The organism is Leifsonella bigeumensis, from assembly GCF_039537265.1.
GTDB classification, from domain to species: Bacteria; Actinomycetota; Actinomycetes; order Actinomycetales; family Microbacteriaceae; genus Terrimesophilobacter; species Terrimesophilobacter bigeumensis.
On the sequence record NZ_BAABAE010000003.1, the window covers coordinates 1,424,139 to 1,481,304 of the forward strand.

Here is a 57,166-nt window from a genome sequence, read left to right on the forward strand (position 1 = left end):
GCCGGTACCCGGCACGATGACGACGCGGATGCCATCTCCAATATCCACTATCGAACCGTCGACCACGACGACCGACTCGCCCTGACGGAGTTTGACGGGGGAACCGAGCGGGTTGGTCACGAGCGTTCCGTTCGTCGACCCCAGGTCGGTCACGACGACGGTCGGGCCCTCCTGCCGGATCTCGAGGTGGGTGGATGACACCTCACGGGAGGGCGAGGGGACCATGACGAGCCGGGGAAGCCTGCCTCCGGTGATCCGCGGTGAGCTCGGCCGCCGACCGATGTAGGCGGGGACGTCGAGCGGGATCGGCTCGTGACTGCCGATGCGGATGAAGCTCACCGGATGGCCGGGCACCTCGGGATGGCCGAGCGCTTCGGGCTGGCCGATAGACTTTGGGCCCGCGCCGGGGCCCGCCCCGCCGGAGGGGGCCTCCGCCACTGGACGGGGCTTCGGCTGCGGGGACCGGCCCTCCCCGATGACCGTGTCGGCATCCGCGCCCGACGAGCCATCCACCATCGGCTCCACGAGAGCAGGCGGGGTGACACCGATGATGGTGTCCTCGTTCGGGTCGCCTCCGCCGACCATTCCGGTCACGCCCCCAGCCCGGCGACGAGGTTGATGACGGTCGCGAGGATGACCGCGCCGAACAGGTAGGAGAGGAGCGCGTGGCGCAGTGCCGTCATCCGGAAGGCCCTGCTGCCGAGCGCGGTGTCGGAGACCTGGTAGGTCATCCCGAGCGTGAAGGAGAGGTAGGCGAAATCGCCGTAGTCCGGTTCCTCCTCCTGATTGAAGTCGACGCCTCCCGGCTCACCGCCGTAGTAGAGAGAGGCGTAGCGCAGCAGGAAGAGCGTATGGATGAGCGCCCAGGACAGCGCGACACTGCCGATGGCGAGCGAGGCGAGGATGCCGCGCTCGATCCCGTCTGCGGACGCCGCCCGCACGAGGACGAACACCACGATCGCCAGCGAGGCGAGACCCGCCACGACGAGGAGTGCATCCGCGAGGCCACGGGAGGGGTCCTCGCGCGTCGCGTGAGTCCTGGTCTGATCGGGCCCCATCCGTCCGATACGCAGCCACACCCAGATCATCCAGGTGAGGGCTGCGACCATCCAGCCGAGGACGAGCGCATAGTCCCACGAGCCGAGCAGCCCAATGGCGACGGCGGTCGCACCTCCCGCCACGAGCATCCAGAGCACGCGCACGCTCGCGGCGTGCGAGCCACCCCCGGTCGACCTGCTGTCCACCTGTCAATCGTCGCACAGCCTGAAAACCACGTGTCGGCAGCTGTGCATTTTCTCACCCGGCTACCGGCCGATGTACGACATGACGTGCTTGACCCGCGTGTAGTCCTCGAAGCCGTAGGAGGAGAGGTCCTTGCCGTAGCCGGAGTGCTTGAAGCCGCCGTGCGGCATCTCGGCGACGATCGGGATGTGCGTGTTGATCCAGACGCAGCCGAAGTCGAGCTGCTTGGCGAAGCGCATCGCACGGCCGTGATCCCTCGTCCACACCGAGGAGGCGAGGCCGTACTGCACGCCGTTCGCCCACTCGAGCGCCTGCGCCTCGTCGTGGAAACTCTGGACAGTGACGACCGGCCCGAAGATCTCGTTCTGGATCGCCGCATCCTCCTGCTTCAGGCCCGAGACGATCGTCGCCTCGTAGAAGTATCCGGCCGCCCCCTGGCGTGCGCCGCCGAGCTCGACCTTCGCGTGCGAGGGCAGGTCGTCCACGATTCCCGCGACCCGCTCGAACTGGTTCGCATTGTTGAGCGGCCCGAACAGGATGCCGTCCTCGCCCGGAGCCCCGGTCCTCGCGTTCTTCCCCGCCCAGGAGACCATGGCCGCGACGAACTCGTCGTGGATGCCCTCCTGCACGAGCAGGCGCGTCGCCGCCGTGCAGTCCTGACCGGCGTTGAAGTAGCCGGCGGTCGCGATCCCCTCGACCGCGCGCTCGATGTCGGCATCCTCGAAGACGATCACCGGTGCCTTGCCGCCGAGTTCGAGGTGGACGCGTTTGAGATCGCTCGCCGCCGCCCTTGCCACCTCCATGCCCGCGCGCACCGATCCGGTGATCGACACCAGCTGCGGAATCCGGTGCTCGATCATAGCGGCGCCCGTCGTGCGGTCGCCGGTGACGACGTTGAGCACGCCCTTGGGCAGGAACTCGGCCGCCACCTCGGCGAGCAGGAGCGTCGCCGATGGCGTCGTGTCGGAGGGCTTGAGCACCGTCGTGTTGCCGGCGGCGAGCGCGGGCGCGAACTTCCACACCGCCATGTTGAGCGGATAGTTCCACGGCGTCACCTGGCCGACGACGCCGATCGGTTCCCGCCGGATGCTCGAGGTGTGGTCCTTCAGATACTCCCCGGTCGCCATGCCGGCGAGGTGGCGCGCCTCACCGGCGAAGAACCGGATCTGGTCGACCGAGAGCAGTATCTCGTCCTCGACCAGGGTCGCGCGCGGCTTGCCGGTGTCCTTCGACTCGAGGTCGGCGAATTCCTCGGCGCGACGCTCCACCTCGTCGGCGATGCGGAAGAGGGCGAGCTGCCGCTGCGCCGGGGTGGTCTCGCCCCACTCCTCGAAGGCCGCGGCGGCCGCGGTGAAGGCGGCATCGACATCTGCGGCGCTCGACACCGGCGACACCGCATAACCCTGCCCCGTCGCCGGGTCGATGACCTCGAAGGAGGAGTCGGTACGGGCGGCGACATATTCGCCGTTGATGAAGTTGCGAAGCTCAGCAGTGCTGTTCATGCCCTCCAACCTACTGGCGAAAAGGACACAGCGCCACGCTCTTGGCCACCGATTTCGTCGTTCCGGAGGTTGCGAAGTACGGATTCGCTTGTAAACGAGAGCTTTCACTGACAGAATCGATACATGAGTTCCGTCGGCAAACCGATCCAGCTCGACGACGTCTCCAAGGCGATCATCGAACAGCTGCAGTCCGATGGTCGGCGCTCGTACGCCGAGATCGGCAAAGCCGTCGGGTTGAGCGAGGCCGCCGTCCGGCAGCGAGTGCAGAAACTCACCGACTCCGGGGTGATGCAGGTCGTCGCGGTCACCGACCCCATGCAGCTCGGGTTCTACCGCCAGGCGATGATCGGCGTGCGGGTGACCGGTGATACCACTGTCGTCGCCGAGCGACTCGGTCGCATCAGCGCCGTCGACTACGTGGTGCTCACGGCCGGAAGCTTCGACATCCTCGCCGAGATCGTCTGCGAGAACGACGAAGACCTCATCGACCTGCTCAACAAGGAGATCCGGGGCATTCCCGGGGTCCACTCCACCGAGACGTTCGTCTACCTGAAACTCTACAAACAGCTCTACAACTGGGGAACGCGATAGAAATGACAACACTGGAAACGCCCATCACCACCTTCAACGAGGCCGAGCTTCAGCAGAAGGCCAAGGATCACCTCTGGATGGCCATGGCCCGCCAGTCCGTCATGGAGGACGGGCCCGGCGTGCCGATCATCGTGCGCGGTGATGGCCACCACATCTGGGACAGCAAGGGCAAGAAGTACTTCGATGGGCTGAGCGGCCTCTTCGTCGTCAACGTCGGCCACGGCCGCCGCCGTCTCGCTGAGGCCGCGGCGAAGCAGGCCGAGGAGCTCGCCTTCTTCCCGACCTGGTCCTACGCCCACCCCACCGCCATAGAGCTCGCCGACCGCCTCGCGGCCGAAGCCCCTGGCGACCTCAACCGCGTGTTCTTCTCCTCGGGCGGCGGCGAGGCGAACGAGACCGCCTTCAAGCTCGCCAAGTACTTCTGGAAGCTGCAGGGGCGGGGCACCAAGCACAAGGTCATCTCCCGCTTCATCGCCTACCACGGCACGCCGCAGGGGGCGCTCGCGATCACGGGCATTCCCGGCATGAAGGAGATGTTCGAACCGGTGACGCCCGGCGGCTTCCGCGTGCCGAACACGAACTACTACCGCGCCGACGAGGCCGGCTTCACCGGGGGAACCCCGGAGGCCTTCGGCCTGTGGGCGGCGAACCGCATCGAGGAGATGATCGAGTTCGAGGGGCCGGAGACGGTCGCCGCGGTGTTCCTCGAGCCCGTGCAGAACTCGGGTGGATGCTTCCCCCCGCCGCCCGGCTACTTCCAGCGAGTGCGTGAGATCTGCGACAAATACGACGTGCTGCTCGTGGCCGACGAGGTCATCACCGGATTCGGGCGCATCGGCAACACCTTCGCCTCGACAACCTACGACTTCGTGCCGGACATGATCACCTGTGCGAAGGGCATGACGAGCGGTTACTCGCCGGCCGGCGCGACGATCGTCAACGAGCGCATCTACGAGCCGTTCAAGCACGGCGACACGACGTTCTACCACGGTTACACCTGGGGCGGGCATCCGGTGTCCTCCGCCGTCGCCCTCGAGAACCTGGACATCATGGCCGAGGAGAAGCTGGGCGAGCGCGTTCGCGAGAACTCGCCGATCTTCCGCGCCACCCTCGAGAAGCTCATGGACCTGCCGATCGTGGGCGATGTGCGCGGCGACGGCTACTTCTTCGGCATCGAGCTCGTCAAGGACAAGGCCACTAAGGAGACGTTCACCGCCGATGAGTCCGAGCGCCTGCTGCGCGGGTTCCTCTCCAAGGCGCTCTTCGAAGCCGGACTGTACTGCCGTGCGGATGACCGGGGAGACCCGGTCGTGCAGCTCGCGCCGCCGCTCACGATCGGCCCTGCCGAGTTCGACGAGATCGAGGGCATCCTGCGGTCGGTGCTGAGCGAGGCGTGGACGAGGCTCTAGGGCGGGACCACCGGGACGTCAGCTTCTGGCTCGACTCGCTCGTCGAGTCGGGGTCGGATGATCTCACCCCGCGTACCTCGCTGCCCGGCGACCGCGAGTTCGATGTCGCGATCGTCGGCGGCGGCCTCACGGGCCTGTGGAGCGCGTACTACCTCCTGAAGCGCTCCCCCGGACTTCGGATCGCGATCCTCGAGAAGGAGATCGCGGGGTTCGGCGCATCCGGTCGTAACGGCGGCTGGTGCTCAGCGCTCTTCCCGGCATCCACTGCGGCACTCGAGCGTCGGCACGGGTTGCCCGCCGCGCTGGCCATGCGGCGCGCCATGATCGCCACGGTCGCCGAGGTCGGCCGGGTCACGACCGCTGAGGGCATCGAGTGCGACTTCGTGCAAGGCGGCACGCTGCTCTTCGCCCGTTCGAAGCCGCAGTACGTCCGCGCCCGCGAGGAGGTGGCCGAGGCCGAGCACTACGGCGTCGACCAGATCAGCTGGGACCGTGAGCGCACCTTCCCCACCAACACCCTCGCCACCGTTCTCGAGCCCGCGTGCGCCCGCCTGCACCCCGGCAAGCTCGTGCGCGGTCTCGCGCGCGTCGTCGAGCGGATGGGCGCCGAGATCTTCGAACAGACCGAGGTACTGTCCTGGGAGCCGCACCGCGTCACGACCACGCGCGGCACGGTCATGGCGGACACCATCGTCATCGCGACGGAGGGCTTCGGCGCGAGTTTCCGACAGACGCACCGCCGCGTCCTTCCGCTGTACTCGCTCATGATCGCCACAGAGCCGCTTCCGGATGCGCTCTGGGACGACATCGGCATCGAGCACGGCCAGACGTTCGGAGACTTCCGGCACCTGCTCGTGTACGGGCAGCGCACGGCCGACAACCGGTTCGCCTTCGGCGGTCGCGGGGCGCGGTACCACTGGGGCAGCAGCATCCGCCCGGACTATGACACGGTTCCGCGAGTCTTCGAGCACCTGCGCCGCACCCTCGTGGAACTCTTCCCCCAGGTCTCGGATGCCGCGGTCACCCACCGCTGGGGCGGCCCGATCGGAGTCCCCCGCGACTGGCACGCCGCAGTCGACCACGACGCGGCATCCGGCATCGTCTGGGCAGGCGGCTACGTCGGGGACGGCCTGAGCACGACGAACCTCGCCGGCCGCACGATCGCCGATCTCATGACGGGCGAAGACTCCGAGCTCGTGGAACTGCCCTGGGTGAACCACCGCTCACGCGAGTGGGAGCCGGAGCCCCTGCGCTTCGTCGGTGCGAATCTCGGCCTTCTCGCCATGGAGCTCGCCGACCTCGAGGAGCGTGTCACCCGCCGCCCCTCGCTCGCCGCGAAGATCATGGCGCCGCTCGTGGGCGGCTGAGGAGACCTCGCTACGCCTCCGCTACGAGCTCCTCATCGGCCAGCACGGGCCCGGCGAACTGCGCATCGTAGAGCCGCGCGTAGGCGCCATCCGCCTCGAGCAACTCGGCGTGCGTGCCCTGCTCGACGATCTGGCCGTTCTCCATCACGAGGATGAGGTCGGCGTCGCGGATCGTCGAGAGCCGGTGCGCGATCACGAAGCTCGTGCGGTCGCTGCGCAGTGCCGCCATGGCGTGCTGCACGAGCACCTCGGTGCGGGTGTCGACCGAACTGGTCGCCTCATCGAGGATCAGGACGCTCGGGCGTGCGAGGAATGCCCGCGCGATCGTAAGCAGCTGCTTCTCGCCGGCGCTCACGTTCGAGGCCTCGTCGTCGAGCACGGTGTCGTACCCGTCCGGCAGGGTGCGCACGAAGCGATCCACGTAGGTCGCCGTCGCCGCGTCGACGATCTCCTCCTCCGTGGCATCCGGCCTGCCATAGGCGATGTTGTCGCGAATGGTTCCGGCGAACAACCAGGTGTCCTGCAGGACCATCCCGATACGAGAACGCAGATCGGAGCGCGTCATGGTGGCGACGTCGACGCCGTCGAGCGTGATGCGGCCCGAGTTCAGCTCGTAGAACCGCATGATGAGGTTCACGAGCGTCGTCTTGCCCGCACCCGTCGGCCCGACGATCGCGATCGTGTGGCCGGGCTCTGCCACCAGGTCCACGTGCTCGATGAGCGGCTTGTCCTCGGTGTAGCGGAAGGAGACGTCCTCGAACTCGAGACGGCCGCTCGTGACGGCCGGCGACGAGGCCGGTTCGGCATCCGGACTCTGCTCGTCGGCATCCAGAAGCTCGAAGACGCGCTCGGCGGATGCCACGCCCGACTGCAGGAGGTTCGCCATGCTGCCGAGTTGGGTGAGCGGCTGGGTGAACTGGCGCGAGTACTGGATGAAGGCCTGGATGTCGCCGATGCGCATCGCGCCGCCCGCCACCTGCAGGCCGCCGACGACCGCGATCGCGACGTAGACGAGGTTCCCGACGAACATCATCGACGGCATGATGATCCCGGACACGAACTGGGCGCCGAAACTCGCCTGGTACAGCTCCTCGTTCTTCTCGCCGAAGACAGAAGCGACCTCCTTCTGGCGACCGAAGACCTTGACGAGCGAGTGGCCGGTGAAGTTCTCCTCGATCTGGGCGTTCAGTTCACCGGTGTTCTTCCACTGCGCGACGAACAGCTTCTGCGAGCGCTTCGCGATGAGCATCGTGATGACGATCGTCAGCGGGATCGTCACGAGCGCGATGACGGTCAGCAGGGGCGAGGTCAACAGCATCATGAGGATCACGCCGACGACCATGAGCAGGGATGTCACGATCTGGCTGAGCGTCTGCTGGAGGCTCTGCGAGATGTTGTCCACGTCGTTCGTCGTGCGGCTGAGCAACTCGCCGCGCGGCGTCTTGTCGAAGTAACTGAGGGGAAGGCGGTTGACCTTCGCCTCGATGTCCTCGCGAAGGCGGTACACCGTGCGCTGCACGACGTCATTCAGGACGTAGGCCTGCAGCCATCCGAACACCGACGAGAGGATGTACAGGGCAAGCACCCAGATGAGGATCATCGACAGCGCATGGAAATCGATGCCGATCCCCGGTGTGAGGTGCATGCCGCTCAGCAGGTCGGCCTTGCCGTCCTCGCCCTGCGCCCGAAGACCGGCGATGAGCTGCGCCTTGGTGACACCGGCCGGCAGCGACTTCGAGAATGCCCCCTCGAAGATGAGCGTTGTCCCGTTGCCGAGCAGCTTCGGGCCGATCACCGTCATCGCCACGCTCGCAATCGCCAGCAGGAGCACCCAGATGATCCCGAACCACTCCGGACGCAGGCGTCCGATCAGCCGCTTCGCGGACGGACCGAAGTTCATCGACTTCTCGGCCGGCATACCCATGCCGCCGAACGGTCCGTGCCCGCCGGGCCCACGGCGCACCGGCGGGCGTGCCGTCGCCGTCTGCTGGCCGTTCTTGTCGTCGCTCATAGTGCTTCCTCCGCCGTGAGCTGCGATGACACGATCTCCGCGTACGTCGTATTGCTCTCATTCAATTCTTCGTGGGTGCCGATCCCGACGATCTCGCCGTTCTCGAGCACGATGATCTGGTCGGCGTCGACGATGGTCGACACCCGTTGGGCGACGATGATCATCGTCGCCCCCTTCACCTTGCGTTTGAGCGCGTGCCGGAGCCGCGCATCCGTGCCCGTGTCGAGGGCCGAGAAGGAGTCGTCGAACACGTAGATCTCCGGCTTCTTGACGAGCGCCCTGGCGATCGCGAGACGCTGGCGCTGCCCACCGGACACATTCGTGCCACCCTGCGAGATCTCTCCGTCCAGCCCGTTCTCCATCTCGAGGACGAAGTCCTTGGCCTGGGCGATCTCGAGCGCCTCCCAGAGCTCGTCGTCGGTCGCATCCGGCTTGCCGTAACGGAGGTTGCTCGCGACGGTGCCGGAGAACAGGTAGGGCTTCTGCGGCACGAGGCCGATGAGGCTCCACAGCAGGTCCGCATCGAGTTCGCGGACGTCCACACCATCGACCAGAACCGATCCTCCCGTCACGTCGAAGAGTCGCGGCAGCAGGTTCACGAGCGTCGTCTTGCCGGAGCCCGTGCTGCCGATGATCGCCGTCGTCTTGCCCGGCCTGGCCGCGAAGGTGAGGTTCTTCAGGACCGGCTCCTCCGCTCCCGGATACTGGAACGTCGCGTCGAGGAATTCGACGGTGCCGACCTCGGTGACCTCGGTCACCGGGTTCTCCGGCATGACGACCGACGTCTTCGTCTCGAGAACTTCACCGATGCGGTCCGCGCTCACCGCCGCGCGCGGAAGCAGGATGCCCATGAACGTCGCCATCATGACGCCCATGAGGATCTGGATGAGGTACTGGAGGAACGCCATGAGCGTACCGACCTGGATGTCGCCCTCCCCCACCCGGATGCCGCCGAACCAGATGACGGCGACACTGGAGACGTTCATGACGATCATGACGACGGGGAACATGAGAGCGAAGAGCCGGCCGGCGCTGACCGCCGTCTCGGTGAGGTCGGCGTTGGCCGTCGCGAAACGGTCCGTCTCATGGCGCTCCCGCACGAACGCGCGGATGACCCGGATGCCGGTGAGCTGTTCGCGCAGCACGAGGTTGACCCGGTCGATGCGCTTCTGCATGAGGCGGAAGAGGGGCACCATCCGGCTCATGATCCCACCGACCGCGACGAGCAGGACCGGGATGCTCACGGCCATGAGCCAGGAGAGGCCGACATCCTGCTGCAGCGCCATGATGACGCCGCCGATCGCAAGCATGGGGGCGGAGACGAAGAGCGTGCAGGTCATCAGGACGACCATCTGCACCTGCTGCACGTCGTTGGTCGTTCGCGTGATGAGCGACGGAGCGCCGAACTGCGAGACCTCGCGCTCGGAGAACTCGCTCACCGTGCGGAAGATGCCGCTGCGCAGGTCGCGACCGAGCGACATCGCGACCTTCGCGCCGAAATAGACGGCGGTGATCGCACAGGCGACCTGCAGGAGGGTGATCCCGAGCATGACGGCGCCGACCATGAAGATGTAGGGCACATCCCCCTTGGCGATCCCGTCGTCGACGATGTCGGCGTTGAGGCTCGGCAGGTAGAGCGAGGCGAGCGACTGGGCGAGCTGGAACACCCCGACCGCGACGAGGAGACGCCAGTACGGCTTGAGGTATCGGCCGAGAATCTTGAGGAGCATGGGTTGTCAGTCCTGGCTTTCTGTTGGATGCGTGTGATGCAGGATCCCGTGGAGGATGATCGAGGCGAGTTCTGCCGGTGTGAACTCCATGCCGTCGTTGAAGTGGGGCACGGAGGAGGCGAAGGTGACCAGCCGGATGATGTGCGCGACGCGGTCGGCCGGCCAGGCGAGCTTCTCCAGGTCGGGCGCGAGGACTTCGGCGATGATGTCGGCGAACATCTTGCGCTGGTGCGTGTGCGACGGACGCTCGTGGCCCACGATGGCCATGATCCGGAATACGTCGTGAAACCGCCGCTGCATGAGCGTGATGATCGAGATGACCTTGGTGTGGAGGTCGAGTTCCGGGTCGATCCGGCGGAGCTCGCGTCGCAGCGGCTCGGGGTCGAGGAACCGCGCGATGGCCGCCCTGATGAGGGTTTCCTTGTCGCCGAACGCACGGAAGATCGTTCCCTCGGCGACACCGGCGGCCTCGGCGATCTGCTTCGAGGTCACCTCGAGTCCGTGCTCGGCCAGGAGCGGAATGACCGCATCGATGATCATCGCCTGCCGGTCTTCGACGGAGAGCGGGCGTGCGCGACCGCTCGTCGTCAGGGGGTTGGTCACGATTTGCACGAGGGGAATCGTAACTGAGTGAGCACTCACTCCGCAACTCGACGAACACCCGTTCGTTCAGGGCGGAATTCCGAGGACCTCGCCAGGGCGCCTAAGCTCGAATGGTTGTTTCTTCAGGGAGGATGCGAGATGTCGAAGGCGGTCAGGTACAGCGAATACGGTGGTCCGGAGGTGCTCGAAGTCGTCGAGGTGCCCGAACCCCATGCCGGCGATGGCGAAGTGCGTGTCGCCGTGCGAGCCGCGGGCCTCAACCCCTTCGACTTCAAGGTGCGCCGGGGTGGCTACATCCCGAACCACCAGCTCCCCTCGCTGCAGGGCGCCGAGTTCGCCGGAGTGATCGACGAGGTCGGCGCCGGCGTCACGGGCTTCTCGGTCGGCGATGAGGTGCTCGGCTGGATCGGCCGTGGCGCGCAGGCGGAGTACGTCGTCGTGCCGGCGGCCCACGTCGCCGCGAAGCCCGCCGGACTCGACTGGGCTGTCGCCGCCTGCGTCGGACTCGTCGCGAACACCGCGCGCCGCGCGGTCGACTCACTCGCGCTCGGCTCCGACGACACCGTTCTCGTGACGGCGGCGGCCGGCGGCGTCGGGGTCATAGCCGTGCAATTCGCGAAGGCCACCGGCGCGACGGTCGTCGGCACCGCGAGCGAGGCCAACCACGAGTTCCTGCGCGGGCTCGGGGTGATCCCCGTTGCCTACGGCCAGGCCTCCGACGGCACGAGCGAGCTCGAGCGCCTGCGCGCGGCAGTGCGGGGGCCGTACACGGCCGCACTCGACAACATCGGCGGGGATGCCATCCGCACGGCCCTCGCGCTCGGCATCCCGGCGGACCGCGTCAACACGGTCGCCGACAAGGCCGCGGTCGAGGAGCTCGGCGTGCAGGGCGTCGGCGGCGGGAAGAAGACCTCCGAGGAGCTCGCCGGGTTCGCCCGGCAGGCGGCCGAGGGAGAACTCGTCGTCCCGGTACGCAGCACCTACCATCTGCCGGATGTCGTGGCGGCGTTCCGGGACCTCGAGACCGGCCACGGCCTCGGCAAGATAGCGCTGCTGATCCCCTGATTCAGCCGAAAACGGTGTCGGCTGAAAGTCGTGTCAGCTGAAGCCCGTGTCAGCTGAAAATCGTGTCGATCTCGGCGAGCTCGGCGGCATTCGGAATCCAGGCCGTCGCCGCCGCGACGTTCTGGCGCACCTGCTCCGGGGTCGTGGCCCCCGCGATGACGCTGGCGAGGTTCGGCTGGGCGAGGAGCCAGCCGAACGTCGCCTCGAGCATCCTCATTCCCCGTGCGTCGCAGAACGCCTGGAAGCGCTCGACGGCGTCCCAGTCCACGCGATCCATCAGGTGGCGCTTCTCGGTCATGACGCGCGAGCCCTCCGGCCCGCCTGCGCGCGTGTATTTGCCGGTGAGGATGCCGTTGTGCAGCGGGAAGAACGGCAGGAAGCCGAGCCCGTACTGCCGCACGGCCGGCAGCACCTCCGTCTCGACGCCACGCGCGAGCAGACTGTACTCGTTCTGCGCGGAGACGAATCGCGGATGCCCGCCCAGCCGCGCCGTGAACTCCGCCTCGGCGATCTGCCAGCCGGCGAGGTTCGAGTGGCCGTAGTAACGGATCTTGCCCTCGGTGACGAGATCGTCGAGCGTCGCGAGCGTCTCCTCGATGGGCGTGAGCGGATCGGGGGCGTGCAACTGGTAGAGGTCGATCCAGTCGGTCTGCAGACGGGTCAATGACGCCTCGACGGCGAGCCGGAGGTAGCGGCGCGACGCCCGGGCGCCCCAGTCCGGGCCGTTGGCGCCGGCCATGTCCATCCCGAACTTGGTGGCGAGCACGATGTCGCCGCGCCGGCCCTTGAGGGAGTTGCCGAGCAGGGTCTCGCTCAGCCCTCGCTCCCTGCCGTAGATGTCGGCCGTGTCGAAGAAGGTGAGCCCGGCGTCGATCGCAGCGCCGACCACGGCATCCGTTCCCGCCTGGGTCTCGGTCGCCGTACCGGCCCGGCCGAGATTGTTGCAGCCGAGTCCGATCGTGGAGACCCGCAGGCCCGAGGTTCCCAGGTTGCGGTAGCGGATGGGGTCGGTCGCGATCTCGTAGTTCGGCTCTGTCATGCTCCTACGCTATCCACTCCTGCACAGCACGGCACTCGCCTCGTTCTCCACCGTCGGAGCACTCGTGCGTCCGAGGTGTCAGCGCGGGGGCGTAGCGTCGAAGCATGCCGAACACCACTTCCCCCGCCTGGCTCCGCCGGGTCGATAGCCCCCTCGGTCGCCTCGAGCTCACGAGCGACGGCAAAGCCATCACCTCCCTCTCGATCGAGAAGGACGGCCACCTCCCCCTCGAGTCCGCGCCCGAGAACTCGAACCGCGTGCTCGATCGCGCTGCCCGCCAGCTCGACGAATACTTCGCCGGCCGGCGCCGCTCCTTCTCACTCACTCTCGCCGCTCACGGCACCGAGTTCCAGCACGCCATCTGGGATCAGCTCTCCGCCCTCGAGTGGGGCGAGGTGACGACCTACGGCGAGCTCGGCCTCGGAACAGGTCGGGCGACCGCGGGACGTGCCGTCGGCGGGGCCATCGGCGCGAATCCGATCCCGATCATCGTCCCCTGCCACCGCGTTCTCGGTTCGGATGGCCGCGTCACCGGATACAGCGGCGGCAACGGCATTCCCACCAAGCTCTGGCTGCTCGAACACGAGGGCATTCTGCTCGCCGCGTGATCGCGCCCCTGCCGGAGAGACTCAGACGACGAGTTGCAGCTCCCCCGGCTCGCCCCTCTCGAGGCGAATGCCTGTCGCGGCCGCCCAGCGCAGGAGCGAATCGGCATCCGGATGATCGACCTCGGCGAGCAGCAGGGCTCGCACGAACTCCCCCTTGCCCTTCTTGTTGAAATGGTTGAGCGCTCGTCGGGCGCCGCCGCCCTCCTCGGTGACGACACGCAGGAACAGTGAGTGCTCCGGCGCCGGCCCGAGCACGGCGTAGGACTCTGAGCGCAGGTCGAGGATGAGCCCGGGAAGGTGCGCCAACTCGCCCGCGAGCCCGGCACGCCAGGTGCGTCCAAGAGGATGCCCGGGCAGCCGGGAATCGTGCGAGAGCCGGTAGGCGGGGATCGGGTCGGTCGCACGCACGAGCCCGAAGAGTGCCGAGTGGACGACGACGCTGGTTGCCGCGAGGCTGCGGGCGGCAGCAGGAAGCGACGCGGCATCCAGCGCTTCGTAGAGCACGCCCGTATAGCGGTCCATCGCCGCCATGACCGGCGAGTGGCGCAGCGCCCGGTTCCGGTCGATCTCGAACAGCTGTGTCGCACCGAGCTTGAGCGCCGCAGCGGCCTTCCGTCGATTGCTCGACAGCGAGCGCACCGCGGCGAGCATGCTCCGGCGCACCGGGTTCAGTGCGGGGAACCCGAGGGCTCCCAGATCGAGCGCGGTGCCCTCGACGCCCCCATCCCGTTTGGTCTCAGAGGGAGGAAGAAGAACGTGCACTAATGCGTGGCAGTGTCGGTGTGCACCAGTTCGGCGGCGCGCGCCACGACCGTGACGGTGTCGTGCTCGACCGACAGGAAGCCGTCCTCGGCACTCGCCTTCACGACGGTGCCGTTCTCCAGTGTGATGCGCACCTCGCCCGTGTCGAGGATCGCCAGCACGGGCTCGTGCCCGGCCAGGATCCCGATCTCGCCGATCAGGGTCTTGGCCACCAGCTGGCGCGCCTCGCCCGACCACACCTCCTGGTCGGCCGAGACGACGCTCACATTGAGAAGGGCCATGTCAGCCGTTCTCCTTCTGGATCTGCGCCCAACGCTCCTCGACATCCGAGATCGAACCGACGTTGAAGAACGCCTGCTCGGCGACGCTGTCGAAGTCACCGCGGCAGATCGCGTCGAACGACTCGATCGTGTCCTTCAGCGGAACCGTCGAGCCCTCGACACCGGTGAACTTCTTCGCCATGTAGGTGTTCTGAGAGAGGAACTGCTGGATGCGGCGAGCCCGCGAGACGGTGATCTTGTCCTCTTCGGAGAGCTCATCGACACCGAGGATCGCGATGATCTCCTGCAGCTCCTTGTTCTTCTGAAGGATCTGCTTGACCGTCGTGGCCACCCGGTAGTGGTCGGCACCCAGGTAGCGCGGGTCGAGGATGCGGCTCGTCGAGGTGAGCGGGTCGACAGCCGGGTAGAGGCCCTTCGACGCGATCTCACGGCTGAGCTCCGTCGTCGCGTCGAGGTGCGCGAAGGTGGTCGCAGGGGCCGGGTCGGTGTAGTCGTCGGCGGGCACGTAGATCGCCTGCAGCGAGGTGATCGAGTGACCGCGCGTCGAGGTGATGCGCTCCTGCAGGATGCCCATCTCATCCGCGAGGTTCGGCTGGTAGCCGACCGCGGAGGGCATGCGGCCGAGCAGCGTGGAGACCTCGGAGCCGGCCTGCGTGAACCGGAAGATGTTGTCGATGAAGAGCAGCACGTCCTGCTTCTGCACGTCGCGGAAGTACTCCGCCATCGTGAGTGCGGACAGCGCGACCCGAAGACGCGTTCCCGGCGGCTCGTCCATCTGGCCGAAGACGAGGGCGGTCTTGTCGAAGACGCCCGCCTCCTCCATCTCGTGGATGAGGTCGTTGCCCTCACGGGTACGCTCGCCGACACCGGCGAACACCGAGACACCGCCGTGGTCCTGGGCGACCCGCTGGATCATCTCCTGGATGAGCACGGTCTTGCCGACGCCGGCGCCGCCGAACAGGCCGATCTTGCCGCCGAGCACGTAGGGGGTCAGCAGGTCGATGACCTTGATGCCGGTCTCGAAGAGCTGCGTCTTCGACTCGAGCTGGTCGAAGGCCGGCGGCTTGCGGTGGATCGGCCAGCGCTCGGAGATCTCGATCTTCTCGCCGGGCTCGGCGTTCAGGACCTCGCCGATGACGTTGAAGACCTTGCCCTTCGTGACGTCGCCGACGGGTACCGAGATGGCCGCCCCGGTGTCGCGAACCTCCTGGCCGCGAACGAGGCCGTCGGTCGGCCTGAGCGCGATGGCGCGCACGACATCGTCGCCGAGGTGCTGCGCGACCTCGAGGGTGATCTCGTTCGACTCTTCGCCGATCGTGATGGTCGTCTTGAGCGCGTTGTAGATCTCGGGGATCGCATCGTGCGGGAACTCGATGTCGACCACCGGACCGGTCACGCGGGCGATCCGGCCCACGCCGCCGGCCTTCGTCGGCTTCTGCGTCGAGGCGGCACCCTTGCGTGCGGCGGGCTTCCTCGCGGCGGGCTTCTTCGCCGCGGGCTTCTTGTCGGCCGGAGCTGTCGTCGTCATGGCTATCCTGTTTCTCCTGTGTTGGCTACTTCGCCGAGACGAGGGCGTCTGCGCCGCCCACGATCTCGGAAATCTGCTGAGTGATCTCGGACTGACGGGCGTTGTTGGCCAGTCTCGTGTAGTCCTTGATGAGCTTGTCCGCGTTGTCGCTCGCCGACTTCATCGCCTTCTGGGTGGCAGCGTGCTTGCTCGCCGCCGACTGGAGCATCGCGTTGAAGATCCGACTCTCGATATAGACCGGGAGCAGGGCATCCAGCACATCGTCGACGTCGGGTTCGAACTCGTAGAGCGGGAGGATCACGCGCTCACCGGGTTCTTCGACGCCCTCGACGACCTCGAGGGGAAGCAGTCGAACGACCTCCGGGGTCTGCGTGAGCATGCTGACGAAACGGTTGTAGACGATGTGGATCTCGTCGACTCCCCCCTCGGATGCCGGCTGCATGAAGCGGGCGACGAGTGCTTCGCCGATCTCGTGCGCCGTCGAGGACTCCGGACTGTCCGTACCGCCCACCCAGTACTGCTCGATCGGGCGCTTGCGAAAGTTGAAGTACGCGATGGCCTTGCGTCCGACGAGATAGTGGACGACCTCCTTGCCCTCCGAGCGCAGGCGCGCAGCGAGCTCACCCGCCTCTTTGACGACGTTCGTGTTGAACGCTCCGGCGAGACCCCGGTCGGACGAGAAGATCAGGATCGCCGCCCGCTCGACCTTCTCCGGCTCCGTCGTGAGCACGTGATCGACGTTCGAGTAGCTGGCGAGAGCCGATACGGCGCGCGTGACGGCGCGCGAGTATGGGCCCGAGGCCGCGACTCGCTGCTGTGCCTTCTGGATGCGCGAGGCGGCGATGAGCTCCATCGCCTTCGTGATCTTCTTGGTCGTCTGGGCAGAACGTATCTTCTGCCGGTAGACCCGAAGTTGTGCTCCCATTGTTTTCTACCGGCGCTTCTTCACGACGATCTGCTCCTGCGCGATGTCCTCAGGGGCGATCTCCTCGAATTCCTCGTGACCGGCGGAGATGAGCGGCTTGCCCTCTCCTGTCTGGAACTCGAGCTTGAACTTGTCGACCGCCTTGTCGAGAGCGTCGACGGTCTTGTCATCCAGTACGTTCGTGTCGCGCAGCGTCTCGAGCACTTTCGTGTTGCGTCCGAGGTAGTCGAGCAACTCGCGCTCGAAGCGCAGGATGTCTTCGACCGGCACCTCGTCGAGCTTGCCGTTGGTTCCGGCCCAGATCGACACGACCTGGTCTTCGACCGGGTACGGCGAGTACTGCGGCTGCTTGAGCAGCTCGGTGAGGCGGGCGCCGCGGGCGAGCTGGCGGCGGCTTGCCGCATCCAGGTCGGAGGCGAACATCGCGAAGGCCTCGAGCGAACGGTACTGGGCGAGCTCGAGCTTGAGCGTTCCGGAGACCTTCTTGATGCTCTTGACCTGGGCGTCGCCGCCGACTCGGGAGACCGAGATGCCGACGTCGACGGCCGGGCGCTGGTTGGCGTTGAAGAGGTCCGACTGAAGGAAGATCTGGCCGTCGGTGATCGAGATCACGTTGGTCGGGATGTAGGCCGAGACGTCGTTGGCCTTCGTCTCGATGATCGGCAGACCGGTCATCGAGCCTGCGCCGAGCTCGTCGGAGAGCTTGGCGCAACGCTCGAGCAGACGCGAGTGCAGGTAGAACACGTCGCCGGGGTACGCCTCGCGTCCCGGCGGGCGGCGCAGCAGCAGCGACACGGCGCGGTAGGCCTCTGCCTGCTTGGAGAGGTCGTCGAAGACGATGAGCACGTGCTTGCCGCCATACATCCAGTGCTGGCCGATGGCGCTTCCGGTGTAGGGGGCCAGGTACTTGAAGCCGGCCGCGTCGGATGCCGGGCTCGCGACGATCGTCGTGTACTCCATCGCCCCGGCGTCCTCGAGGGCGCCCTTGACGCTCGCGATGGTCGAACCCTTCTGACCGATGGCGACGTAGATGCAGCGCACCTGCTTGTCGACATCCCCGGATTCCCAGTTGGCCTTCTGGTTGATGATCGTGTCGATCGCCAGCGCCGTCTTGCCGGTCTGGCGGTCGCCGATGATGAGCTGGCGCTGGCCGCGGCCGATGGGGATCATCGCGTCGATGGCCTTGATGCCGGTCTGCATGGGCTCGTGGACGCTCTTGCGCTGCATGACGCCCGGCGCCTGGAGCTCGAGCGCGCGGCGGCCCTCCGACTTGATGCCGCCGAGACCGTCGATCGGGTTGCCGAGCGGGTCGACGACCCGGCCGAGGTAGGCGTCGCCCACCGGCACCGAGAGCACCTCGCCCGTGCGGGTGACCTCCATGCCCTCCTCGATGCCGCCGAACTCGCCGAGGATCACGACGCCGATCTCGCTCTCCTCGAGGTTGAGCGCCAGTCCGAGCGTTCCGTCGGCGAACCGCAGGAGTTCATTGGCCATCGCACCGGGCAACCCCTCGACGTGGGCGATGCCGTCCGCGGTGTCGATAACGTGGCCGACCTCGGTCGCTCCGGCCTTGTTCGGCTCGTACGACTTCGCGAAGTCCTGGAGGGCGTCGCGGATCTCGTCCGGGCTGATCGTCAGTTCTGCCATTGTCATTCCTCTGCATTGCGGAGCACGGCGGCTCCTTGGGTATTCTCAGCCGCTATCCCGCGAGCTGAAGCCTGAGTTCTTTCAATCGGGTCGCGACGCTGTCGTCGATCACGTCGTGGCCCACCGCAACCCGGACGCCACCGATGAGTTCCGGGTCGACGACCTGGTTGATGCGCAGGTCGCCATATTTCTTCGCGAGTCCGCTGCGCAACCGATCGAGCTGTGCCTGCGCGAGCGGCGAGGCGACCGTGACGGTTGCGATCGCCAGCGACGACTGGTCGGCGACGATGTCGGCGGCATGCCGCAGGAGTGCACCGATACGCCGGCCGAGCGGCTGACGGACGAGATGCCCGAGGATCGAGATCGTCTGTGCGCTCGCGCGGCCCTCGAGCAGTCTGCTGACGAGGGCGGCCTTCGCTGCAGGGTCTCCGAGCTTGCTTCCCACGGCGAGTTCGAGTTCCGCGTTCGAGGCGACGAGCTGGCCGAAGGCGAAGAGCTCGGCGGGGATGTCGATCGCCGAGTCCGATGAGCCGTCGACCGACGACGCCATGATCCGAAGGCCCAGTTCTTCGATGCCCTCGAGGAAGTCCGACTGCGCGGACCAGCGACTCTGCGCGAGTACAGCGATCAGCGCACGCGCCTCGCTTCCCAGGGAACCGAATACGGCGTCGACGAGGTCGGCCTTGTCCTTCGGATCCGCGGAGGTGTCGGTCAAGGCGCCGAGGAGCTGGGCGGAGGCGCCGACCGCCCGTGCCGCCGAGAAGATCTCGTCGCCGACGGCCAGCGTCGCGGCGGCCGGCCGGGCGGCAAGAGCCGCCTTCGCCGCTACTACCGCTTCCCTGGTCGCTGATCCCATTACTTGCTCGTTCCCACGGCGCTGTCCGCCTCGAGATCGGCGAGGAAGCGGTCGACGATCGCGGCCGACTTCTTGTCGTCCTCGAGGCTCGTCCCGATGACACTGGAGGCGAGGCTGAGCGCAAGAACGCCGACCTCACTGCGCAGCGAGGCGAGCGCGTTCTGCCGCTCCACCTCGATCGTCGCCTGGGCGGCCGCGGCGATGCGACTCGCCTCGGCCTGGGCCTGCTCCTTCAGTTCGGCGAGAATCGCCGCGCCGTCGACGCGGGCCTGCTCGCGGATGCGGACGGCCTCACTGCGCGCCTCGGCCAGGGCGGCCTCGTACTCGCCCTTGCGGGCATCCGCCTCGACCTGGGCCTTCTCGGCGCGCTTGATGCCGCCCTCGATCGCCTCGCTGCGGGCATCGAGCGCGCGCGTGACGTTGGGCATGACCACCCTGAGGATCACGATGAGCACCACGATGAACGCGATCGAACCCCAGATCAGGTCGGGCAGCTCCGGGAGGAGGATGCTGTGCTCGGACCCTTCTGCGGCCGGCTCGGCGGCGGTGAGGATGAATGCGGTGTGCATTCAGGGCTCCTTTGGATTGGCGGGACGAAGAGGCTTACGGCGCGGGGAACGGAATGAAGGCGACGCCGATGGCGATGAAGCAGAGCGCTTCGGTGATGGCGATACCGATCCACATCAGGGTCTGGAGACGACCGGCGAGCTCGGGCTGGCGCGCAACCGACTCGACCGTCTTTCCGACGATGACGCCGACGCCGATACCGGAGCCGATGGCCGCGAGGCCGAAGGCGAGCGGTGCGATGTGTCCGACGAGATTCATGGTGTTCCTTTCGAGGTGTTACGTGGGTGCCGGGAGCTCAGTGCTCGTCGGCCAGGGCCAGCTGGATGTAGATGGCCGTGAGGATGGCGAAGATGTAGGCCTGCAGGGCCGCGACGAAGATCTCGAGGACGACGAAGGCGATCCCCATGAGGAGCGTCCCTGCTCCGATCAGGCCCCAGGCGCTCCCACTGATGAGCATGTCGAAGAAGAAGCCCGTCGCGAGGAAGCACAGCACGAGCAACATGTGCCCGGCGACCATGTTCATGGTGAGTCGGAGGGTGAGGGTGATCGGCCGCACGATGAAGGTCGACAGGACTTCGAGGACCGCGATGATCGGCTTGATCGCAACCGGTACCCCGGGAAGCCACAACGCGTTCTTGAAGAAGCGGCCCACCCCGAACTTGCGGATGCCGGCATAGACGAAGGTCACGTAGGCGATGATCGAGAGGATGATCGCCTGCCCGATGAGGCCTGTGCTCGCGATCTGAAGCCCGGGGATGGTGCCCGTGACATTGAGTGCGAGCGTGAGGAAGAAGATCGTCATGATGAGAGGGGCGAATCGCTTGCCCTCCTTCTCACCCAGCGTGTCGATCGCGATGCCCTTGCGCGCGAAATCGATGGCGAACTCCATCGCGACCTGGCCACGACCCGGGACGAGCTTGAGACTCCGCGTGCCGAGCCAGAGCACGAGCAGGAGTACGGCGACCGCGAGGAGCCGGATGAGCATGATGCGGTTGAGCTCGAAAGGCGTGCCCACGAAGAGGATGGGTGCCGGGAAGAACTCGTTGATCGACGGGCCCACGAAACCGCCGTCGCCCGTCTCGTCAGCGGCGACGAGAAGCGACGTGGTCAAGACAGAGGCGAGCAGGGTGAACTCCAGACGTGGGGCGCGATGCGCAGCGTTCGGACAGGCGAAACCTCGACAACACTATCAAGAATCGGGGGACGTTTTCTCCACGCGATCCGCCTCGTCCCCCGGCAACGGCACATCGACATAGGGTATGCGGCTGGTCTGGAGCGCGACGATGTCGACGATGAGGAATCCGACGACGGCGGCGAGCGAGGCGACGAAGAACACCATCGGATCGAGCCAGGACTGCCACCGCAGCCAGATGGCCACGCCCACGAAGACGAGGAGCTTCGCGATCCAGGCTCCGACGACGATCCCGAAGAAGCGGAGATCCGACGCCGAGCCGCCCGTGACCCTCCACGCGACGAGCATGCTGACCGCGGTGAGCCCCATGAAGACGGCCGCGAGCAGGGCGCCCATGAGGGCGCTCAGGATGCCCGGGACGCCGGAGACGATGAAGCCGATCACGGACCCGACGACGGCGATGACCAGGGTGACCAGGCTCCCGTAGCGCAGTGCCCTCGCCGGGACCGGAGTCGTTCTCCGCTCGGTCATGATGGGCTTCCCTTCGTCGCGGTGGCTCTGCGCAGACTCCTGCCCAGCGGGGCGAGCGTGACGGCCGTCGTGATGGCGAGTCCGACGACGATGAAGGCCAGCGACCACACCCAGGGTACGAAGAGGAAGCTCAACACCCCGATGGCGACGACGGCCGTCCACGAGTAGAAGATCAGCACCGCCTGCAGATGGGAGTGCCCCATGTCGAGCAGCCGGTGGTGAAGGTGCTTGCGGTCGGCGCTGAACGGCGATTTGCCGGCGAGCATCCGGCGGGTCACGGCGAGCACGAAGTCGAGGATCGGGATGAGCAGGATTGCGAAGGGAAGGAGGATCGGGATGAGGGCGGGAACCAGGAGCTTCCCGGACTGCAGCGAACCGGGGTCGATCTGTCCGGTGACCGAGATCGCCGAGGTCGCCATGAGCAGGCCGACCAGGAGGGCGCCGGCGTCGCCCATGAAGAGCTTCGCCGGATGCCAGTTGAACGGCAGGAACCCGGCGCAGGCGCCGATGAGCACGGCCGTGATGAGCGAGGCGAGGTTGAAGTACTCCGTCTCCCCCACGGCCCGCGCGAGCCAGTAGCTGTAGATGAAGAACACGCCGTTCGCGATGATCGCGACGCCGGTCACCAGCCCGTCGAGGCCGTCGATGAAGTTGACCGCGTTCATGACGAGCACGACGGCACCGACGGTGAGCACGAGGCCCAGCACGGGCGGGACGACCGTGATCCCGAGCGAGGACTGCGACCCCTGCGAGTTGACGCCGACCGGCACGGTCACGAGTTGCACGCCCTGCCACACGAGGAGGCCGGCGGCGATGATCTGCCCGGCGAGCTTGGTGAGCCAGTCGAGGTCCCAGATGTCGTCGGCCACGCCGATGAGCACGATGATGAGCGCCGCACTGAGAATCGCCACGACCTGTCCGGGTCGGGCGAACACGAGATGGAACCAGCTCACCTGGCTCGCCACCGCGAAGGCGGCGAGGACGCCGAGGAACATCGCCACTCCGCCGAGCCTCGGAGTCGGCGTCGAGTGCACGTCGCGGTCGCGGATGCTCGGGTACAGGCGGTACTTCGCGCCGAGCCGGCGGATGAGCCAGGAGAATCCCGCGGTCACGATCGCAGCGATGAGCGCGGCGATGATGTAGAAGATCACTTCAGGGCCCCGAGGATCGCCTCATCCGGGATGGCCCCGTGGCGCACGATCCGCAGCTCCTTGCCGACGAGGAGGCCGGTGGCATCCACGATCGTCGAGCCCGTGTCGTTGCCCGGCACGATCTCGGCTCCCGCTGCGGGGCCCACCGGGCCGCCGTCGAGGTAGACCGTGACGGCCTCCCCGAGCGCGATATGCGCATCCTGGGCCGTCGTCGCCGCGGGCCTGCCGGTGAGGTTCGCCGAGGTGACCGCGAGCGGGCCGGACTCCGAGAGCAGTTCGAGCGCGATGTCGTTGTCCGGCATCCGGAGCGCGACGGTGCCGTGGGTCTCGCCGAGATCCCACTTGAGCGACTCCCGCGCGGGGACGATGACGGTGAGCGCTCCCGGCCAGAACGCCTTGACGAGCCTGCGCACCTCGTCGGGGATGCTCTCGGCGAGCGCGTCGAGGGTCGGGATGCCGGGGATCAGCACGGGAGGCGGCGCCTCGGGGCCTCTGCCCTTCGCTTCGAGCAGCCGGCGCACCGCGGCCGGGCTGAAGGCGTCGCAGCCGACCCCGTAGACGGTGTCGGTGGGCAGCACGATGAGCTCCCCCATGCCGAGGGCCTGCCGCGCCAGGCGCATGCCGGTGAGGAGCTCGGTGCTGTCCGAGCAGTCGTAGATGGTCGCCATGTCGCTTGCCATCCTACTTCGGGCAGACTGGACATCCGGCGGCGGACGGCGCTGCCGGCGGCCTGGGTGCCGGAGGAAGGGAACCTGAGTGGATCTGTACCTGTTCGACTTCGACGACACGCTCTACGACTACGACTTCCGCATGCGGCTGCCCGCGCTCGCCCTTCTGACCGGGGTCAGCCAGTACACCCTCGCGAAGAGCTGGTGGGCCGGCGGCTTCGAGCGACGTGCGGAGGCCGGCGAGTGGCCGACCTCCGAGGAGTACCTCGCGAAGTTCACCGAGGTCACCGGCGCGGCGCTCACGCTCGAGGGCTGGCGGGAGGCGCGCATGCTCGCGAGCACGCCCATCCCCGGCGCAGTCGACGCCCTCCGTCGCGCGGCGGACCTCGGCACGGTCGCCGTGCTCACGAACAACCCTGCGCCGTTCGCCGAGTCGTTCTCCTGGCTCGCGCCGGATGTCGCGGCCATCGTGGGCGACAACGTGCTCGTGAGCAGCGACCTCGGCGTTCGGAAGCCCGATGCCGCGATCTACCGGTTGGCCATGGAGCGATTCGGGGCGAGCCCGGAGACCACGTTCTTCACCGACGATTCGGAGGCGAACGCCGAGGGGGCATCCGCCGTCGGCATCCGCGCGCATCACATCGAGGTAGTGAACGGCGTCCCCGGGACCCATGGTCTGGACGCGGCCATCGCGGAGTTCGCCGGGCGGGGCTGACCGCCGCAGCGCGAGGGCCACCGCAGCGCGAGGGTCACCGCAGCGCGGTCGTCGCCCTCGGCCGACCCAGCAGGTCGGGGTGGGTCGCCGCCGCGCGCCAGCCGTCTGCGGCGAGGAGGCTGCCGATGGCCTCGCCCTGCAACTCGCCGTGCTCGATCACGAGGGTTCCGCCGGGGTGCAGCAGCCGCAGCGCCGTGCGGGAGACGGTGCGCACGACGTCGAGTCCGTCCTCGCCGCCATAGAGGGCCGTGGCCGGGTCGAAGAGACGGACCTCCGGATCGCGCGGCACGGCATCCGTCGGAACGTAGGGCGGGTTGGAGATCACGACAGCGGCGCGCCCATCGAGCTCGGGGAAGGCGTCGGCGAGGTCGCCGAGCACGAGTTCGAGGTTCTGGGCCCCGGATGCGGCGACGTTACGCTCCGCCCAGGCGTGCGCCTCCGGCGAGAGCTCGATCGCGAACACCCGCGCGTGGGGAACCTCGGTGGCCAGGGCGATCGCGATCGCGCCGCTTCCGGTTCCGAGGTCGACGGCGACCGGCTCGGGTTCTGCGGTGGCGAGAAGAGCGTCGATCGCGAACTGGGCGACCTGCTCGGTCTCCGGCCGCGGGACGAAGACGCCGGGGCCGACCGCGAGCTCGAGGTTGCGGAACGGTGCGCGCCCGGTGAGGTGCTGGAGCGGTTCCCGCGCTGCGCGCCGCGCGACGAGCGCCTGGAGGGCCGCGCGCTCATCCTCGCTGACCTCGGCATCCATTGCGATCCGCGCCTGCACTTCTCCCCTGCCGAGGCCGACCACATGCCCGATGAGCAGCTCGGCATCGACCTCCGGGTCGGGCACGCCCGCGGCGGCGAGTTCGGCGACGGCGCGATCGCGCAGGGCTCGGATCGTGGTGGGCATTCGTCCATTGTGGCCCGTTCGGACGAGTGTGCCCGCCGAGGCGCCATCACTCGTCCGTTGGACCATCACTCCGCGGGCGCCTCAGGCCGTCCCTGGTCCTTCAGGCGGAGATGGCTGGCGGGTCCGCCTTGCAGCGCCCAGGCATCCCCGGCCATCGCCTCGAAGAGTTCGCGATCGATCGCCTCGAACCTCTTGATGTAAATACAGCTCTTGCCCGCGGTGAGTGGGCCGAGTTCTTCCAGGCGCGGATCGGGGTCGTAGGCGTTGTAGAGCCCGTAGACCGACATCGAAGCCGCCCGGGGCGAGAGGCCCATGATGAACGCGTCACCCTCGTGGCCGGAGTCGTAGCGGTAGTGGTACGAACCGAAGCCGATCATCGAGGGACCCCACATGACCGGCTCCTCGCCCGACACCCGCCGCAGGATCGCGATGATCTCGCGGGCATCCGCGAGACGCCGCGCGTTGGTCACGGTCGCCAGGAACTCTTCGACGGGCACCGCCGTCGGCTGGGTCGTGATCTTGCTCCTGGAGCCGGCCATGGGGCCAGATTACGCGGCTGTGCAGGCCTACGCATCTGCGCCGAGGTCGGCGAGCCTGGCCTCCTCGTCGAACTGGATGCAGGAGTCGATCACGGCGTCGAGGGCGCCGTTCATGACGGCATCCAGGTTGTAGGCCTTGTAGCCGGTACGGTGGTCGGCGATCCGGTTCTCCGGGAAGTTGTAGGTGCGGATGCGCTCGGAGCGGTCCATCGTGCGGATCTGGCTCTTGCGGGCGGCGGAGTCGAGCTCGGCCTGCTCCTCCTGCTGGCGGGCGAGGATGCGGGCGCGCAGCACGCGCATGCCGGCCTCGCGGTTCTGCAGCTGACTCTTCTCGTTCTGCATCGAGACGACGATCCCGGTCGGGAGGTGGGTGATGCGCACGGCGGAGTCCGTCGTGTTGACCGACTGGCCGCCCGGGCCGCTCGAGCGGTAGACATCGATCTTGAGATCGTTCTGATTGATCTCGACCTCTTCGGGCTCGTCGACCTCCGGGAAGACGAGCACGCCCGTCGTCGAGGTGTGGATGCGGCCCTGCGACTCGGTGACCGGGACCCGTTGCACGCGGTGCACGCCTCCTTCGTACTTGAGGTGCGCCCACACGCCCTGCGAGGGGTCCGTGGCGTTCGACTTGATGGCGACCTGGACGTCCTTGTAGCCGCCGAGGTCGCTCTCGTTGCGCTCCAGGAGCTCGGTCTTCCAGCCCTTCGACTCCGCGTAGTGCAGGTACATGCGCAGGAGGTCGGCCGCGAAGAGCGCGCTCTCGGCGCCGCCCTCGCCGCCCTTGATCTCCATGATCACGTCGCGCCCGTCATCCGGATCGCGTGGGATCAGGAGCCTGCGCAGCTTCTCCTGCGTCGTGACGAGATTCTCTTCGAGCGCGGGGATCTCGGCCGCGAAGGAGTCGTCCTCCTTCGCGAGCTCGCGCGCGGCGGCGAGGTCCTCTCCGGCCTGAACCCAGTGCTCGTGCGCGGCCTTCACCTGGCTGAGCTCTGCGTAACGCCGGTTGATCTTCCTTGCCCGGGCGGCATCCGCGTGCACGGCCGGATCGGAGAGCTGAACCTGCAGGTCTTCGTGCTCGGCCAGCAGCACTGCCACTGACTCGAACACGATTAGTCGTCCTTGCTCGCGCCGGCTACGCCGGGAAGGGACTTCTGGATCTGCATGAGGAACTCGACGTTCGAGTTGGTCTCCTTGAGCTTGCCGAGCACGATCTCGAGCGCCTGCTGCTGCTCGAGGCCGGCGAGAGCGCGACGCAGCTTCCAGGTGACCTTGACCTCATCGGCGCCCATGAGCATCTCCTCACGACGGGTACCGGATGCGTTCACGTCGACGGCGGGGAAGATGCGCTTGTCGGCCAGCTGGCGTGAGAGGCGCAGCTCCATGTTGCCGGTTCCCTTGAACTCCTCGAAGATGACCTCGTCCATCTTGGAGCCTGTCTCGACGAGCGCCGTGGCGAGGATCGTGAGGGAGCCGCCGTCCTCGATGTTGCGCGCAGCGCCGAAGAAGCGCTTCGGAGGGTAGAGCGCCGAGGAGTCGACGCCACCGGAGAGGATGCGCCCCGAGGCCGGAGCGGCCAGGTTGTATGCGCGGCCGAGGCGGGTGATCGAGTCGAGCAGCACGACGACGTCGTGGCCCAGCTCGACGAGGCGCTTGGCGCGCTCGATCGCGAGTTCGGCGACCGTCGTGTGGTCCTCGGCCGGGCGGTCGAAGGTCGAGGCGATGACCTCGCCCTTGACCGTGCGCTGCATGTCGGTGACCTCTTCCGGTCGCTCGTCGACGAGCACGACCATGAGGTGGACCTCAGGGTTGTTCTTGGCGATCGCATTGGCGATGGCCTGCAGCACGAGCGTCTTCCCCGCCTTCGGCGGCGAGACGATGAGTCCGCGCTGGCCCTTGCCGATCGGTGACACGAGGTCGATGATGCGGGTCGTGAGCTTGCCGGCCTCGGTCTCCAGGCGCAGGCGCTCGGTCGGGTACAACGGGGTCAGTTTGCCGAATTCGACGCGCTCGGCGGCGGCATCCAGCGGGAGGCCGTTGATCGAGTCGATCTTGACGATCGCGTTGTACTTCTGACGGCCGGGGTTCTCGCCCTCCCGCGGCTGGCGGATCGCACCGACGACGGCGTCGCCCTTGCGCAGGTTGTACTTCTTGACCTGGCCGAGCGAGACGTAGACGTCGTTGTTGCCGGGAAGGTAGCCGCTCGTGCGTACGAAGGCGTAGTTGTCGAGCACGTCGAGGATGCCGGCGACCGGGATGAGGACGTCGTCCTCGGTCAGCTCCGGCTCGAGGTCGTCGTTCCCGCCCTGGCCGCGACGCTTGCGGTCGCGATAGCGATTGCGGCCGTTGCGGTCGTCGCCGTCCTGCTGACGGCCGTCCTGCTGACGGCCATCCTGCTGGCGACCGTTCTGCTGGCGGTCGCCTTGCTGGCGGTCGCCCTGCTGGCGGCCGTCCTGCTGGCCGTCGCCCTGCTGCTGCTTGTCTCCGCCGCCACGGTTGCGGTTGCGGTTGCGGCTGCGCTGGCCCGCAGCGTTCTCGCCCTCGTGGTCGGATTCCTGCCCGGGCTCCTGCGACTCCTTCTGCTCGGCGGGCTGCTCGGCGGGCTTTTCGGCGAGCTTCTCGGCTGCCGGTGCCTCCGCCGGTGCCTCTGCCTGCGCCTCCGCCGGCGCATCGACGACCGTGCTGGTCACGACGCCCGCTGCCGCGGTGGCACGGCGCGGTGCGCGCTTCCTGGGCGCGGCCGCCGGTGCGGCATCCGTTTGTGCGGCATCCGCCTGCGCGGCATCCGCCGGTGCGGTATCCGCCGACGGGGCAGCTGCTGGTGCAGCCTGTGCTGCCTGGACCTCGGAGATGGTCTCCACGAGTTCTCCCTTACGTAATTTTGCGGCGCCACTGATGCCGAGCTCCGTGGCCAGGGCCTGGAGTTCGGGCAGTCGCAGCGCGGTGAGCGTGACTCCGGCATCCGGCCCGCTGGCGCGGACGTTCGGATCCGTCACGATTGGATCAGTCACTGAGAGGGTTCCTTTCCCCTGCCGAGCGCTCGCATCGACGATGCGCCGCCACTCGCAGCGGAGATTGTCGCCGGATGCCCGTCACCGGGTCTGTGCGGGTGCTCAGGGTGGGGATACGGCGAATGCTGGTGATTTCATCCGGGCTCCCCCACTGGATCAGTCAGACTGGATCAGTCGGAGACTTCTACCGGATGCACCATCACTGTAGCACCTTTGAAGTCGACGGCCAGCATGAGCGCCTGCCAGGTCGAGGCCGAATTCTGCTCCACGAGTTCGGCGGCCCTCAGACGCTGGCTCGGGTCACTGCCGAGCACGAGCACGGAAGGACCGGCACCGGAGACGACCGCGGCGAGGCCGTGAGAGCGCAGCATCCGGATGAGATCATCGGTCTCGCGCATGGCACTCGCACGGTAACTCTGGTGCAGCCGATCCTCGGTGGCCGCGAGCAGGAGCTCCGGGCTCTGCACGAGCGCGGCCACGAGGAGCGCACTGCGCGACACGTTGAAGATCGCATCCTCGTGCGGGACGGATGCCGGCTGCAGGCTGCGGGCGAGTGCGGTCGACATCGCCGCCTCTGGCACGAACACGACGGCGGAGACGCCACGGTGCGCGATGAGCTTCTTGTGCTTCGGGCCGTCCTCGGCGACCCAGGCGATCGTGAGCCCGCCGAAGAGAGCGGGCGCCACGTTGTCCGGATGTCCCTCCAGGTCGGTCGCGAGCTCCAGCAGGGTGACCGCATCGAATTCGACGATCCCGTCGAGCAGTCCCCTCGCGGCCATGATCCCGGAGACGATCGCAGCGCCGGACGAGCCCAGCCCCCTGCTGTGCGGGATGGCGTTACGGGCGACCATCTCGAGCCCCGGCATTGGGACACCGGCCTTCTCGAAGACGTACGCGATCGAGCGGGCGACGAGATTCGACTCGTCGGTCGGCACCTCCCCCTCCCCAACACCGATGACCGTGACGTGCACGCCGGGCTCGGCGCGCACCGAGACCTCGAGCTCGTCGTAGAGCGAGAGCGCGAGCCCGAGCGTGTCGAACCCCGGGCCCAGGTTCGCGGTCGTCGCCGGCACCTTGACCGAGACGGCGGTGCCCACCGGGATGGTCGGGGTCGCGGTCATCCGCGTTTCTCCTGCGCAGCCAGCCCCAGCAGCCCGGCGATCTCGTCGGTGTCGACCGGCACGACCGTGGGCGCGACCTCGGAGCCGTCCGGCTGCCGCACCGCCCACTGCGGGTCCTTGAGCCCGTGACCGGTGACCGTGATGACGACGGTCGACCCCTTCGGGATCTCCCCGGCATCCGAGCGCTCGAGCAATCCTGCGACACCGATTGCCGACGCGGGCTCGGCGAACACCCCGACCTCGGCCGAGAGGATGCGATGGGCCTCGAGGATGCGCGCATCCGAGAACATGCCGAAGTACCCGTTGCTGTCCTCATGGGCGGCGAGCGCCAGCTTCCAGGATGCCGGGTTGCCGATGCGGATCGCGCTCGCGATCGTCTCCGGGTCCTTGACGACGTGGCCGCGCACGATCGGGGCGCTGCCCTCTGCCTGGAAGCCGAACATCCGGGGCAGCCTCGTCGTGGCACCGCGGGCGAGCTCCTCACGGTAGCCACGGTGGTAGGCCGTGTAGTTCCCGGCGTTGCCGAGCGGGACGAGGTGGAAGTCCGGCGCGTCGCCGAGCACCTCGACGACCTCGAAGGCCGCCGTCTTCTGCCCCTCGATGCGGTCGTTGTTGACCGAATTGACCAGGTGCACGGGGTAACGGGCGTCGAGCTCGCGCGCGATGTCGAGGCAGTCGTCGAAGTTGCCCTCGACCTGCAGCAGCTGCGCGTTGTGGGCGATCGCCTGGCTGAGCTTGCCCAGCGCGATCTTGCCCTGCGGCACGAGCACGGCCGCCGTGATGCCGGCCTTCGTGGCGTAGGCCGCCGCCGAGGCGGAGGTGTTGCCGGTCGAGGCGCAAATGACGACCTTCGCGCCGTGCTCGACGGCCTTGGAGACCGCCATCGTCATGCCGCGGTCCTTGAAGGAACCGGTCGGGTTCATCCCCTCGAACTTGATCCACACGTTCGCGCCCGTTCGCGCGGAGAGCGTCGCCGCGTCGATGAGCGGGGTGCCGCCCTCGCCGAGCGTCACGACCGGCGTCGCCTCGCTCACATCGAGCCGGTCGGCGTACTCGCGGATGACCCCGCGCCACTGTCGGGACGTGCTCGGCTGGGACATGCTCACAGTCCTTCAACTCTCAAGACGGATACAACGGATTCGACGACGTGGGACGCGGCCAGGGATGCGACGGTCGCGGCAAGGGATGATTCGGACGCCTCGTGAGTGCCGATTACAAGGGTAGCGGTGGGAGCCGTGTGCTCCGGACCCGACGCGACCGACTGCACGAGGGTCTCGACCGAGACGCCGTGCTCGCGGAACAGGTCGGCGATCTCGGCGAGCACCCCCGGCTGGTCGAGCACGGCGAGGGTGATCTGGTAGCGCGTCGTGATGCTCGACATGGGCAGGATGGGCAGGCTCGCGTGCCGGGACTCCGCGATGCCCGGTCCGCCGATGACGTGGCGCCTGGCCGCCGTCACGAGGTCGCCGAGCACGGCGGACGCGGTCTCCAGCCCACCGGCCCCTGCACCGTAGAACATGAGGTCGCCGGCGGCCTCCGCCTCGATGAAGACCGCGTTCTTGCCCCCGTGCACCGCCGCGAGCGGATGGTCGGCGGGGACGAGCGCGGGATAGACGCGCGCGCTCACGCCCTCGGTGCCCTCCGCATCCGTCAGCCTCTCGCAGATCGCGAGGAGCTTGATGACGTAACCGGCCCTCGTCGCGGCCTCGACCTGCTCGAGTGTGATCGCGGCGATGCCCTCACGGTGCACCGACTCGAGCGGGACGACGGTGTGGAACGCGAGGCTCGCGAGGATCGCCGCCTTCTGCGCCGCGTCGAAACCGTCGACATCGGCGGTCGGGTCGGTCTCGGCGAACCCGAGTTCGGTGGCCGTCGCAAGTGCCTCCTCGAGCGTCGCCCCCGTCGTGTGCATGCGGTCCAGGATGAAGTTCGTCGTTCCGTTGACGATGCCGAGGATGCGTTTCACCTGGTCGCCGGCGAGGCTGTCGTGCAACGGCCGGATGATCGGGATCGCCCCGGCGACCGCCGCCTCGTAGTAGAGCTGGGCGCCCACCTGCTCCGCGGCCTCGAAGAGCTCCGGGCCGTGGGTCGCGAGGAGCGCCTTGTTGCCGGTGATGACATCCGCCCCGGAGTTCAGCGCCTGCAGGATGTGCTCGCGCGCCGGCTCGAGGCCCCCCATGAGCTCGATGACGATGTCCGAGCCCAGGATGAGCGAGTCGGCGTCGGTCGTGAGCAGCTCGCGGGGAAGGTCGGCCGTGCGCTCGGCGTCGAGGTCGCGCACCGCGATGCCGACGAGTTCGAGCCCGGCGCCGACCCGTTCGGCGAGCTCCGGGCCGTGCTCGAGGAGGAGCGCGGCGACCTGGGCGCCGACGTTCCCCGCGCCGAGCAGCGCGACTCGCAGGTTGCGGTATTCGATCATCGGGTGGCTCCTTCGCCGCTCGCGGTGGGGTTCAGGCCGGTGTCCCTGGCGAGGAGGTCCGCCTCCGTCTCGCCGCGCACGATCACGCGCGCCGCCCCGTTGGCGACCGCCACGACGGGCGGCCTCACGAGGTAGTTGTAGTTGCTCGCGAGCGACCAGCAGTATGCGCCGGTCGCCGCGACGGCGAGCAGGTCCCCCGGTGCGACATCGCCCGGCAGGTAGTCGGCATGCACGACGATGTCGCCGCTCTCGCAGTGCTTGCCGGCGATCCGCACGAGAACGGGTTCGGCATCCGAGGCGCGACCCGCGATCCGCGTGGAGTAGTCGGCGCCGTAGAGCGCAGGACGCACGTTGTCGCTCATCCCGCCGTCGACGCTCACATAGCGGCGGACCGCGCTCCCGAATGCGGTCGCGACCTCGACGTCCTTGATCGTGCCGACCGTGTAAAGCGTGAGGCCGGCAGGGCCGATGACCGCCCGGCCCGGCTCGATCGCGATGTTCGGGACCGCGACGCCGTTGCGCTCGGCCTCGCGGGCCACCGCCTCGGCGAGTTGCTCGGCCATGAGCTCGATGGGGGTCACCCGGTCGACCGAGGTGTAGGCGATCCCGAAGCCACCGCCGATGTTGAGCTCCGGCACGGGGCCGCCCTCAAGCAGCATGGCGTGGACGGCGAGCAGCCGCCCGATGGCCTCGACGAAGCCGCTCACGTCGAAGATCTGCGAGCCGATGTGCGAGTGCAGGCCGAGGAACTCCAGCGATTCGAGGGAGCGGATGCGTGCCACGTGCCCGGCGACCTCGCCGAGCGGGACACCGAACTTCTGGTCCTCGCGGGCGGTCGCGAGGTACTCGTGGGTGTGGGCGTGGACGCCGGTGTTCACGCGGAGGCGCACGCGCTGGACGACCCCGTGCCGGCGGGCGGCGTCGGCGACCCGTTCGATCTCGATGGCGCTGTCGAGGACGACGGCGCCGACGCCCGCGGCGACCGCACGGTCGAGTTCATCGAGGCTCTTGTTGTTGCCGTGCAGGCCGAGGCGAGAGGGGGCGATTCCTGCGGCGAGGGCGAGGGCGAGCTCTCCTCCGCTCGCGACGTCGATCGCAAGCCCCTCCTCATCCATCCAGCGCGCGACCTCGGCCGAGAGGAACGCCTTCCCGGCGTAATAAACCGTCACCGTGGCGCCGATCGCGGCGAAGGCGGTCTCGAAGGAGGTGCGGATGCGGGCGGCACGCGCGCGGGCATCCGCCTCGTCGAGCACGTAGAGCGGCGAGCCGAACTCGGCCGTGAGCGCGGATGCCGGGACTCCGGCGACCTCGAGCTCGCCCCCGGACGCGCGCCGCGCGTTGGCGGACCATACGCCGTCGGCAAGCGCGTTGCTGTCGGCCGGGGCTTCGAGCCACGGCGGAGCGAGCGGGTTGGCGGTCACAGGAGTCTCACTGGATTTCTCGGCCTCACGGCGGTCAACGGCGAGGCGAGCGAACCCGGCTTGGTTCCTGAAGCCCCTGCAATCCTATGGCAGGCTCAGTGGGCCGGACCAGCATGGACGGGAACGGCGGAGACCGTCCGGTCGATCGTGAACTGTCCGAGGACGCGGGTGCCGAGGTAGATGACGCAGCTCTGGCCGGGCGCGACGCCGCTGAGCGGCGCATCCGGGATTGCGACGAGTTCAGCAGGATCGGGCTCACCGTCGCGCAGGAAGAGCGCGGCCGGAACCGGGTCGGCATGCGCCCGGATCTGGATCTCGCAGGCGAGCGGCTCGGTCGTCTCCGGCGACATGAGGGTCTCCGGCGCGGCGCCCGCCCAACTGAACCGGGAGCCGGCGACCTCGGCGACGTCGAGCGCCTCACGCGGCCCCACGACGACCTCATTGGTCTTCGGCCGCACCTCGAGCACGAACCGCGGCTTGCCGTCATCGGCGGGGAACCCGATGTTCAGCCCCTTGCGCTGGCCGACCGTGAAGGCCGCGGCTCCCTCGTGTGTGCCGAGCTTCGCGCCAGTGCGGTCGAGGATGTCGCCGGATTCGGCCCCGACCCGTTCGGCGAGCCAGCCGCGGGTGTCGCCATCCGGAATGAAACAGATGTCGTGGCTGTCGGGCTTGCTCGCGACCGAGAACCCGCGCTCGGCAGCCTCGGCGCGCACCTCGGCCTTGCTGGGGGTCGCGCCGAGCGGGAACATGCTGTGGGCGAGCTGCTCGGCGGTGAGCACCCCGAGCACGTAGGACTGGTCCTTGGCCCAGTCGGCGGCGCGATGCAGTTCGCGTCGACCGTCCGCACCGGTCACGATGTTCGCGTAGTGGCCGGTCGCGACGGCGTCGAACCCGAGGTCGAGCGCCTTCTCGAGGAGCGCGGCGAACTTGATGCGCTCGTTGCAGCGCAGGCACGGGTTGGGGGTGCGGCCGGCCGAGTACTCGGCCACGAAATCGTCGACGACGTCGAGCTTGAAGCGCTCGGAGAAATCCCAGACGTAGTACGGGATGCCGATGAGGTTCGCGGCGCGCTGGGCGTCCATCGAGTCCTCGATCGTGCAGCAGCCGCGACTGCCGGTGCGCAGAGTGCCCGGCATCCGGCTGAGGGCGAGATGCACCCCGACCACCTCATGGCCGGCGTCGACGGCGCGCGCCGCCGCGACGGCGGAGTCGACTCCGCCGCTCATCGCCGCCAGGACCTTCATCGTTCCAGTGTAGGCACGCGCGCAGAGTACCCCGCCCGAAGCGCCCTCTCGTGGGCCGCCGGAAGCGCGGCGAGCAGCATGTCGACGTCGGCCGGTGTCGAGGTGTGCCCGAGGGTGAACCGGAGCGCACCGCGCGCCTCCTGTTCATCGAGCCCCATGCCGAGCAGCACGTGGCTCGCCTCGGGGATCCCGGCCTGGCAGGCCGAGCCGGTGCTCACCGAGACGCCCGCCGCATCCAGCAGATAGAGCAGCGAATCGCCCTCGCAGCCCGGGAAGGTGAAGTGCGCGTTGTTGTCGAGACGATCGACCGGATCCCCGCGCAGGATCGCGGACGGCACGGCCTCGCGGACCCCGCCGATGAGCCGATCGCGCAGCCCCGCCAGTTCGGCGACCGGATGCGCGGCGGCGACCGCGAAGGCATGCGCGGCCGGAGCATCCTGGGTTCCCGACCGGACCTGACGCTGTTGGCCACCGCCGTGGATGAGCGGAACGACGCTCGCCCGCCGCGAGAGCGCGAGGGCGCCCATCCCGAGCGGACCACCGATCTTGTGCGCCGAGACCGAGAGCGCGGTGAGCCCCGACGCGGCGAAGTCGATAGGCACATGGCGCCAGGCGGCCACGGCATCCGCATGCACGGGAATGCCGTAACGCGCCGCGATGGCGACGAGCTCGGCGACGGGCTGGATCGTCCCCACCTCGTTGTTCGCCCACAGGACCGTGAGCAGCGCCACGTCGTCATGCTCCGCGAGCGCCGCCTCCACCGCTTCGGGGCGAATGCGTCCGAGATCGTCGATCGGAAGCCACTCGAGGATCGCACCCTCACGCTTCTCAAGCCACTCGACCGTGTCGATCGTCGCGTGGTGCTCCCCCCGGGGAACGAGGATGCGCCGGCGATGGGCGTCCCGGCCGGTCGCCGCCCAGTACAGTCCCTTGATCGCAAGGTTGACCGACTCTGTTCCGCCCGAGGTGAAGACGACCTCGATGGGGTCGCAGCCGAGACTCGTCGCGATCCCCTCCCTGGCCTCCTCGAGCATCCGCCTGGCGTTCTGGCCGTCGCTGTGGATCGAGGACGGGTTACCGACGAGCCCGAGCGCGTCGATCCAGGCCTCCCGCGCGGCCGCCAGCATCGGCGTCGTCGCCGCATGGTCGAGGTAGACCGCCATGCCACTCCCTCCGCGCCCGTCGCGGGAAGCGCCTCCCGCACTCAATTACTCTAGGACGATGCCCACCGCAGATCCCCGGCAGTCGCCCGATGGGCTGCACGACGGGCTGCACGACCTCGGTGTGACGCTGACCCCGGATGGCGGCACGATCCGGGTCTACTCGGCGAGTGCGCGCGCCCTGGAGCTGTGCCTGTTCTCCCCCAGGGATCCGACCTGGGTCGTCTCGACCGTCCCGCTCACGAAGGACGAGGCGAACGTCTGGTCCGCGACGAGCGACGCGCTCCGGGGCGGCGCGACCTACTCGCTGCGCGCGAACGGGCCGCGCGATTCGGCAACACCCTCCGGCAGCCGCTTCGACCCGACCCTGCACCTCCTCGATCCCTACGCTCGCGGGCTCGTGCGCACCCCCGCAGGCGACTGGCGCTCGAGCGTCGTGGACGACCACTTCGACTGGGGAGGGGTCGAGAAGCCGGCGACCCCGCTCGACCACACGGTCATCTATGAGGCGCATGCGAAGGGCATGACCAAGCTCAATCCGGCAGTCCCTGAACGGTTGCGCGGCAGCTACGCGGGCCTCGCCCACGAGTCGACGATCGGCTACCTGAAGGACCTCGGGGTCACGGCCGTCGAGTTGCTGCCCGTCCATCAGTTCGTCACCGAGCAGCGGCTCAAGACGATGGGCCTCAGCAACTACTGGGGTTACAACAGCCTCTCCTTCTTCGCCCCGCACGCCGCCTGGGCCTCGCCGCGCGCACAGAAGGGCGGGCCGGCGCTCATCCTGCGCGAGTTCAAGGGAATGGTGCGGCTGCTGCACGAGGCCGGCATCGAGGTCATCCTCGATGTCGTCTACAACCACACCTCCGAGGAGGGCCCCGGCGGGCCGACGACGAGCCTGCGCGGCCTGGACGACTCCACCTACTACCGGCAGGACGCCCACGGCGACTACGTCGACACGACCGGATGCGGCAACTCGCTCGACACCTCGAAGTCCGCCTCCCAGCGGCTCGTTCTCGACTCGCTGCGGTACTGGGCGAACGAGGTGCAGGTCGACGGGTTCCGCTTCGACCTGGCCGCCACGCTCGCGCGCGACGAGAACGACGACTTCGACCCCGAGCATCCGCTGCTCACCGCGATCCGGGACGACCCCGCTCTCGCCGGCACCAAGCTCATCGCCGAACCATGGGATGTCGGGCCGGACGGCTGGCAGACCGGCCGGTTCCCGAACGGCTGGCTCGAGTGGAACGACCGCTACCGCGACCGCGTGCGGCAGTTCTGGTTGAGCGACGTCTCGGCGGTGCGATCCACGGGCACCGCGCCGATCGGCATCGGCGGGTTCGCGACGAGACTCTCCGGCTCCTCCGACCTGTTCTCCGGCGAGCGCGGTCCGATCGCCTCGGTGAACTTCGTCACCGCCCACGACGGCTTCACCGCCTGGGACCTCGTCTCCTACAACCAGAAGCACAACCTCGGCAACGGCGAGGACAACCGGGATGGAACCGACAACAACCACTCCTTCAACCACGGCATCGAGGGGCGGACCGACGACGCGACTATTCTGACGACCCGTCGGAAGGCGCTGCGAAACCTCCTGGCGACACTCCTGCTCTCGGCGGGTACCCCGATGCTCACGGCGGGAGACGAGATCGGCCGCAGTCAGCGCGGCAACAACAACGCCTACTGCCACGACGACGAGCTCAGTTGGCTCCCCTGGGAGCGCGAGGAGTGGCAGGAGGATCTCTACGCGATCGCCCGCGCCGGCATCCGCTTCCGGCTCGACAACCCGGCAATGCGTCCACGCGATTTCGGGGTGTGGGGCGAGACGCTCGAGACTGCGACCCAGATGGACTGGTTCAACTCGGCAGGGGTCTCCATGTCGATCGAGGACTGGGACTCGCCTGCCGAGCGAACCCTGCAGTACCTCGCAGCCGCAACCCACGAGGTCGACGGGTTCAACCGCATTCTGCTCGTGGTGCACGGACTCGAGGCCGAGGAGAAGGTGGTGCTCCCCGCGCACGCCGGCGTGACTTCCTACACCCTCCTGTTCGACAGTGCCTTCGACTGGATCGAGCAGAGCGAGCACGCGCCGGGGTCGACGATCGCGATGTCACCGACCTCGATGAAACTGTTTCGGGCGCACCACAGCTCCTAGACGGCCGCGGAGCCGCCCAGTTCCTGAAACGCCGTGATCTGCAGCCCGCCCGGGGCCTCCAGCCGCGCGTTGAGCGAGTTCCACGGCGTCCTGGTCGGCGGCGCGAGAACCTCGGCGCCTGCAGCGGCGAGGCGTGCGGTCGTTGCGTCGGCATCCGGGACCTCGAAGGCGACCCGGATGCTGAGGGTCGACCGCCTCGCCACCGGGCGCCCGACTTCGACCTCGTCGATCATCCGCACCTGGGCCGGATTGGCGAGCTCGAGAGTGGCCGACGGGATGGAGAGGATCGCGACCCTGGCTCCGCCCTCCCCCGAATAGGACTCGCTCTCCGGGAGGCCGAGTACGTCGCGGAAGAACACGAGCGCTTCCTCGTAGTCCTCCGCCTCGACCACGAGGCGCATCTGGGATACCGGTGAATCCGTCATGCCCCCAGCCTCCCATAATCCGTTTGTGCGCGACTTTGGTCGGAATGAGGATCCCACGCCGACCAAAGTTGCGCACAAACGGGGGGGGCGGGAGGAGGGCGGCTACCTGAGTGACTTCTGCAGGAGGATCGTGCCGAGCCAGCGCTCGAACTTGTATCCGACCCGCCCCATGCGGCCGATCTCACGGAAACCGAAGCTCTCGTGCAGCGCGATCGACGCCTCAGCTCCCTGGTCGGCGATCACGGCGATGAGCTCCTTGATGCCCACCGCCCTCGAGCGCTCGATGAGCTCGGCGAGCAGCACGCGGCCGAGCCCCTTGCCGGTCGCGGCCGGACCCAGGTAGATCGAGCTCTCACCGGTGTAGCGGTAGGCGGCCCGCTCCCGCCAGGGCGCGACATAGGCGTAGCCCAGGATGCCGCCGCTCGGACTCTCCGCGACGAGGTACGGCATCCCGAGCTTCACCAGGTGCTGGAACTTCGCGCGCAGCTCCCGCAACCTCGTGGGCTGCTCATCGAAGGTCACGGTCGAGTTGGCGACGTAGTGGTTGTAGATCGCGAGGATGTGCGGAAGGTCGGCGATGCGCGCGTCGCGCAGCATATAGGAGAAGGGAGCCTCGGGCTCCTCCGGCGAACGCAGCCGTCGTGGCAGCCGCCTGCGCGTCTCGTATTCCTCCTCGAGCATCGATCCCTCCTCCTGCACGGTCTCAGGTTACGTCGCGGCGCCAGCTCGTGAGGTAGCCGATCGCCCCGGCGGCGATGGCGTAGGCCAGGAGCACGAGGCCGCCCTGCCACCACTCGAGCATCGCCGCCCCCGCAGAAGGCGCCGAGAAGGAACTGAAGATGCTCGAGCCCACGAGGGCATCGCCCGCGGCGCCGGGAAGGTACTGGCCGATGCCGGCCGCCCAGTCCACGAACGAGCTGACGAGTCGCAGGATCGGCTCCACGAACTGGGTGAAGGCCAGCACGATGACGATCGCCGCGACCTGGCTGGGGATGAGCGCGCCCAGGCCGACGCCGATGATCGCCCAGATCGCCATGACGAGAACGACCCTCGCGAGCAGCAGCCAGGTGTCGGAGTCGCCGAGACCGGTGTCGCGGCCGGTCGCTGCGAGGATCGACGCGCCCGGGCCGACGGATGCCACCAGCGCGACGATCCCGTAGAGCCCGCCGAACACCGCGAGCGTCACGAACTTCGCCGCGAGCACGACCCCGCGGCGCGGGGTCGCCAGGAACGTCGGCGTGAGCGTCTGGTGACGGAACTCCGCGGTCGTCGCGAGCGTGCCGAAGAGCACCGGGAACACGTAGCCGACGCTCGAGGCGATGCTGTAGATGATCGGCGGGAGTGCGGCATCCGGGATCTGCGGCACATCGCCACCGCCGGCTCCCAGCTGGTCGCCGAGCCCGCCGAAGGCGAGGGCGAGGATTCCGGCGGTGAAGGCCACGTATCCGGCGAGCACGATGAGCAGGACCCACCACAGGCGCACGGTGAGGATCTTCGAGAATTCGGCGCGGACGGCAGCGACGATGTTCACGGCCGGCCCTCCTCTCCGACGAGCTCGAGGAAGGCCTTCTCGATTCCGGTCTGCTCGACCGCGAGGAGGCTGAGCGCCACACCGGCGGCCAGTGCGACGGAACCGATCCGCTCGGCGGAGAGCCCGGTCACCGCGAGGGCGCCCGTCGCGCTTCCCGTCGGAGCAGTCTCCACCGTCGCGCCGGCTGCGCGGAGGGCGGAGTCGAGGGCAGCCCGGTCCGGCGCGTCGACGATCACCCGCTGTCCGCTCTCCAACCCGGCGAGATCGCCCTCGTAGACGAGCCTGCCGTGCGAGATGATGACGACCCGGTCGACGCTCTGCTGCACTTCGCTGAGGAGGTGCGAGGAGACGAGCACTGTGCGTCCCTCACCGGCGAGTTGCTTCAGGAAGGAGCGGATCCATCTGATGCCCTCCGGGTCGAGTCCGTTGACCGGCTCGTCGAGCACGAGCACGCCGGGGTCGCCGAGGAGCGCGAAGGCCAGTCCGAGCCGCTGGCGCATGCCGAGGGAGTAGCCTCCGACGCGCCGATCGGCGAAGTCGGCGATGCCCACCTGGGCGAGCACGTCATCCACGCGGCGCAGGGGGATGCCTGCCGCGATCGCGTAGCCGCGGAGGTGGTTCCTCGCCGAGCGCCCTGGGTGAAAGCTCGACGCCTCGAGAGCCGTTCCGACGGTTTCGAGGGGGTGCGGCAGCGCGTGGTAGGCGGTGCCGCCGAAGGTCGCGGTCCCGGCGGTCGGACGGACGAGCCCGAGAAGCATCCGGAGGGTCGTCGTCTTGCCTGCGCCGTTGGGGCCGAGGAATCCGGTGACCTGACCGGGCGGCACGGTGAACGTCAGGTCGTCGACCGCCCGCACCGCCCCGAAGGATTTGGCGAGTCCCGTGAACTCGAGAGTTGTGCTAGTTGACATAGAAGAACCGTATCAGCTTCTGCCCTGACCGGCTACAGCCTCCAGTCGACCGGATCGGCCCCTCGCCCCATGAGGAGCTCATTCGCCCGGCTGAACGGCCGCGAGCCGAAGAAGCCGCCGCTCGCCGAGAGCGGGCTCGGATGCACCGACTTCACGGTCGGGGTGCCGCCGAGCATGGGCTCGAGCGAGGCAGCGTCCCTCCCCCAGAGGATCGCGACGAGCGGGCCCCCGCGGGCGACGAGCGCACGGATGGCGCACTCGGTCACCTCTTCCCAGCCCTTGCCGCGGTGCGAGCCCGAGGCGCCCGGGCGGACCGTGAGCACCCTGTTGAGCAGCATGACGCCATGTTCCGCCCATCCGGTGAGATCGCCGTGGGCCGGGGTCTCGATGCCGAGGTCGTCGTGCAGCTCCCGGTAGATGTTCTGGAGGCTGCGCGGGATCGGTCGCACGCTGCGCTCGACCGCGAAGGAGAGGCCGATCGGATGCCCGGGGGTCGGGTATGGGTCCTGCCCCACGATGAGCACGCGCACGGCGGCGAGCGGATAGGTGAAGGCACGCAGCACGTTGGGGCCGGCCGGAAGGTAGCCCCTCCCTGCGGCGACCTCTGCGCGCAGGAAGTCGCCCATCGCGGCCACCCGATCGGCTACCGGTTCGAGCGCGGACGCCCATCCGGGTTCGACGAGCTCGGCGAGCGGCTTCGGTGCGGCCATGACAGCAGACTACGGCGGCACGAGGCGCTAGTGTGCGTTCATGACTCTCCTTCGCGGCCGCGCCGGTGCGGTGACGGCAAGCCTCATCGGGTTCCTGTTCTTCGTCGAATTCGTCAGCGGAGTCCTGCAGGGCTTCTACGTTCCGCTCATCCCGGACCTCGTCGACTACCTCGGCATCAAGGATGCGGACTTCAACATCTTCGAGGGCGCCCAGCTGCTGCTCTCCGCACTCGTCGTGCCCATCCTCGCCAAGCTCGGCGACATGTACGGCCACAAGAGGATCCTGCTCGTCTCGACCGTGCTCACGGCGGGTGCAACGTGGTGGCTCGCCTTCGCGGGCGACTTCACGAGCTTCCTCGTGGCCTGGACCCTCCAGGCCTTCTATGTCGTCTGGCTGCCGCTCGAGATCGCCCTCATCTTCGACAAGGGCCGACGCAGCGGCCGGGCAGCCTCGGCCACCCGCAAGGCGGCGGGCCTGCTCATCGTCGGACTCGAGGCGGGCGCGATCGCGGGCGCCCTCGGCAGCTCGGCGGTGTTCGAAGCGTTCGGGGGCCCGGATGCCCTGGGCAGCTCGGTCGTCCCGACCCTCATGGTCCCGGCCATCGCGGTCACCCTCGTCTTCTTCGTCATCCTCTTCGGCGTGCCGGAGTCCGAGCCCCTCCCCGGCCGCAGCCTCGACTGGATCGGGTTCTCGATCCTCACGATCGCGCTGCTGCTCATCACCTCCGGTCTCACCTTCCTCAAGTTCAACGACGACGCCTGGTGGCCGTGGGCGCTCATCGCGGTCGGCATCCTCGCGTTCTGGCCGTTCGTCGCCTTCGAGCTGCGGCAGAAGGATCCGGCCATCGACATCCGGGTCTTCCGCCAGGCCAACATGTGGCCCGTGCAGCTCACCGCCTTCCTCATCGGTATCAGCCTCCTCGGCGCCCAGGCGCCGCTCGCGACCTACGCGGGCACCGACAAGGATGCGCTCGGCTACGGGCTCGGACTGGGGTCGGGGACGATCTCGGTCCTCATCGGCATCTATCTCATCTCGATGATCGTCGGCGCCCTCCTGTTCCCGCTCGTCTCGCGCTCGAGAACGCCACGCTTCGCCCTCATCGTCGCGGCCTTCCTCGTCGCGATCGGCTACCTGATGTTCATCCCGCTCCACCTCGAGACCTGGCAGGTCTTCATGAACATGGTCATCGCCGGTCTCGGGAGTGGTGCCCTGGTCGGCGCCATGCCGGCCGCTGCCGCCGCCGCCGCGCCGCGCGGGCAGACCGGGATCGCCTCCGCCCTCACGAACACGACCAAGACGATCGGCGGCTCGTTCGCCTCCTCGGTCTTCGCGATCGTCCTCGCGATCGGCGCCGTGCAGATCGCCGGGGCGACGGCTGGGAGCCTCTTCGGCTACTACCTGGTCTGGGGTATCTGCGGCGCTGGGGCGCTCGTGGCCGCCGTGCTGCTCTTCTTCGTCCCGAAGCTCGCCTTCGCGGATGCCGAGGATCCCGACCCGGCAACGGCGAGCGCCGAGCAGGTGGTGGCGCGATGAACCTCAAGGACCTCGCCACCGAAGCCGCCGGCTATCTCGAGCCCCTCCAGGAGGTGCGGCGCGACATCCACCGCCAGCCGGAGCTGGGCCTGGGCACCCCGAAGACGCTCGACCGGGTCATCGCCTCGATCTCCGAGCTGCCGATCGAGATCGACCGCCGCGAGGACGAGGGGCCGTCCGGCCCGATGACGTCGGCGATCGTGCGCATCACCGGCGGCGAGCCCGGCCCGACGGTGCTGCTGCGCGCCGACCTCGACGCCCTGGCACTGCAGGAGGACACCGGACTCGACTTCGCCTCGGAGGTCCCCGGCCGGATGCACGGCTGCGGTCACGACCTGCACGCCGCGATCGCGGTCGGCGCCATCCACCTGCTCGCGACGCACCGCGACGAGCTCGCCGGCGAGGTGGTCTTCATGCTGCAGCCGGGCGAGGAGGGCTACCGCGGCGCCGACCTCATGCTCGAACAGGGGCTGCTCGACCACGCGAAGGGCGAGGTCATCGGCGCATACGCCCTCCATGTGACGAGTTCGGAGCCGCGCGGGCACTTCACGACGCGGCCGGGAACGCTCATGGCCGCGGCGGCCGAGCTCAATGTCACCGTCAGGGGCGCGGGAGGGCACGGCTCGGCCCCGCACCTCGCGCGCGACCCGAACCAGGTGCTCGCCGAGATCGTGACGGGGCTCCAGACCATGGTCACCCGCCGGTTCAGCGCCTTCGATCCGGTCGTGGTCACGGTGGGCTGGCTCACGGGCGGCGAGCGCGGCACCAACAACGTCATCCCGAGCACGGCATCCTTCGGCGCGACGCTGCGCACCTTCTCGCCCGAGAACCTCGCGGGGGTGGAGACCTACAGCGCAGAACTCGTGAACGGCATCGCCGCCGCCTATGGGCTCGAGGCCGACATCGAGTTCCGGATCATCACCGTGCCGCTGCAGAACTCGCCCGAGCACGTCGAGCTCGCCGAACGGGTCGCGACCGAGATGTTCGGCGAGGAACGCTTCGAGATCCTCGAGAACCCCATCGGGGGTGCGGAGGACTTCGCCTCGGTGCTGCGTGCGGTGCCGGGGGCCTTCGTCTTCGTCGGCGCCTGCCCGCCAGGGCTCGACCCGAAGACGGCCCCGAACAACCACTCGAACCTCGTGGTCTTCGATGACACGGTGCTCCCGGATGCCGCGGCCTACCTCGCCGCGCTCGCCTTTGCACGCCTGAACGCCGCTCCCCGATGAGCCGACTCGCAGCTAACGCCACTCTCTGCGTGCTAACACGGAGAACGTGACCGCTCTCACCATTCCCCTGCACGCGACCGGGACCCGGCGCATCCCCCTCTGGGACAACGCCCGATTCCTGTGCGTGACACTCGTGGTCATCGGGCATGGCGTCCAACGGCTCACGATCGACTCGAACAACGCGCTCATCGTCTACCTCGTGATCTACGCCTTCCACATGCCCGCCTTCGCGATCATCAGCGGCTACTTCTCGAAGGCGAGCCCGCCGACCTCCCGGCGCATGAAGAAGGTGCTCACCGACATCCTGCTGCCCTACGTCATCATGGAGGCGATCTGGTCGCTCGTGCAGTTCCTCGTGGAGGGAAAGCCGAGTTTCAACCCCTCGAAACCGTCCTGGACGCTGTGGTTCCTGCTGGCCCTCGGGATCTTCCGGCTCGTGCTGCCCTATCTCGTGCTGTTCCGCTGGCCGTTCCTGCTGGCCATCGTGCTCTCGGTCGGCGCAGGCTACTTCGACAACATCGACAGCACCTTCTCGCTCTCGCGGGCGATCGGCATCCTGCCGTTCTTCGTCCTCGGCTGGAAGGCGCGCCAGTGGGGCGTCATCGAGAAATGGCGGAACCTGGGGGCCCGCATCTGGTGGCTGCGGGCCGCAGCACTCGCCGTGTTCGGTGGATGGCTCGCCGTCGTCGGCCTGAACATCCTGCTGTGGCGCAGGATCGACCTCAGGTTCTGGTTCTTCTACGACTACTCCTACAGCGGGCTCGGTGCCGATGAGTGGTGGGCCGGGTTCGTGCGCCTCGCGGTCATGGTGCTCGCCGTGATCCTCTCCGCCGCGTTCTTCGCCCTCGTGCCCAGGCGGACGACCTGGATGACCCGCTTCGGGCAGGCGACCATGTACATCTACCTCCTGCACAGCTTCCTGCTCTACCCGTTGCGCGAGAGCGGTGTGCTGCGCGGAGACCACTCTTCGGCGAGCTGGCTCGTGTTCATGATCCTCGCCTGCTTCGCCATCTCGATCCTGCTCGCGAGCCCACTCGTGCGGCGGATCTTCCACCCGCTCATCGAGCCGAAGCCGGGCTGGCTCTTCATCCCGCTCGAGGATGAGATCCGCGGGCCCTCCCACACCGACCCCACCGGATCGCGCCGCGCCGTGCAGGGCCGGGTCGCATCCACGACGACCGAGGACGGTTCATTACCTCGTGTGTCACCCCGCGTTGACGCGTAGCGGGGCCGTTTCTAATCTGAATCGCAGACCAACTCGAGGGAGCACACCATGACCGACGCCGCAGCGAACTGGAAGTTCGAAACCAAGCAGATCCACTCCGGGGCGCAGCCCGACCCGGTCACCAACGCGCGAGCGACGCCGATCTACCAGACCACGGCCTACGTGTTCAACAGCGCCGACCACGCGAAGAACCTCTTCGCCCTCGCCGAGTTCGGCAACATCTACACACGCATCCAGAACCCGACCCAGGATGTCGTCGAGCAGCGGGTCGCCGCGCTCGAGGGCGGAACGGCCGCGCTCCTGCTGTCCTCCGGCCAGTCGGCGACGACGTTCTCGATCCTCAACATCGCCCAGGCCGGCGACCATATCGTGGCCTCCTCGTCCATCTACGGGGGCACCTACAACCTCTTCAAGTACACGCTCGCCAAGCTCGGCGTCGAGACGACCTTCGTGGAGAACCAGGACGACGCCGAGGAGTGGCGCCGCGCCGTGCGCCCGAACACCAAGGCGCTCTTCGCCGAGTCGATCGGCAACCCGAAGATCAACGTGCTCGACATCCGCCAGGTCGCCGACATCGCGCACGAGGCCGGCGTCCCCCTCATCGTCGACAACACGATCGCGACCCCGTTCCTCATCCGCCCGCTCGAGCATGGAGCCGACATCGTCGTGCACTCCGCGACGAAGTTCCTCGGCGGCCACGGCACGGTCATGGCCGGTGTGATCGTCGACGGCGGCAAGTTCGCCTGGAGCAAGAACGTCGAGAAGTTCCCCGGACTCACCGAGCCGGACCCCTCGTACCATGGTGCGAGCTACACGACCGTGCTCGGCGACGCGATCGCCTACATCATCAAGGCGCGCGTGCAGCTCCTGCGCGATCTCGGTTCGGCGATCGCCCCGGCGAGCGCCTGGCAGCTCATCCAGGGCATCGAGACGCTGAGCCTGCGCATCGAGCGTCACGTGCAGAACGCGCAGGCCATCGCGGAGTGGCTCGAGAGCCTCGATGACGTCGAGACCGTCTACTACGCGGGGCTCCCGTCGAGCCCGTGGTACGAAGCCGGAAAGAAGTATGCGCCGCTCGGAACGGGTGCCGTGCTCTCCTTCGAGCTCAAGGGCGGGGTGGATGCCGGCCGCGCGCTCGTGGACGGCGTGAGCCTGTTCAGTCACGTCGCCAACATCGGAGACGTGCGCAGCCTCATCATCCACCCGGCCTCGACGACGCATTCGCAGCTCACACCGGAGCAGCAGCTCACGGCAGGTGTGACTCCCGGTCTCGTCCGGCTCTCGGTGGGTCTCGAGAACATCGACGACATCAAGGCGGACCTGGAAACCGGGCTCGCCGCGGCGCGCAAGGCCTGACGACCGCACGGCCGCGCGTGTAACAGTACCGGCCTGCCCTCCCTTCCCGGGAGACAATTGACGGGGACGGGAGTGAGCAGGAACATGGACTGGCAGACGGCAGCGGACTCTGTGCCCTCGGGATTCATCACCGAGGCGAATGTGCGCGCCCTCCTCGGCAAACCGCCGGCGACCGGTGCCTGGCGGGATGGCGACCCGGTGGGCGACCGGAGATTCGTCACCCTCGGCGCCCAACTGCTCGAGGCGGGCGGGAGCCTGCCGAGCGTCCGGATCGCCTACGAGACCTGGGGGACGCTGAACGACGACGCGAGCAACGCCGTACTCGTCCTGCATGCGCTCACCGGCGACAGCCACGTCTTGGGGGACGCCGGTCCAGGACACCAGACGAACGGCTGGTGGTCGGGCATCGTGGGACCGGGCGGATACATCGACACCGACCGCTGGTTCGTGGTCGCCCCGAACATGCTCGGCGGATGCCAGGGCACCACAGGACCGTCGAGTCCGGCCCCCAGCGGGCACGAGTGGGGCTCGCGCTTCCCCTACCTGACCATCCGCGACCAGGTCGCCACCCAGGCGGCCTTCTCGGATGCGATCGGCATCCGTCGCTGGGCCGCCGTCGTCGGCGGCTCGATGGGCGGCATGCAGGCCCTCGAATGGTCTGTGGGCTTCCCCGAGCGCCTCGAGCGGGTCGCCGTGCTCGCTGCGCCGGCAGTGAGCGATGCGGACGAGATCGCCCTCAATTCCATCCAGCTCGAGGCCATCCGCATGGATCCCGGCTTTCACGGCGGTGACTACTACGACGCCAAGGACGGCGACGGCCCCCACGCCGGCCTGGCGCTCGCCCGCCGGATGGCGCTGCTCAGCTACCGCTCGCCGAGCGAGCTCAACGACCGGTTCCGCCGCACCTGGCAGAGCGGTATCGACCCGCTCGGCGGGCACGGCAAATTCGCGGTCGAGAGCTACCTCGACTTCCATGGGAACAAATTCACCCGGCGGTTCGACGCCAACAGCTACCTCGTGCTCGCCACGGCGATGAGTTCGCACGACATCGGCCGGGGTCGCGGCGGAACCGCCAGGGCCCTCGCGCAGGTCACGGCGAAGAGCCTCATCCTCGGCGTGGACAGCGACCGGCTCTTCCCGGTCGCAGCCCAGCAGGAGATCGCGGCGCATCTCGGGGTCGAGGCGGTCGTCATCGGCTCCGCTTTCGGGCACGACGCCTTCCTCATCGAGCACGAACTCGTCGGCCCCCACCTCGCAGCGCTCCTGGAGCACTGAACCCCGCGCGCTGCCGCCGGTCCGAAGCCCCGGGATTACACTGTCGGAATGCCGAAGCGGCGCCACGCCACCCTGGCGACCTCGATCGCTGTCACCTGTGCGGCCTTCGCCTGCCTGGGCGTGACCGGATGCGCCTCGCCCCCGGTGAACACCGAGCTCCCGCCCGGCGTCTCCATCGATGTCTATCAGGGCCGGTTCGACTACGCGGACCACTCCCTCGAGATCGCGGTCGCCAACCACGGGCGGGCGCCGCTCGAGGTGGTGTCCGCCGAGTTCTCCTCCCCGACCTTCACCCCCGCCGCCGGCTACGCGCGCGTTCCGACGACCGTGCGCCCCGGCACCTCGACCGACCTCAAAGTCCTGCTTCCACCCGCGGTGTGCGCTGCCGAGCCCGGAGACCCGGTCGTCGCGATCGACTTCACGATCGAGGGGGTCGCGTACCGCGTCACGATGACCCCCGACGACCGGCTGGGCCAACTCCCCAAGATCGCGGCGGAGGACTGCCGGGGCGAGTTCGTCGCCGAGGTCGCCACGATCGAGGCGGCATCCGGATTCACGGAGACGACCATCGACGGCAGGCCTGCGGCCGAACTCGAGTTCACCGCCACACCGACGGGGCAGGGCGGCATACTCACGATCGACACCGTGCGCGGGAGTCCACTCGTGAGCCTGCGCGACCCGGTGACCGGCATCGTGGGCGAAACGGTGCCGCTCGAACTCGACATCGGGTCGGCGAAGGGCCCCGTCCCGTTCACCCTCACCCTGATCCCCGCGCGCTGCGATCCGCACGTCGTACAGGAGGACAAGCGCGGTACCTTCTTCACTTTCACCGTCACGACCCGGCAGGACACGGGCGTCATCTACCTGGGTGTCAGCGACGCCGTTCGCTCGGCCCTCTACGACTTCGTCGCCCTCTCCTGCGGCTGGGATCGACACTGACAATCGCCCGTCAGGAAGCTGAGAGTTGACAAAACTCCGGTGTGGCGGTGTCGCACCCCCACTTGTGGGTACAAGCGTGTGACCATAGCAGGTGTGGAACTCATCGCCAAGGAACGCGATCGCCTGCTGCACCGAGCTGCCCGATTCATCGGCATCTCGCTGGCCGTCGTGGCTTTCCTCGGTCTGAGCGTTCCCGGAGTCGTCGACCTCACGAGTCTGTTCGCCGCGCTCCTGCTCTGTGTTCTTCTGGTCTTCAGCCTGGTGCGGCTCGGCGGTGACCACTCGATCCTGTGGGTCCTGCTCGGTCTCGCGGCCGGTCTCGGGGTACTCACGATCGTGCAGCTTCCGTTCGGTGCACCCGACCAGAGCGCCCTGGCGACTGCGCTCATCCCCTTCGCGGGCGGCACGATCGCGTCGTTCGCGCTCGTACTCACCGGCCGCATCCCGCGCGTCGTCATTCTCGTCGCCGGCTTCGCCGCGACCGTCGGACTCGTCGTGCTCGCGACCGGCAGTTCCAACCCGCTCAGCTACCCGGTGGGCGCCGTCGTCCTCGGGTGGATCATCTTCACGTTCGTCGGACTCTGGGTGTCCTCGAGCGTGCCCAGGGCGGCCCGGCGCATCAACAACATCGGGCGCGCCCATCGCGCGGAGCGCCAGGCCAGCGAGATCGAGGCGCAACGCCGACAGGGCGCACGCCTGTTGCATGACACGGTGCTGGCGACCCTCACCCTCCTCGCCCACTCCGGCGTCGGGGTGACCGAAGACGCCCTGCGCGCGCAGGCCGGGGACGACGCACAACTCCTGCGGCAGTTGCGCCTCGGCTCAACCCCGGCGCCCCAGGACCTGCCCCTGGCGACCGGCGCGATTCCGGTTGCCGCAACCGACGATGCCATCCTCGGGACGACACTGGAGTCCGTCAAGCAGCGTTTCGGCCGGATCGGCCTCGAGGTCAGCTGGCACGGGACCGGCCAGGTGCTCCTGCCGAGCGAGGTGCTCGACGCGTTCCTCCTCGCCCTGGCCGAGTGCCTCGAGAATGTCAGAAGGCATGCCGGGGTCACCGAGGCGCATGTGACGATCACCGACGACGAGACGACCGTGCGGGCCATGGTCACCGATTCCGGGATCGGCTTCGACGTGAGGGACATCGACTCCGCCCGGCTCGGCCTCAAGGACTCGGTGATCGCCCGCCTCGGGGAGGTGGGGGGAACCGCAAGGCTCTTCTCCTCCCCCGGTTCGGGGACGACGGTCGTGCTGGAGGTGCCGAAGTGAGCGGATACGCACGTCCGGAGGAGAACACGCTCGGCGTCGTCATCGGCAAGCGCGGGCGCCCCAAGCCCTCGGCCGGCTCGCCAGCCGCACGCGCCCTGCGCCAGGCGAGCGCCGGCGGTGCGAGCCTCGGAACCGGCTACCTGGGGATCGGCGCCGGTGTCGTCGCGGGGATCGCCGCCGTCTTCGGGCTCGCGATGTTCGTGTCGAACCTCGCCATCTATCCGAACCCCCTCCCCGGTGCCTTCGCCTGGCTCGTGTACTGCCTCGCCCTCGCCACGATCGGTGTCACGATCACGATTCTCGGCGAGCGGATGCCGACCTGGCTGTTCGCGGTCTTCCTCGCCAGCCTGGGGATCGTCATCGCCCTCGACTTCCTCGCCATCTGGCCGCTCGGCAATATCGGAGCGAGCGCTACGGCATCCGTCGCGGCGAGCTACGGGCTCCTCATCGCCGTCACGCTCCGGCGCGCCGCCGAGATCCTCGTGGCAGCCGGGCTCATCGCCGTCGCCTTCATCGTCGCGATCCTCCTCACCACCCCGCTGGACGCCTCGACCCTTCCCGCGCAGGCCGTCGTGCTCGCCGCGGTCATCCTTCCCCCGGTCTTCGCGACCTGGTTCGTCGTCCAGTTCCGCCGGATCGTGCAGCTCGAGCTCGACCGGGTGCTCGTCCAGAGCACCGTCTCCGCTCCGCGGTTCGCGGTCGGGATGCTCGCGTCGGAGGAACTCGCCCGACTCGACCTCGCCGCCGAGGAGCTCTTCGAATCGGTCTCGAGCGGCCGCACCAGGCTCCCCCTCGACCCGAAGACCGCCTCGATCGCCGCATCCCTCGCGACGGAGCTCCGACTCCACCTCATCGAGGGCCGACGCGAGACCTGGCTCTACCACGCGATCACCGAGTCCGAGCAGCTCGGCAAGTCGGTGACGCTCTCCGACGCGGGAAGCCTGGCCGGCCTTCTCGACCCCCAGCAACGCGATGGACTGCTCTCCGCCGTCTGGCTCCTGGTGAGCGACAAGTCGAAACAGAGGCGGACCGTGCAGCTCACGCTCGGCCCTGTCGCCGCCTCCGATGTCGACTCGCAGACGAACTCGATCTCGGTGCCGATCGTCGTCGCGACGACCGGGATCTCCCGCAGCCGCGTCGACCCGGCGACTTGGGGCTCGATCGCCCGCGTCGGTCCGTTCACCAATTCGACGGAGAACTCCATCCTGCGCGTCGAGATCGATTGCCTGGTGGCGAACCCCGCAGACCAATACCATGCTGAACAGGCAGCACAACGATAGGGGCACGACCGTGACGACTACTGAGGGACCCATCCGCCTGGCGCTCGTGGACGACCACCGGATGCTGCTCGGGGCGCTCACCGAGTGGATCCGGGGTGCGGCATCCGACATCTCGATGGTCGCGGCGGTGACCACCTGGCCGGAACTGCTGACCCACCCGGAGTTCCCCGTCGACGTGGTCCTGCTCGACCTCGACCTCAAGGACAACCTCCCGATCTCGCTCAAGATCTCGACGCTCAAGACGACGGGCGTCAAGACCGTGCTCATGAGCACATACTCCGAGCCGAACGTCGTGCGCGAGGCGCTCGCGGCCGGCGCGCTCGGCTACCTCGTCAAGAGCGAGGATGCGGCCATGATCGTCGAGGCGATCCGCGCCGCCCACCAGGGCGAGGCCTTCATCTCGGCAGAGCTCGACCTCGCGCTCAATGCGAGCGACGTGGGCGGTGCGCCCAAGCTGAGCGCGCAGGAGCGTCGCGTGATGGCGCTCTACGGCGGCGGCGAGCCGGTCAAATCGGTCGCCTTCCAACTGGGGATCTCGGAAGAGACGGCGAAGTCCTACCTCAAGCGCATCCGGGAGAAGTATCGCGTGGCCGGGATCGATGTGGGGACGAAGGTGGCGTTGCGCAAACGGGCCATCCAGGACGGCATCCTGCTGCAGTCCGACGAGAGCGGTGCGCTCTAGTCCACCGTCTCCGGGCGGGCCATGGCCCACAGCGCATGCACTGCCCAGCCGAGCAGGACGACGACCAGCGCGTTGCGGGCGGTGAGCGCGGCCAGCATGACCGGATGCAGCCCGAGCAGCCACCCGTAGAGGTAGGGGTAGATCGCCTGGGTCATGACGGCGACGACGGCGCTCACGACAGCGGGGACCACGAACCACCATCGATCCTCCGGGTGGCGCGTCACGAGGCCGAGCACCAGGGGAACGGCGAGCCATCCGATGAACTGGGGCGATCCGACCTTGTTGAAGACGATGAGGGCCGCCACGAGGGCGAGTGAGAGCGTGGCGAGCACGATGGGCGGCTCCGCCCCCCTGCGCACGGCGAGGACGGCGACGAGGACGATCGCGGCGACCGCGAGCGCCATGAGCGGCGTCATGAGAGCGCCCACGATTCCGACCCCGTCGCCCGTGACCTGCCAGGTGAGGATGTGCTGGTCGTAGTAGAGGGAGGTGCCCGGCACACCGGCGAAGGCCTGCCACAACCAGATCGTGCTGATCGGCGCCTCGACCTGCAGCCCTCGCCCGGTCTGCTGAGTCACGAAGCTCAGGACGTTGGCCCCGCTTCCGAAGGACAGGGCGCCGGCGATCACGAGCACGCTCACGAGCACGGCGGTGCCCAGCACCCGCAGGCGATCCCCCAGCGCGACGACCATCGCTGCGACGATCGCCGCCGGCCAGACCTTGACCCAGGCTGCGATCGACAGGATGAGGGCGGCCAGCCGCGGCCGCGCGGCGGCGAACATGACCCCGACGATGCCGAGCGCGATGGTCACGGTGTCGATGCGGCCGAGGGCGATGGGACCGAGCAGGAGGAGGAAGCCGAGCCACGACCACGCCGCCACGCTACGGACGCCGTCACGACGGGTGGTGCGACGCCATCCGATGATGCTCGCGAAGGCGACGGCGTCGAGAATCATCATCAGGCTGAGCCAGGTGCTCACGTAAAGGCCCGGACCGAGAGCCCCGGCGGCGAGCATGGGGAAGATCGCGAGAATGGGATACACCCAGGAACTGTGGATGCCCACCCAGAAGCCGGCGAGGAATACCTGGTCCGACCAGAACTTGTAGACGATCGACACGTCGCCGAGCGGGAGTCCGGGCCCGTAGAGATTGAGGAGGCCGAGCCAGAGGTGCACGACCATGAACGCCGACCACAGGGCGACCGGGTTCCTGCCGATTGTCCTCATCACGGTTCAGCGTAACCGACCGCGAGCCGCACCCCTCCCGTCACAGCGCGGCGATGACACCCGGCAGTGCGGCGTTGAGCCCGAGCACGGTGAACGGGCCCCCCGCTCCGGCCCGGCTGCCGGCGAGCCCGTGCAGCAGCACGGCGGTCGCGGCGAGCTGCGTCAGGACGGAGTCGTCCTCGGCGATGGCCCTGGCATGCGTCGCCAACAGGGCGCCGAGGATGCCCCCGAGCGCATCCCCCGTCCCCGCCGTCGCCAGCCAGGTGGTCCGCGCTTCGACGCGGAAGCTGCCGCCCGGCCCCGCGATCCAGGTCGTGTGACCCTTGAGCACGACCGTCGTATCGAGGCTGCGCGCGGCACGCCCCGCCCACTCCTCGGGTTCGGCCGCGATCTCGGCGGCATCCGCCCCGAGCGTCCTCGCGAGTTCGCCGTAGTGGGGAGTCAGCACGGTCGGGCCCTCCGCATCATCCGAGTAGCCGATGGCTCCGGCATCCAGGACGAGCGGATTCCCGGACTCGAGTGCCGTCCACAATCGCGCGGAGGCCAGCGAGTCGTCGGTCACATCCTCCATCCCCGAGCCCACGAGCCAGGCCTGCACCCGGCCGTCGACCGTGACGGCTTCCGGCCGCTGCCCGAGGACGAGGGATGCGGCCCGCTCCGGGCCGAGGTAGCGCACCATGCCGACCCCGGTGTGCAGTGCGGCGTCGACCCCGATGACCGCGGCTCCGGGGTAGTCGACCGAACCGGTGATGACCCCGAGCACGCCGTGCGAGTACTTGTCGTCCCACTCCGTGGGCACCGCGATCCAGTCGCGCGCCGACTCCGGCGTCCACTCGGCGTAACCGGCCATGCCACCACGATAGTCAGCCCTGGCTGGTAGTGCACCGGGCCGGATGGCCGGCTCAGGAGCGATGCCGACGGGTGGCGTCCTGCACCTCGCCGACGAGTTCTTCGATGATGTCCTCGAGGAACAGCACGCCGCGCGCGGTCCCGTGCTCGTCGAAGACGCGCGCGAGGTGCACGCCCGAGCGACGCATGGCCGCGAGCGCATCCTCGAGATCCGTGTCCTGGAAGATCGAGATGAGCCGACGGGCGCGCTTGGCGGGTACCGGTTGGGAGAATTCCACGGTCTCCTCGAGGTCGATGACGTCCTTGAGATGCAGGTAGCCGCTCGGTTCTCCGTCGGCGTCGAGCAGCACGTACCGCGAGAACCCGTGCTGGGCGACGGCACGCTCGACCTGTTCGGGTGTAGTCCCTTCGGGAAGGCTCACGAGCTGCGCCATCCCGACGGCGATGTCGCGCACCTTCTTCGCGCTGAACTCGAAGGCGGCGGTGAGGGCACCGATGTCGTCCTTGAGCACTCCCTCACGCCGCGACTGGGCGACGATGTTGGCGACCTCGTCGATCGTGAACGCGCTGTTCGCCTCGTTCTTCGGTTCGACCCTGAAAAGCCGCAGCACACCGTTGGCGGTGGCGTTGAGCGCGACGATGATCGGGTGGAACACCTTCGAGACCCAGACGAGCGGCGGGGCGAGCAGGAGTGCGGCCCGGTCGGGCATCGAGAACGACAGGTTCTTCGGCACCATCTCGCCGAGCACGACGTGCAGGTACGACACGATCACGAGGGCGACCGCGAACGCCACCCCGGCGATGACCGGCTCCGGCCAGCCGGTGACCGCGAGCGGGAACTCGAGCAGGTGGTGGATGGCCGGCTCCGAGACGTTCAGGATGAGCAGCGAGCAGACGGTGATGCCGAGCTGGCTCGTCGCGAGCATGAGCGTCGCGTGCTCCATCGCGTAGAGCGTCGTCCTGGCTGCGCGGCTGCCCGCATCCGCCCTCGGCTCGATCTGGGACCGGCGCGCGGAGATGACCGCGAACTCCGCCGCCACGAAGAAGGCGTTGAACACGAGCAGGATGCCGAGCCAGGCGATGCCCCAGAAGTCGGTCACAGCGCTTCACCGTCCCCAGCCGGGTTCGGCGTGAAGCGGACGCGGTCGATCCGGCGTCCGTCGAGACGGTCGATGCGGAAGGTCCCCGCCGACACCTCGACCGTGTCGCCGACGACGGGGAGGCGTCCGAGCTCGCTCATGAGGTAGCCGGCGACCGTCTCGTACGGGCCGTTCTCCGGGACGGCGACCCCCGCCCGATCGAGCAGTTCGTCGGGGCGGAGCATGCCGGGGAAGGTCACCCAGTCACGCGAGCGCACGATGCCGGCGCGCGTGCGATCGTGCTCGTCGGAGACCTCGCCGACGAGCTCCTCGACGAGGTCCTCGAGGGTCGCGACGCCCGCGGTCCCGCCGTACTCATCGAGTACGACGGCCATCTGGTAGCCGCGGCCGCGCAACTCGCCGAGCAGGGTGTCGAGCTTCATCGTCTCCGGGACCCGCAGGGGGTCGGTGCTGAGCGCGGAGACCGGCACGTCGACCCGGCGCTCCCTGGGCACGGCGATCGCCTGCTTGACGTGCACGAGACCCACGACCTCGTCGATGCTCTCGTCGATGACCGGGAACCTCGAGAATCCGGTCGTCCTGGCGAGCTCGATGACGGCCCGGGCCGAGTCGCTCTTGTCGATGCTGACGACGCGCGGACGCGGCGTCATCACGTCGGCCGCGAGGTGGCCGCTGAACACGAGGGTGCGCGCGAGAAGGGTCGCCGTGTCGTGGTCGAGGCTCCCCGCGGTCGCCGACCGTCGCACGAGCGAGCGCAGCTCCTCGGCGGTGCGCGCGGACGAGAGCTCCTCCTTGGGCTCGATCCCGAAAGCCCGCAGGATGACGTTGGCCGTGTTGTTGAGCAGCGAGACGGCCGGTCGGAACACCGCCGTGAAGACGACCTGGAAGGGGATGACGAATCGTGCCACCGCCAGTGGCAGCGCGAGTGCGAAGTTCTTGGGAACCAGTTCGCCGATGATCATCGAGAGCAGGGTCGCGACGACGATCGCGGTCGTGCTCGCGACGACGACCACCACGGCATCCGGCCAACCGAGGTCGAGGAGTGGCGGGCGCAGGAACCCGCTGATCGCCGGTTCGAGAGTGAACCCGGTGAGCAGGGTCGTGAGCGTGATGCCGAGCTGGGCGCTCGAGAGGTGCGTCGAGGTGATACGCAGTGCGCCGATCGTCCAGCGCAGCCCGCGCTCCCCACGCTCCTGCCTCGCCTCGAGCTCCGAACGGTCGAGGTTGACGAGCGAGAACTCCGACGCCACGAAGAGTCCCGTGCCGATCGTCAGCAGAACGCCGACGCCGAGCATGATCAACTCATACATCGGGCCTGCTGGCAGGGCGACGGCGGGTACGTGCGTTCAGGCGGAGGGTCGTCCATGGTCAGATCGAGTATAGCTACCAGCCGACCGGCAGCGCCTTGCCCTCCTCGTAGCCCGCCGCCGACTGCACACCGACGAGGGCGTGCTCCCTGAATTCCGGAAGATCGCGCGCTCCCGCATAGCTGAACGAGGAGCGAACCCCTGAGGTGATCATGTCGATGAGGTCCTCCACGGAGGGGCGCAAGGGGTCGAGGTAGATGCGCGAGGACGAGATGCCCTCGGCGAAGAGGGTCTTGCGCGCGAGCTCGTAGGCGTCGAGCTTCTCGAAGCGGTCACGTACCGCCTTGGTGGAGGCCATGCCCCAGCTCTCCTTGTAGAGCCTGCCCTGCTCGTCCGTCTCGAGCGTCCCAGGCGCCTCGATGGTCCCGGCGAACC

The 57,166-nt window shown here is 68.3% G+C and carries 55 protein-coding genes (2 of these 55 only partly in view); 16 read left to right on the forward strand and 39 right to left on the reverse strand.

Going from position 1 to position 57,166, the window contains the following annotated elements:
- The 3 genes in view from ABD678_RS12040 to ABD678_RS12050 are tightly spaced (at most 60 nt apart) and all read right to left on the reverse strand, a layout consistent with a single transcriptional unit that may run on beyond the window.
- Positions 1-585 carry the 5' portion of an FHA domain-containing protein gene (locus ABD678_RS12040; RefSeq protein WP_344757195.1) on the reverse strand. Its footprint begins 27 nt before the window's first position, so the window shows 585 of its 612 coding nt (coding positions 1-585); the start codon lies at positions 583-585; its stop codon lies off the left edge, out of view.
- A gap of 5 nt (positions 586-590) precedes the next feature.
- On the reverse strand, positions 591-1,244 hold the full coding sequence (locus tag ABD678_RS12045) for a DUF1345 domain-containing protein (RefSeq protein WP_344756951.1): 654 nt from the start codon (positions 1,242-1,244) through the stop codon (positions 591-593).
- A gap of 60 nt (positions 1,245-1,304) precedes the next feature.
- On the reverse strand, positions 1,305-2,744 hold the full coding sequence (locus tag ABD678_RS12050; protein WP_344756953.1) for an aminobutyraldehyde dehydrogenase: 1,440 nt from the start codon (positions 2,742-2,744) through the stop codon (positions 1,305-1,307).
- 123 nt (positions 2,745-2,867) lie between these two features.
- Here ABD678_RS12050 and ABD678_RS12055 point away from each other — a divergent pair, with 123 nt between their 5' ends.
- The 3 genes from ABD678_RS12055 to ABD678_RS12065 are packed head-to-tail and all read left to right on the forward strand — an operon-like array spanning position 2,868 to position 6,111.
- On the forward strand, positions 2,868-3,335 hold the full coding sequence (locus tag ABD678_RS12055; protein WP_344756955.1) for an Lrp/AsnC family transcriptional regulator: 468 nt from the start codon (positions 2,868-2,870) through the stop codon (positions 3,333-3,335).
- A gap of 2 nt (positions 3,336-3,337) precedes the next feature.
- A complete protein-coding gene (locus ABD678_RS12060) occupies positions 3,338-4,744 on the forward strand; it encodes an aspartate aminotransferase family protein (protein WP_344756957.1) in 1,407 nt (468 codons plus the stop codon).
- A complete protein-coding gene (locus tag ABD678_RS12065; protein WP_344756959.1) occupies positions 4,729-6,111 on the forward strand; it encodes an NAD(P)/FAD-dependent oxidoreductase in 1,383 nt (460 codons plus the stop codon). The genes ABD678_RS12060 and ABD678_RS12065 overlap by 16 nt, the downstream gene beginning before the upstream one ends.
- A gap of 10 nt (positions 6,112-6,121) precedes the next feature.
- Here the strand turns inward: ABD678_RS12065 and ABD678_RS12070 are convergent, their stop codons facing one another.
- From ABD678_RS12070 to ABD678_RS12080, 3 genes are read right to left on the reverse strand one after another with little or no spacing between them, the layout of a single operon-like run.
- The gene (locus tag ABD678_RS12070) at positions 6,122-8,122 is read right to left on the reverse strand and encodes an ABC transporter ATP-binding protein (protein ID WP_344756961.1); all 2,001 of its coding nucleotides are present in this window, start codon (positions 8,120-8,122) and stop codon (positions 6,122-6,124) included.
- Positions 8,119-9,852, reverse strand: a complete 1,734-nt coding sequence (locus tag ABD678_RS12075) for an ABC transporter ATP-binding protein (protein ID WP_344756963.1) — start codon at positions 9,850-9,852, stop codon at positions 8,119-8,121. The genes ABD678_RS12070 and ABD678_RS12075 overlap by 4 nt, the downstream gene beginning before the upstream one ends.
- Before the next feature lie 6 nt (positions 9,853-9,858).
- Positions 9,859-10,464: a TetR/AcrR family transcriptional regulator gene (locus tag ABD678_RS12080; RefSeq protein WP_344756965.1), complete on the reverse strand. Its 606-nt coding sequence runs from the start codon at positions 10,462-10,464 to the stop codon at positions 9,859-9,861.
- Between the two features lie 129 nt (positions 10,465-10,593).
- On the opposite strand from ABD678_RS12080, the gene ABD678_RS12085 reads away from it, so the two are divergent.
- Positions 10,594-11,520: an NADP-dependent oxidoreductase gene (locus ABD678_RS12085; protein ID WP_344756967.1), complete on the forward strand. Its 927-nt coding sequence runs from the start codon at positions 10,594-10,596 to the stop codon at positions 11,518-11,520.
- A 49-nt stretch (positions 11,521-11,569) separates the two neighbouring features.
- Here the strand turns inward: ABD678_RS12085 and ABD678_RS12090 are convergent, their stop codons facing one another.
- A complete protein-coding gene (locus ABD678_RS12090) occupies positions 11,570-12,559 on the reverse strand; it encodes an aldo/keto reductase (protein ID WP_344756969.1) in 990 nt (329 codons plus the stop codon).
- 104 nt (positions 12,560-12,663) lie between these two features.
- On the opposite strand from ABD678_RS12090, the gene ABD678_RS12095 reads away from it, so the two are divergent.
- A complete protein-coding gene (locus ABD678_RS12095) occupies positions 12,664-13,167 on the forward strand; it encodes a methylated-DNA--[protein]-cysteine S-methyltransferase (protein WP_344756971.1) in 504 nt (167 codons plus the stop codon).
- A gap of 21 nt (positions 13,168-13,188) precedes the next feature.
- On the opposite strand, the gene ABD678_RS12100 is transcribed toward ABD678_RS12095, so the two are convergent.
- The 12 genes from ABD678_RS12100 to ABD678_RS12155 form a co-directional block, all read right to left on the reverse strand.
- Positions 13,189-13,929 (reverse strand): YaaA family protein, encoded by a 741-nt coding sequence (locus ABD678_RS12100; RefSeq protein WP_344756973.1) that lies wholly within the window; start codon positions 13,927-13,929, stop codon positions 13,189-13,191.
- On the reverse strand, positions 13,929-14,210 hold the full coding sequence (locus ABD678_RS12105; protein WP_344756975.1) for a F0F1 ATP synthase subunit epsilon: 282 nt from the start codon (positions 14,208-14,210) through the stop codon (positions 13,929-13,931). Before ABD678_RS12105 ends, ABD678_RS12100 begins: the two co-directional genes overlap by 1 nt.
- Before the next feature lies 1 nt (position 14,211).
- On the reverse strand, positions 14,212-15,738 hold the full coding sequence (gene atpD / locus ABD678_RS12110; RefSeq protein WP_344756977.1) for a F0F1 ATP synthase subunit beta: 1,527 nt from the start codon (positions 15,736-15,738) through the stop codon (positions 14,212-14,214).
- 25 nt (positions 15,739-15,763) lie between these two features.
- Positions 15,764-16,663 (reverse strand): F0F1 ATP synthase subunit gamma, encoded by a 900-nt coding sequence (locus ABD678_RS12115; protein ID WP_344756979.1) that lies wholly within the window; start codon positions 16,661-16,663, stop codon positions 15,764-15,766.
- 6 nt (positions 16,664-16,669) lie between these two features.
- Positions 16,670-18,310, reverse strand: a complete 1,641-nt coding sequence (gene atpA, locus ABD678_RS12120; protein WP_344756981.1) for a F0F1 ATP synthase subunit alpha — start codon at positions 18,308-18,310, stop codon at positions 16,670-16,672.
- Between the two features lie 52 nt (positions 18,311-18,362).
- Positions 18,363-19,166, reverse strand: a complete 804-nt coding sequence (locus ABD678_RS12125; protein WP_344756983.1) for a F0F1 ATP synthase subunit delta — start codon at positions 19,164-19,166, stop codon at positions 18,363-18,365.
- Positions 19,166-19,735, reverse strand: a complete 570-nt coding sequence (locus tag ABD678_RS12130; protein WP_344756985.1) for a F0F1 ATP synthase subunit B — start codon at positions 19,733-19,735, stop codon at positions 19,166-19,168. The genes ABD678_RS12125 and ABD678_RS12130 overlap by 1 nt, the downstream gene beginning before the upstream one ends.
- 34 nt (positions 19,736-19,769) lie before the next feature.
- Entirely contained in the window at positions 19,770-19,991 is a 222-nt protein-coding gene (gene atpE / locus ABD678_RS12135; protein WP_104096486.1) for a F0F1 ATP synthase subunit C, read from the reverse strand.
- A gap of 37 nt (positions 19,992-20,028) precedes the next feature.
- Positions 20,029-20,844 (reverse strand): F0F1 ATP synthase subunit A, encoded by an 816-nt coding sequence (gene atpB, locus ABD678_RS12140; RefSeq protein ID WP_344756989.1) that lies wholly within the window; start codon positions 20,842-20,844, stop codon positions 20,029-20,031.
- A 78-nt stretch (positions 20,845-20,922) separates the two neighbouring features.
- On the reverse strand, positions 20,923-21,396 hold the full coding sequence (locus tag ABD678_RS12145) for a hypothetical protein (protein WP_344756991.1): 474 nt from the start codon (positions 21,394-21,396) through the stop codon (positions 20,923-20,925).
- Positions 21,393-22,547 carry an MraY family glycosyltransferase gene (locus ABD678_RS12150; protein ID WP_344756993.1) on the reverse strand — a complete coding sequence of 385 codons (1,155 nt, stop codon included), beginning with the start codon at positions 22,545-22,547 and terminating at the stop codon, positions 21,393-21,395. Before ABD678_RS12150 ends, ABD678_RS12145 begins: the two co-directional genes overlap by 4 nt.
- Entirely contained in the window at positions 22,544-23,215 is a 672-nt protein-coding gene (locus tag ABD678_RS12155) for an L-threonylcarbamoyladenylate synthase (RefSeq protein WP_344756995.1), read from the reverse strand. The genes ABD678_RS12150 and ABD678_RS12155 overlap by 4 nt, the downstream gene beginning before the upstream one ends.
- A gap of 88 nt (positions 23,216-23,303) precedes the next feature.
- Here ABD678_RS12155 and ABD678_RS12160 point away from each other — a divergent pair, with 88 nt between their 5' ends.
- Positions 23,304-23,930 carry an HAD family hydrolase gene (locus ABD678_RS12160; RefSeq protein WP_344756999.1) on the forward strand — a complete coding sequence of 209 codons (627 nt, stop codon included), beginning with the start codon at positions 23,304-23,306 and terminating at the stop codon, positions 23,928-23,930.
- A 34-nt stretch (positions 23,931-23,964) separates the two neighbouring features.
- Here the strand turns inward: ABD678_RS12160 and prmC are convergent, their stop codons facing one another.
- The 10 genes from prmC to ABD678_RS12210 all read right to left on the reverse strand — a co-directional run bounded on the left by prmC (position 23,965) and on the right by ABD678_RS12210 (position 35,740).
- A complete protein-coding gene (gene prmC / locus ABD678_RS12165; protein WP_344757001.1) occupies positions 23,965-24,825 on the reverse strand; it encodes a peptide chain release factor N(5)-glutamine methyltransferase in 861 nt (286 codons plus the stop codon).
- A 65-nt stretch (positions 24,826-24,890) separates the two neighbouring features.
- Entirely contained in the window at positions 24,891-25,364 is a 474-nt protein-coding gene (locus ABD678_RS12170; protein WP_344757003.1) for a DUF1801 domain-containing protein, read from the reverse strand.
- Positions 25,365-25,391: 27 nt separating this feature from the next.
- Positions 25,392-26,471: a peptide chain release factor 1 gene (gene prfA, locus ABD678_RS12175; protein ID WP_344757005.1), complete on the reverse strand. Its 1,080-nt coding sequence runs from the start codon at positions 26,469-26,471 to the stop codon at positions 25,392-25,394.
- A 2-nt stretch (positions 26,472-26,473) separates the two neighbouring features.
- Complete coding sequence (gene rho / locus ABD678_RS12180; protein ID WP_425561967.1) at positions 26,474-28,372, reverse strand: transcription termination factor Rho; 1,899 nt, start codon at positions 28,370-28,372, stop codon at positions 26,474-26,476.
- Positions 28,373-28,542: 170 nt separating this feature from the next.
- Complete coding sequence (gene thrB, locus ABD678_RS12185; RefSeq protein WP_344757007.1) at positions 28,543-29,493, reverse strand: homoserine kinase; 951 nt, start codon at positions 29,491-29,493, stop codon at positions 28,543-28,545.
- A complete protein-coding gene (gene thrC, locus ABD678_RS12190; RefSeq protein WP_344757009.1) occupies positions 29,490-30,593 on the reverse strand; it encodes a threonine synthase in 1,104 nt (367 codons plus the stop codon). Before thrC ends, thrB begins: the two co-directional genes overlap by 4 nt.
- 2 nt (positions 30,594-30,595) lie before the next feature.
- Entirely contained in the window at positions 30,596-31,912 is a 1,317-nt protein-coding gene (locus ABD678_RS12195) for a homoserine dehydrogenase (RefSeq protein ID WP_344757011.1), read from the reverse strand.
- Entirely contained in the window at positions 31,909-33,333 is a 1,425-nt protein-coding gene (gene lysA, locus ABD678_RS12200) for a diaminopimelate decarboxylase (protein WP_344757013.1), read from the reverse strand. The genes ABD678_RS12195 and lysA overlap by 4 nt, the downstream gene beginning before the upstream one ends.
- A gap of 95 nt (positions 33,334-33,428) precedes the next feature.
- Entirely contained in the window at positions 33,429-34,577 is a 1,149-nt protein-coding gene (mnmA, locus tag ABD678_RS12205) for a tRNA 2-thiouridine(34) synthase MnmA (RefSeq protein ID WP_344757015.1), read from the reverse strand.
- The gene (locus ABD678_RS12210; protein WP_344757017.1) at positions 34,574-35,740 is read right to left on the reverse strand and encodes a cysteine desulfurase family protein; all 1,167 of its coding nucleotides are present in this window, start codon (positions 35,738-35,740) and stop codon (positions 34,574-34,576) included. The genes mnmA and ABD678_RS12210 overlap by 4 nt, the downstream gene beginning before the upstream one ends.
- Before the next feature lie 58 nt (positions 35,741-35,798).
- Between ABD678_RS12210 and glgX the strand changes: the two genes are divergently transcribed.
- On the forward strand, positions 35,799-37,889 hold the full coding sequence (glgX, locus tag ABD678_RS12215) for a glycogen debranching protein GlgX (protein ID WP_344757019.1): 2,091 nt from the start codon (positions 35,799-35,801) through the stop codon (positions 37,887-37,889).
- On the opposite strand, the gene ABD678_RS12220 is transcribed toward glgX, so the two are convergent.
- The 5 genes from ABD678_RS12220 to ABD678_RS12240 all read right to left on the reverse strand — a co-directional run bounded on the left by ABD678_RS12220 (position 37,886) and on the right by ABD678_RS12240 (position 41,463).
- Positions 37,886-38,314: a VOC family protein gene (locus tag ABD678_RS12220; protein ID WP_344757021.1), complete on the reverse strand. Its 429-nt coding sequence runs from the start codon at positions 38,312-38,314 to the stop codon at positions 37,886-37,888. The genes glgX and ABD678_RS12220 overlap by 4 nt on opposite strands.
- 102 nt (positions 38,315-38,416) lie before the next feature.
- Positions 38,417-38,995 (reverse strand): GNAT family N-acetyltransferase, encoded by a 579-nt coding sequence (locus ABD678_RS12225; protein ID WP_344757198.1) that lies wholly within the window; start codon positions 38,993-38,995, stop codon positions 38,417-38,419.
- 22 nt (positions 38,996-39,017) lie between these two features.
- The gene (locus ABD678_RS12230) at positions 39,018-39,845 is read right to left on the reverse strand and encodes an ABC transporter permease (RefSeq protein WP_344757023.1); all 828 of its coding nucleotides are present in this window, start codon (positions 39,843-39,845) and stop codon (positions 39,018-39,020) included.
- A complete protein-coding gene (locus tag ABD678_RS12235; protein WP_344757024.1) occupies positions 39,842-40,753 on the reverse strand; it encodes an ABC transporter ATP-binding protein in 912 nt (303 codons plus the stop codon). Before ABD678_RS12235 ends, ABD678_RS12230 begins: the two co-directional genes overlap by 4 nt.
- Before the next feature lie 32 nt (positions 40,754-40,785).
- Positions 40,786-41,463: a uracil-DNA glycosylase gene (locus ABD678_RS12240; protein ID WP_344757026.1), complete on the reverse strand. Its 678-nt coding sequence runs from the start codon at positions 41,461-41,463 to the stop codon at positions 40,786-40,788.
- Positions 41,464-41,503: 40 nt separating this feature from the next.
- Here ABD678_RS12240 and ABD678_RS12245 point away from each other — a divergent pair, with 40 nt between their 5' ends.
- The 9 genes from ABD678_RS12245 (at position 41,504) to ABD678_RS12285 (ending at position 52,249) form a co-directional block, all read left to right on the forward strand.
- Entirely contained in the window at positions 41,504-42,997 is a 1,494-nt protein-coding gene (locus tag ABD678_RS12245; protein ID WP_344757028.1) for an MFS transporter, read from the forward strand.
- Positions 42,994-44,223 (forward strand): M20 metallopeptidase family protein, encoded by a 1,230-nt coding sequence (locus tag ABD678_RS12250; protein WP_344757030.1) that lies wholly within the window; start codon positions 42,994-42,996, stop codon positions 44,221-44,223. The genes ABD678_RS12245 and ABD678_RS12250 overlap by 4 nt, the downstream gene beginning before the upstream one ends.
- A gap of 46 nt (positions 44,224-44,269) precedes the next feature.
- A complete protein-coding gene (locus ABD678_RS12255) occupies positions 44,270-45,448 on the forward strand; it encodes an acyltransferase family protein (RefSeq protein WP_344757032.1) in 1,179 nt (392 codons plus the stop codon).
- Positions 45,449-45,496: 48 nt separating this feature from the next.
- Positions 45,497-46,804 carry a bifunctional o-acetylhomoserine/o-acetylserine sulfhydrylase gene (locus ABD678_RS12260; RefSeq protein WP_344757034.1) on the forward strand — a complete coding sequence of 436 codons (1,308 nt, stop codon included), beginning with the start codon at positions 45,497-45,499 and terminating at the stop codon, positions 46,802-46,804.
- Positions 46,805-46,888: 84 nt separating this feature from the next.
- Positions 46,889-48,079, forward strand: coding sequence for a homoserine O-acetyltransferase MetX (gene metX, locus ABD678_RS12265; protein WP_344757036.1), 1,191 nt, complete (start codon positions 46,889-46,891; stop codon positions 48,077-48,079).
- Between the two features lie 48 nt (positions 48,080-48,127).
- Entirely contained in the window at positions 48,128-49,018 is an 891-nt protein-coding gene (locus ABD678_RS12270; RefSeq protein WP_344757038.1) for a hypothetical protein, read from the forward strand.
- Positions 49,019-49,111: 93 nt separating this feature from the next.
- Positions 49,112-50,287, forward strand: a complete 1,176-nt coding sequence (locus ABD678_RS12275; RefSeq protein WP_344757040.1) for a sensor histidine kinase — start codon at positions 49,112-49,114, stop codon at positions 50,285-50,287.
- Positions 50,284-51,567 (forward strand): hypothetical protein, encoded by a 1,284-nt coding sequence (locus tag ABD678_RS12280; RefSeq protein ID WP_344757042.1) that lies wholly within the window; start codon positions 50,284-50,286, stop codon positions 51,565-51,567. The genes ABD678_RS12275 and ABD678_RS12280 overlap by 4 nt, the downstream gene beginning before the upstream one ends.
- A gap of 10 nt (positions 51,568-51,577) precedes the next feature.
- On the forward strand, positions 51,578-52,249 hold the full coding sequence (locus ABD678_RS12285) for a response regulator transcription factor (protein ID WP_344757044.1): 672 nt from the start codon (positions 51,578-51,580) through the stop codon (positions 52,247-52,249).
- Here the strand turns inward: ABD678_RS12285 and ABD678_RS12290 are convergent.
- From ABD678_RS12290 to guaB1, 5 genes are all read right to left on the reverse strand, one after another.
- Positions 52,246-53,475, reverse strand: coding sequence for a glycosyltransferase 87 family protein (locus ABD678_RS12290; RefSeq protein ID WP_344757046.1), 1,230 nt, complete (start codon positions 53,473-53,475; stop codon positions 52,246-52,248). The genes ABD678_RS12285 and ABD678_RS12290 overlap by 4 nt on opposite strands.
- 40 nt (positions 53,476-53,515) lie before the next feature.
- A complete protein-coding gene (locus ABD678_RS12295) occupies positions 53,516-54,325 on the reverse strand; it encodes an ADP-dependent NAD(P)H-hydrate dehydratase (RefSeq protein ID WP_344757048.1) in 810 nt (269 codons plus the stop codon).
- A 52-nt stretch (positions 54,326-54,377) separates the two neighbouring features.
- Positions 54,378-55,424 (reverse strand): hemolysin family protein, encoded by a 1,047-nt coding sequence (locus ABD678_RS12300; RefSeq protein WP_344757050.1) that lies wholly within the window; start codon positions 55,422-55,424, stop codon positions 54,378-54,380.
- On the reverse strand, positions 55,421-56,734 hold the full coding sequence (locus ABD678_RS12305; RefSeq protein WP_344757052.1) for a hemolysin family protein: 1,314 nt from the start codon (positions 56,732-56,734) through the stop codon (positions 55,421-55,423). Before ABD678_RS12305 ends, ABD678_RS12300 begins: the two co-directional genes overlap by 4 nt.
- 73 nt (positions 56,735-56,807) lie before the next feature.
- On the reverse strand, positions 56,808-57,166 hold the 3' end of the coding sequence (gene guaB1, locus ABD678_RS12310; protein WP_344757054.1) for a GMP reductase. Its footprint extends 1,078 nt past the window's final position; only the last 359 of its 1,437 coding nucleotides appear in the window; its start codon lies beyond the right edge, outside the window; its stop codon occupies positions 56,808-56,810.

Bases quoted from the DNA above. Each gene is read 5' to 3' on its own strand.
- ABD678_RS12050 (WP_344756953.1), bottom strand. From the start codon at position 2,744: ATGAACAGCACTGCTGAGCTTCGCAACTTCATCAACGGCGAATATGTC.
- ABD678_RS12055 (WP_344756955.1), top strand. From the start codon at position 2,868: ATGAGTTCCGTCGGCAAACCGATCCAGCTCGACGACGTCTCCAAGGCG.
- ABD678_RS12060 (WP_344756957.1), top strand. From the start codon at position 3,338: ATGACAACACTGGAAACGCCCATCACCACCTTCAACGAGGCCGAGCTT.
- ABD678_RS12070 (WP_344756961.1), bottom strand. From the start codon at position 8,122: ATGAGCGACGACAAGAACGGCCAGCAGACGGCGACGGCACGCCCGCCG.
- ABD678_RS12075 (WP_344756963.1), bottom strand. From the start codon at position 9,852: ATGCTCCTCAAGATTCTCGGCCGATACCTCAAGCCGTACTGGCGTCTC.
- ABD678_RS12085 (WP_344756967.1), top strand. From the start codon at position 10,594: ATGTCGAAGGCGGTCAGGTACAGCGAATACGGTGGTCCGGAGGTGCTC.
- ABD678_RS12090 (WP_344756969.1), bottom strand. From the start codon at position 12,559: ATGACAGAGCCGAACTACGAGATCGCGACCGACCCCATCCGCTACCGC.
- ABD678_RS12095 (WP_344756971.1), top strand. From the start codon at position 12,664: ATGCCGAACACCACTTCCCCCGCCTGGCTCCGCCGGGTCGATAGCCCC.
- ABD678_RS12105 (WP_344756975.1), bottom strand. From the start codon at position 14,210: ATGGCCCTTCTCAATGTGAGCGTCGTCTCGGCCGACCAGGAGGTGTGG.
- atpD (WP_344756977.1), bottom strand. From the start codon at position 15,738: ATGACGACGACAGCTCCGGCCGACAAGAAGCCCGCGGCGAAGAAGCCC.
- ABD678_RS12115 (WP_344756979.1), bottom strand. From the start codon at position 16,663: ATGGGAGCACAACTTCGGGTCTACCGGCAGAAGATACGTTCTGCCCAG.
- atpA (WP_344756981.1), bottom strand. From the start codon at position 18,310: ATGGCAGAACTGACGATCAGCCCGGACGAGATCCGCGACGCCCTCCAG.
- ABD678_RS12125 (WP_344756983.1), bottom strand. From the start codon at position 19,166: ATGGGATCAGCGACCAGGGAAGCGGTAGTAGCGGCGAAGGCGGCTCTT.
- ABD678_RS12130 (WP_344756985.1), bottom strand. From the start codon at position 19,735: ATGCACACCGCATTCATCCTCACCGCCGCCGAGCCGGCCGCAGAAGGG.
- atpE (WP_104096486.1), bottom strand. From the start codon at position 19,991: ATGAATCTCGTCGGACACATCGCACCGCTCGCCTTCGGCCTCGCGGCC.
- ABD678_RS12145 (WP_344756991.1), bottom strand. From the start codon at position 21,396: ATGACCGAGCGGAGAACGACTCCGGTCCCGGCGAGGGCACTGCGCTAC.
- ABD678_RS12155 (WP_344756995.1), bottom strand. From the start codon at position 23,215: ATGGCGACCATCTACGACTGCTCGGACAGCACCGAGCTCCTCACCGGC.
- prmC (WP_344757001.1), bottom strand. From the start codon at position 24,825: ATGCCCACCACGATCCGAGCCCTGCGCGATCGCGCCGTCGCCGAACTC.
- ABD678_RS12170 (WP_344757003.1), bottom strand. From the start codon at position 25,364: ATGGCCGGCTCCAGGAGCAAGATCACGACCCAGCCGACGGCGGTGCCC.
- thrB (WP_344757007.1), bottom strand. From the start codon at position 29,493: ATGACCGCGACCCCGACCATCCCGGTGGGCACCGCCGTCTCGGTCAAG.
- thrC (WP_344757009.1), bottom strand. From the start codon at position 30,593: ATGTCCCAGCCGAGCACGTCCCGACAGTGGCGCGGGGTCATCCGCGAG.
- ABD678_RS12195 (WP_344757011.1), bottom strand. From the start codon at position 31,912: ATGATCGAATACCGCAACCTGCGAGTCGCGCTGCTCGGCGCGGGGAAC.
- mnmA (WP_344757015.1), bottom strand. From the start codon at position 34,577: ATGAAGGTCCTGGCGGCGATGAGCGGCGGAGTCGACTCCGCCGTCGCG.
- ABD678_RS12210 (WP_344757017.1), bottom strand. From the start codon at position 35,740: ATGGCGGTCTACCTCGACCATGCGGCGACGACGCCGATGCTGGCGGCC.
- glgX (WP_344757019.1), top strand. From the start codon at position 35,799: ATGCCCACCGCAGATCCCCGGCAGTCGCCCGATGGGCTGCACGACGGG.
- ABD678_RS12220 (WP_344757021.1), bottom strand. From the start codon at position 38,314: ATGACGGATTCACCGGTATCCCAGATGCGCCTCGTGGTCGAGGCGGAG.
- ABD678_RS12225 (WP_344757198.1), bottom strand. From the start codon at position 38,995: ATGCTCGAGGAGGAATACGAGACGCGCAGGCGGCTGCCACGACGGCTG.
- ABD678_RS12235 (WP_344757024.1), bottom strand. From the start codon at position 40,753: ATGTCAACTAGCACAACTCTCGAGTTCACGGGACTCGCCAAATCCTTC.
- ABD678_RS12240 (WP_344757026.1), bottom strand. From the start codon at position 41,463: ATGGCCGCACCGAAGCCGCTCGCCGAGCTCGTCGAACCCGGATGGGCG.
- ABD678_RS12245 (WP_344757028.1), top strand. From the start codon at position 41,504: ATGACTCTCCTTCGCGGCCGCGCCGGTGCGGTGACGGCAAGCCTCATC.
- ABD678_RS12250 (WP_344757030.1), top strand. From the start codon at position 42,994: ATGAACCTCAAGGACCTCGCCACCGAAGCCGCCGGCTATCTCGAGCCC.
- ABD678_RS12260 (WP_344757034.1), top strand. From the start codon at position 45,497: ATGACCGACGCCGCAGCGAACTGGAAGTTCGAAACCAAGCAGATCCAC.
- metX (WP_344757036.1), top strand. From the start codon at position 46,889: ATGGACTGGCAGACGGCAGCGGACTCTGTGCCCTCGGGATTCATCACC.
- ABD678_RS12270 (WP_344757038.1), top strand. From the start codon at position 48,128: ATGCCGAAGCGGCGCCACGCCACCCTGGCGACCTCGATCGCTGTCACC.
- ABD678_RS12290 (WP_344757046.1), bottom strand. From the start codon at position 53,475: ATGAGGACAATCGGCAGGAACCCGGTCGCCCTGTGGTCGGCGTTCATG.
- ABD678_RS12295 (WP_344757048.1), bottom strand. From the start codon at position 54,325: ATGGCCGGTTACGCCGAGTGGACGCCGGAGTCGGCGCGCGACTGGATC.
- ABD678_RS12305 (WP_344757052.1), bottom strand. From the start codon at position 56,734: ATGTATGAGTTGATCATGCTCGGCGTCGGCGTTCTGCTGACGATCGGC.